The 57671-nt window shown below is 55.3% G+C and carries 46 protein-coding genes and 1 pseudogene (1 of these 47 running past the window's edge); 35 read left to right on the top strand and 12 right to left on the bottom strand.

The genetic code is table 11. The annotated features are described in order from the left end of the window. Both NB063_RS29890 and NB063_RS29885 read left to right on the top strand, forming a co-directional pair. A protein-coding gene (locus NB063_RS29890) for a NirA family protein (RefSeq protein WP_250933074.1) crosses the window boundary here: on the top strand, positions 1-1240 show its 3' portion. The gene continues 581 nt to the left of window position 1, outside the view; the window shows 1240 of its 1821 coding nt (coding positions 582-1821); the start codon falls outside the window, past its left edge; its stop codon occupies positions 1238-1240. A gap of 54 nt (positions 1241-1294) precedes the next feature. Next, positions 1295-2920 carry a sulfite reductase subunit alpha gene (locus tag NB063_RS29885; RefSeq protein ID WP_250933073.1) on the top strand — a complete coding sequence of 542 codons (1626 nt, stop codon included), beginning with the start codon at positions 1295-1297 and terminating at the stop codon, positions 2918-2920. A gap of 178 nt (positions 2921-3098) precedes the next feature. Here NB063_RS29885 and NB063_RS29880 read toward each other — a convergent pair whose 3' ends face one another. The 6 genes from NB063_RS29880 to NB063_RS29855 form a co-directional block, all read right to left on the bottom strand. Beyond that, positions 3099-3596, bottom strand: a complete 498-nt coding sequence (locus NB063_RS29880; protein WP_250933097.1) for a hypothetical protein — start codon at positions 3594-3596, stop codon at positions 3099-3101. A gap of 191 nt (positions 3597-3787) precedes the next feature. Beyond that, complete coding sequence (locus NB063_RS29875; protein ID WP_250933072.1) at positions 3788-4972, bottom strand: glycine C-acetyltransferase; 1185 nt, start codon at positions 4970-4972, stop codon at positions 3788-3790. Then, entirely contained in the window at positions 4973-6001 is a 1029-nt protein-coding gene (tdh, locus tag NB063_RS29870; RefSeq protein WP_250933071.1) for an L-threonine 3-dehydrogenase, read from the bottom strand. A gap of 7 nt (positions 6002-6008) precedes the next feature. Beyond that, positions 6009-7220 (bottom strand): DUF1559 domain-containing protein, encoded by a 1212-nt coding sequence (locus NB063_RS29865; RefSeq protein WP_250933070.1) that lies wholly within the window; start codon positions 7218-7220, stop codon positions 6009-6011. Between the two features lie 117 nt (positions 7221-7337). Then, complete coding sequence (locus tag NB063_RS29860) at positions 7338-7832, bottom strand: hypothetical protein (protein ID WP_250933069.1); 495 nt, start codon at positions 7830-7832, stop codon at positions 7338-7340. A gap of 131 nt (positions 7833-7963) precedes the next feature. Then, entirely contained in the window at positions 7964-8953 is a 990-nt protein-coding gene (locus NB063_RS29855) for a ZIP family metal transporter (protein ID WP_250933068.1), read from the bottom strand. Positions 8954-9337: 384 nt separating this feature from the next. On the opposite strand from NB063_RS29855, the gene flgK reads away from it, so the two are divergent. After that, on the top strand, positions 9338-11026 hold the full coding sequence (flgK, locus tag NB063_RS29850; protein WP_250933067.1) for a flagellar hook-associated protein FlgK: 1689 nt from the start codon (positions 9338-9340) through the stop codon (positions 11024-11026). A gap of 95 nt (positions 11027-11121) precedes the next feature. Here the strand turns inward: flgK and NB063_RS29845 are convergent, their stop codons facing one another. Continuing rightward, a complete protein-coding gene (locus NB063_RS29845; protein ID WP_250933066.1) occupies positions 11122-12519 on the bottom strand; it encodes a hypothetical protein in 1398 nt (465 codons plus the stop codon). A gap of 350 nt (positions 12520-12869) precedes the next feature. On the opposite strand from NB063_RS29845, the gene NB063_RS29840 reads away from it, so the two are divergent. Genes NB063_RS29840 through NB063_RS29825 form a run of 4 tightly spaced genes read left to right on the top strand, consistent with a single transcriptional unit; the run spans position 12870 to position 18477 of the window. Next, positions 12870-14474 carry a glycine--tRNA ligase gene (locus NB063_RS29840; protein WP_250933095.1) on the top strand — a complete coding sequence of 535 codons (1605 nt, stop codon included), beginning with the start codon at positions 12870-12872 and terminating at the stop codon, positions 14472-14474. Positions 14475-14476: 2 nt separating this feature from the next. Next, on the top strand, positions 14477-15082 hold the full coding sequence (locus tag NB063_RS29835; RefSeq protein WP_250933065.1) for a PSP1 domain-containing protein: 606 nt from the start codon (positions 14477-14479) through the stop codon (positions 15080-15082). A 30-nt stretch (positions 15083-15112) separates the two neighbouring features. Continuing rightward, positions 15113-17317, top strand: a complete 2205-nt coding sequence (gene pta / locus NB063_RS29830) for a phosphate acetyltransferase (protein ID WP_250933064.1) — start codon at positions 15113-15115, stop codon at positions 17315-17317. Next, on the top strand, positions 17314-18477 hold the full coding sequence (locus NB063_RS29825; RefSeq protein ID WP_250933063.1) for an acetate/propionate family kinase: 1164 nt from the start codon (positions 17314-17316) through the stop codon (positions 18475-18477). The genes pta and NB063_RS29825 overlap by 4 nt, the downstream gene beginning before the upstream one ends. A gap of 30 nt (positions 18478-18507) precedes the next feature. On the opposite strand, the pseudogene NB063_RS29820 reads toward NB063_RS29825, so the two are convergent. Then, positions 18508-18771: pseudogene (locus NB063_RS29820) on the bottom strand (copper-transporting ATPase); the annotation flags it as partial. 336 nt (positions 18772-19107) lie between these two features. Here NB063_RS29820 and NB063_RS29815 point away from each other — a divergent pair. The 17 genes from NB063_RS29815 (at position 19108) to NB063_RS29730 (ending at position 37562) form a co-directional block, all read left to right on the top strand. Beyond that, positions 19108-19569: a hypothetical protein gene (locus tag NB063_RS29815; protein WP_250933046.1), complete on the top strand. Its 462-nt coding sequence runs from the start codon at positions 19108-19110 to the stop codon at positions 19567-19569. A gap of 58 nt (positions 19570-19627) precedes the next feature. Beyond that, the gene (locus tag NB063_RS29810; RefSeq protein WP_250933022.1) at positions 19628-20773 is read left to right on the top strand and encodes a polysaccharide biosynthesis/export family protein; all 1146 of its coding nucleotides are present in this window, start codon (positions 19628-19630) and stop codon (positions 20771-20773) included. Between the two features lie 2 nt (positions 20774-20775). Beyond that, positions 20776-21510, top strand: coding sequence for a hypothetical protein (locus NB063_RS29805; RefSeq protein ID WP_250933020.1), 735 nt, complete (start codon positions 20776-20778; stop codon positions 21508-21510). 194 nt (positions 21511-21704) lie between these two features. Beyond that, the gene (locus NB063_RS29800) at positions 21705-23090 is read left to right on the top strand and encodes an O-antigen ligase family protein (protein ID WP_250933018.1); all 1386 of its coding nucleotides are present in this window, start codon (positions 21705-21707) and stop codon (positions 23088-23090) included. A gap of 11 nt (positions 23091-23101) precedes the next feature. After that, positions 23102-24001, top strand: coding sequence for an ABC transporter permease (locus tag NB063_RS29795; RefSeq protein ID WP_250933016.1), 900 nt, complete (start codon positions 23102-23104; stop codon positions 23999-24001). 80 nt (positions 24002-24081) lie between these two features. Beyond that, on the top strand, positions 24082-25284 hold the full coding sequence (locus tag NB063_RS29790; RefSeq protein ID WP_250933014.1) for an ABC transporter ATP-binding protein: 1203 nt from the start codon (positions 24082-24084) through the stop codon (positions 25282-25284). After that, positions 25281-26150: a class I SAM-dependent methyltransferase gene (locus NB063_RS29785; protein ID WP_250933012.1), complete on the top strand. Its 870-nt coding sequence runs from the start codon at positions 25281-25283 to the stop codon at positions 26148-26150. Before NB063_RS29790 ends, NB063_RS29785 begins: the two co-directional genes overlap by 4 nt. A gap of 36 nt (positions 26151-26186) precedes the next feature. Next, positions 26187-27368, top strand: a complete 1182-nt coding sequence (locus NB063_RS29780) for a glycosyltransferase family 4 protein (protein WP_250933010.1) — start codon at positions 26187-26189, stop codon at positions 27366-27368. Beyond that, the gene (locus NB063_RS29775) at positions 27365-28324 is read left to right on the top strand and encodes a glycosyltransferase family 2 protein (RefSeq protein ID WP_250933008.1); all 960 of its coding nucleotides are present in this window, start codon (positions 27365-27367) and stop codon (positions 28322-28324) included. Before NB063_RS29780 ends, NB063_RS29775 begins: the two co-directional genes overlap by 4 nt. Positions 28325-28416: 92 nt before the next feature. Next, on the top strand, positions 28417-29001 hold the full coding sequence (locus NB063_RS32505) for an acyltransferase (protein WP_322975331.1): 585 nt from the start codon (positions 28417-28419) through the stop codon (positions 28999-29001). Positions 29002-29028: 27 nt separating this feature from the next. Continuing rightward, positions 29029-30162 carry a GT4 family glycosyltransferase PelF gene (gene pelF / locus NB063_RS29760; protein WP_250933006.1) on the top strand — a complete coding sequence of 378 codons (1134 nt, stop codon included), beginning with the start codon at positions 29029-29031 and terminating at the stop codon, positions 30160-30162. Beyond that, complete coding sequence (locus tag NB063_RS29755; RefSeq protein WP_250933004.1) at positions 30159-31583, top strand: phenylacetate--CoA ligase family protein; 1425 nt, start codon at positions 30159-30161, stop codon at positions 31581-31583. The genes pelF and NB063_RS29755 overlap by 4 nt, the downstream gene beginning before the upstream one ends. Continuing rightward, positions 31580-32596 (top strand): endonuclease/exonuclease/phosphatase family protein, encoded by a 1017-nt coding sequence (locus NB063_RS29750; protein ID WP_250933002.1) that lies wholly within the window; start codon positions 31580-31582, stop codon positions 32594-32596. The genes NB063_RS29755 and NB063_RS29750 overlap by 4 nt, the downstream gene beginning before the upstream one ends. Further along, on the top strand, positions 32581-33825 hold the full coding sequence (locus NB063_RS29745; RefSeq protein ID WP_250933000.1) for a glycosyltransferase: 1245 nt from the start codon (positions 32581-32583) through the stop codon (positions 33823-33825). The genes NB063_RS29750 and NB063_RS29745 overlap by 16 nt, the downstream gene beginning before the upstream one ends. Continuing rightward, complete coding sequence (locus tag NB063_RS29740; protein WP_250932998.1) at positions 33822-35177, top strand: glycosyltransferase; 1356 nt, start codon at positions 33822-33824, stop codon at positions 35175-35177. Before NB063_RS29745 ends, NB063_RS29740 begins: the two co-directional genes overlap by 4 nt. Further along, a complete protein-coding gene (locus tag NB063_RS29735) occupies positions 35177-36481 on the top strand; it encodes a glycosyltransferase (RefSeq protein WP_250932996.1) in 1305 nt (434 codons plus the stop codon). Before NB063_RS29740 ends, NB063_RS29735 begins: the two co-directional genes overlap by 1 nt. Before the next feature lie 265 nt (positions 36482-36746). Beyond that, positions 36747-37562, top strand: coding sequence for a hypothetical protein (locus tag NB063_RS29730; protein WP_250932993.1), 816 nt, complete (start codon positions 36747-36749; stop codon positions 37560-37562). Between the two features lie 242 nt (positions 37563-37804). On the opposite strand, the gene NB063_RS29725 is transcribed toward NB063_RS29730, so the two are convergent. Beyond that, positions 37805-38740 carry a sugar transferase gene (locus tag NB063_RS29725; RefSeq protein WP_250932991.1) on the bottom strand — a complete coding sequence of 312 codons (936 nt, stop codon included), beginning with the start codon at positions 38738-38740 and terminating at the stop codon, positions 37805-37807. Further along, a complete protein-coding gene (locus tag NB063_RS29720) occupies positions 38737-41109 on the bottom strand; it encodes a GumC domain-containing protein (RefSeq protein WP_250932989.1) in 2373 nt (790 codons plus the stop codon). The genes NB063_RS29725 and NB063_RS29720 overlap by 4 nt, the downstream gene beginning before the upstream one ends. Positions 41110-41654: 545 nt before the next feature. On the opposite strand from NB063_RS29720, the gene NB063_RS29715 reads away from it, so the two are divergent. Continuing rightward, entirely contained in the window at positions 41655-42158 is a 504-nt protein-coding gene (locus tag NB063_RS29715; RefSeq protein ID WP_322975330.1) for a hypothetical protein, read from the top strand. Between the two features lie 36 nt (positions 42159-42194). Here the strand turns inward: NB063_RS29715 and NB063_RS29710 are convergent, their stop codons facing one another. Both NB063_RS29710 and NB063_RS29705 read right to left on the bottom strand, forming a co-directional pair. Then, positions 42195-43058, bottom strand: a complete 864-nt coding sequence (locus NB063_RS29710) for a hypothetical protein (RefSeq protein ID WP_250932987.1) — start codon at positions 43056-43058, stop codon at positions 42195-42197. 5 nt (positions 43059-43063) lie between these two features. Then, a complete protein-coding gene (locus tag NB063_RS29705; protein ID WP_250932985.1) occupies positions 43064-43990 on the bottom strand; it encodes a hypothetical protein in 927 nt (308 codons plus the stop codon). Between the two features lie 332 nt (positions 43991-44322). On the opposite strand from NB063_RS29705, the gene NB063_RS29700 reads away from it, so the two are divergent. The 10 genes from NB063_RS29700 to NB063_RS29655 all read left to right on the top strand — a co-directional run bounded on the left by NB063_RS29700 (position 44323) and on the right by NB063_RS29655 (position 57558). Next, positions 44323-44700, top strand: a complete 378-nt coding sequence (locus tag NB063_RS29700) for a GntR family transcriptional regulator (RefSeq protein ID WP_250932984.1) — start codon at positions 44323-44325, stop codon at positions 44698-44700. A gap of 35 nt (positions 44701-44735) precedes the next feature. After that, positions 44736-45656 (top strand): ABC transporter ATP-binding protein, encoded by a 921-nt coding sequence (locus NB063_RS29695; RefSeq protein ID WP_250932982.1) that lies wholly within the window; start codon positions 44736-44738, stop codon positions 45654-45656. Further along, positions 45653-47812 carry a hypothetical protein gene (locus NB063_RS29690; protein WP_250932980.1) on the top strand — a complete coding sequence of 720 codons (2160 nt, stop codon included), beginning with the start codon at positions 45653-45655 and terminating at the stop codon, positions 47810-47812. The genes NB063_RS29695 and NB063_RS29690 overlap by 4 nt, the downstream gene beginning before the upstream one ends. A 180-nt stretch (positions 47813-47992) precedes the next feature. Continuing rightward, the gene (locus NB063_RS29685) at positions 47993-49246 is read left to right on the top strand and encodes a putative DNA modification/repair radical SAM protein (protein WP_250932978.1); all 1254 of its coding nucleotides are present in this window, start codon (positions 47993-47995) and stop codon (positions 49244-49246) included. 30 nt (positions 49247-49276) lie between these two features. After that, on the top strand, positions 49277-50665 hold the full coding sequence (locus NB063_RS29680) for a UdgX family uracil-DNA binding protein (RefSeq protein WP_250932976.1): 1389 nt from the start codon (positions 49277-49279) through the stop codon (positions 50663-50665). Between the two features lie 40 nt (positions 50666-50705). Continuing rightward, the gene (locus tag NB063_RS29675) at positions 50706-51743 is read left to right on the top strand and encodes a ligase-associated DNA damage response exonuclease (RefSeq protein ID WP_250932974.1); all 1038 of its coding nucleotides are present in this window, start codon (positions 50706-50708) and stop codon (positions 51741-51743) included. Further along, positions 51740-53335, top strand: a complete 1596-nt coding sequence (locus NB063_RS29670; protein WP_250932972.1) for an ATP-dependent DNA ligase — start codon at positions 51740-51742, stop codon at positions 53333-53335. The genes NB063_RS29675 and NB063_RS29670 overlap by 4 nt, the downstream gene beginning before the upstream one ends. Before the next feature lie 77 nt (positions 53336-53412). Beyond that, positions 53413-55893 (top strand): ligase-associated DNA damage response DEXH box helicase, encoded by a 2481-nt coding sequence (locus tag NB063_RS29665; RefSeq protein WP_250932970.1) that lies wholly within the window; start codon positions 53413-53415, stop codon positions 55891-55893. Positions 55894-56025: 132 nt separating this feature from the next. Beyond that, on the top strand, positions 56026-56715 hold the full coding sequence (pdeM, locus tag NB063_RS29660; RefSeq protein ID WP_250932968.1) for a ligase-associated DNA damage response endonuclease PdeM: 690 nt from the start codon (positions 56026-56028) through the stop codon (positions 56713-56715). Positions 56716-57138: 423 nt separating this feature from the next. Continuing rightward, the gene (locus NB063_RS29655) at positions 57139-57558 is read left to right on the top strand and encodes a hypothetical protein (RefSeq protein WP_250932966.1); all 420 of its coding nucleotides are present in this window, start codon (positions 57139-57141) and stop codon (positions 57556-57558) included. The last annotated feature ends 113 nt before the right edge of the window (positions 57559-57671 follow it).

Raw genomic sequence — 57671 nt, 5'->3', positions numbered from 1 at the left:
TCTGGGATCGGGAAGCGATAACATTCGTAACTGCACCGCGAGTTGTTTGTCAGGAATCGACCCCGATGAACTGATCGAAACGATTCCCTTAGCGCAGCGGATGCACCATTACATTTTGAACCATCGCGAGATGTACGGTTTGCCGCGAAAGTTCAATATCGCCTTTGATGGTGGTGGCAGGATTGCGTCTCTCGAGGACACGAACGATATCGGATTCAAGGCGGTTCAGGTCGACGCGTCGGCCAGTTCCGATGACCTGCCCGCGGGGGTCTATTTCCAACTCACGCTCGGTGGGATCACCGGGCATCAAGATTTCGCGCGACCGACTGGTGTTTTGCTGACGCCGGATGAGTGTGTTCCCGTGGCGGGGGCGATCGTGCGAGTATTTGTCAAAAACGGTGATCGCACCGATCGCAAAAAAGCACGATTGAAATACGTGCTCGACGATTGGGGATTCGATCGGTTTATTAGCGAAGTTGAAAAGGAACACGGCAAGCCGCTTCGGCGTGTGGATGAAAGTCGTCTGACATTCACCGACAACGAAGATCGGTTGGCTCACGTGGGTGTCCACGAGCAAAAACAAAAGGGCCGCTATTACGTCGGTGTTGTTTTACCCGTCGGTCGGATGACTAGCGATCAGGCACGTTCGCTTGCCGAGATCGCCGATGAATATGGCAATGGTGAGATCCGCTGGACTGTTTGGCAGAACTTGTTGATCCCAGGTATCCGGGAACGTGATCTCGCTGAAGTTCAAGCGGCGATCCTGGCATGTGGCCTGGATTACCGAGCCAGTTCCTTCCGGGCGGGCTTGGTTGCCTGTACCGGGAGTGCGGGCTGCAAGTATGCCGGCGCTGACACGAAGGCCAACGCAATGGCATTGGCGGTCGCCCTCGAGTCGCAGTTCGAAATCGATGTGCCCATCAACATCCACCTTACCGGTTGCCATCACAGTTGTGCTCAGCATTACATCGGCGATATCGGACTGATCGCTTGCCAAGTCGAGCGAGGCGAGGACATGGTCGACGGCTACCACGTCATGGTCGGCGGTGGTTGGGGCGAACGACGTGGAATCGGCCGAGAGCTGCTGAAGTCGATCGCGTTTGATGAACTTCCGCCGCTGATTACGAACCTGATTGACGGCTACCTTGCCGAACGACATGTCGACGAATCTTTCGTCGATTTTGCGAGACGAAAAACGATCGACGAGCTCCGAACGCTCACGCATGCTCCGGTCGCCTAGTGCGACTTGAGTTTTGATACGTGTTACTTTTCCCCTCAAACCCTTTGCAATCCAATGATTCCAGAATCAGCCCCATTTAACGAAGAGCAACGTGCTTGGCTTAACGGATTTTTTGCCGGTCTGACCGGGATGCAATCGGGCAGCTCACCCGAATCGGTTGCGCAGACACTCGGCATTGGTGGTGCGACCGCAGTCGCCGAACCGGAGCCAGAAGAAGAGGATTTCGCGTGGCATGATTCGTCGCTCCCGATTCTGGACCGCATGGAATTGGCCGAGGGGAAACCGAAGGAGCGAAAATTGATGGCCGCGATGGCGCAGTTGGACTGCGGCTCGTGTGGTTATCTATGCCAGACCTATGGCGAAGCGATTGCGCGCGGCGAAGAAACCAATCTCACTCTGTGCAGTCCCGGTGGCAAAGAAACCAAACAGATGATCAAGAAGATTCTCGCTGACAACGCGTCGGACGAGGGTTCCGCTGAAAACGGCAACGGATCCGCAGCGGGCGTGTCACGTAATGGACATGCCAACGGCACCGCGGCCGGTCGTAACGGCAAAGCGGCGCAGTGGTCACGGAACAACCCGTTCACGGCGAAATTGCTTGAATCCCGTGAACTCAACGAAGAAGGATCAGCGAAAGACACTCGCCACGTCGTTATCGATCTTTCCGGATCAGGGCTGACTTACGATGTGGGGGATGCGCTCGGTGTCTTCCCAACCAATTGTCCTGACTTGGCGACCCGATTGGTCGACGCGATGGCCGCGGATCCGAATGTCAGCGTGACGACTCCGTCGGGCGAAACTAAGTCGCTCTTGCAGGCGTTGTGTGAGGACTACTGCCTGAAAGATCCGAGCGACGAATTAATCGAACTATTGATTGACCGAATTTCCGATAAGTCCGCACAAGAAACACTTCGCAAGATGCTCGATGTCGGTGTTCCCGACGGGTTTGACGTGCTCGATGTGTTCGAAGTTGCCAAGGGTGCAACCGTGGCGGGGACGGAAGTGATTGAGACGCTCGATCCGCTGAACCCTCGTTTGTATTCCATCGCTAGCAGCATGAAACGCGTTGGTGATCAAGTTCATTTGACGGTCGGCAAAGTGATCTACGAACGTGAGGGGCGGGTACGCAAAGGAGTTGCCAGCACCATGTTGGCCGATCGAATCGCAGAAGGTGAAACCGTACGTGTGTTTGTGCAACCCAACCACGCAGGGTTTACCGTGCCCGCCGATCCTGAGACGCCCATGATCATGACTGGACCCGGGACGGGGATTGCACCGTTCGTTGCTTTCTTGCAGGAGCGAGCGGAAACGAAAGCACCGGGCAAGAATTGGTTGTTCTTTGGAGACCAGCATGAGGCCTATGATTTCCTCTACCGCGAAGAACTCGAAGAGTATCAATCTGCGGGGATTCTGACCCGACTCGATACGGCGTTCAGTCGAGACAGTGACCGCAAGATTTATGTCCAAGACCGGATGCGTGAGAATGCCGCCGAGTTATGGCAGTGGTTGCAGTCCGGGGCTTCGTTCTATGTCTGCGGTGATGCGTCACGAATGGCAAAAGACGTCGATCGGGCGCTGCATCAGGTTGTTGCAAGCGAAGGCGGCATGAGCGAAGAAGCGGCGGCCGCCTACGTCAAGGAACTTTCCGCCAGCGGTCGGTATCACCGCGACGTTTACTAAACCCGGCCTGTCGTGGCGCAAAAAAATGATCCGCGGACGTTCGGTGCCGCGAGGTTGCCGGGTGGATTAAACCGCCGCAGCGAGCCTCGCGAGTTCGACGTCCTCGGATCAAACGGATCTATCAGGCAAGCAGCCGTTGGGCAAAGAGCGATTCAACTCAGAGAGTTGGTTTCGATCCTTATTCAGCGTCTTTCTTCTTTCCCTTGCCTTTGCCTTTGGCTTTGCCCTTTTCGCCAGCAGCGCCCGCACCGCGGGTAGCGAGTTGCTTGCGTGTTCCTTCAGGCAAGGCAGCCAATTGTTCTTCAGTCAGTACCGCGGCAACGCTCTTCTTCATTTGAGCAAGTGCGGCTTTCATTTCGGCAACAAGAGCTTGTTCTTCTTCGGTCAACGCTTCATTGACCTTGGCGGCCATTTCTTTGCCTTTGAGGCCGGCTTCGCGAGCTGCTTTTGATGCTTCTGCTTGTTTCTTGTTGACGTCAGTCGTCAGGCCTTTTTCTTTGAGCTCTTTGACCTTGGCTTCGAATGCAGCAGCAGCAGATTTGACCTTGGCCGTTTGCTCGTCGCTAAGATCTGCCTCTTTCAAGCTGGTCATCAATCTTGTGACCATCGGATTAGCTTTGCCAGCACGCTCGCCCTTGTTCTTGCGATTGGGCTTTTCGTCAGCGACCACGGTCATGGCGAGGGTGGCGACGAGGGCGAGAGCGAGGAAATTTCTCATGTTTGGGTTCCTTGGGAACAATCAGGTGGGGAGGAAAGGTAATACAAGAGTGCATTATCTTATGCTATCCAATCCCGAAAGGTGAAATATGTTCCGTCAGGGAAGTGGCAAATTTCACAGGAAATGAGAAGTATTTTCTCGGCGGCCCTCTAAATCCCGATTTCTGCCTTGGTTTGGGCGAATTTTTCGATCGCCATGGACAAATCGTCGCGGCTGTGGGCGGCCGAAACCTGCGTCCGGATCCGTGCCTTGCCTCGCGGAACGACGGGGAACGAGAATCCGACGACATAGACCCCCTTTTCCAACATGGCATCCGCCATCTTCGCGGCGACGACGGCGTCGCCGAGCATGATGGGGACGATCGGGTGTTCGCCGGGAACGATTTCGAATCCGACTTTTTGCAGCCCATCTCGGAAAAACGCGGTGTTCGATTCGAGGCGGTCGCGCAATTCGGTCGAATCGCTCAGCAGATCGATCGCGGCAATGGAACCCGCGACGATCGGCGGCGCGACTGAGTTGGAAAACAAATACGGACGCGATCGCTGACGAAGCAATTCGACAATTTCACGGCGACCACTGGTGTACCCGCCGCTGGCGCCACCGAGGGCCTTGCCCAACGTCCCGGTGATGATGTCGATGCGATCCATCACGTCATGATGTTCATGTGTCCCACGCCCGCGTGCGCCCATAAATCCGACCGAGTGGGAATCGTCGACCATGACCAAGGCGTCGTACTTTTCCGCCAGATCGCAAATGCCAGGCAGATTGGCGATCGTGCCGTCCATGGAGAACACGCCATCGGTTGCGATCAAACGATATCGTGCCGATTTGGCTTCGATGAGTTTCGATTCGAGGTCCGCAAGATCATTGTTGCGATAGCGAAAGCGGCGGGCTTTGCACAACCGAATCCCGTCGATGATCGAGGCGTGGTTCAGCTCGTCTGAGATGACGGCATCCTCGTCACTGAGCAGGGTTTCAAACAGGCCGCCGTTGGCATCGAAACACGACGTGTAAAGAATCGTATCTTCGGTGGCCAAGAACTCGCTGAGTTTTCGTTCGAGCTCCTTGTGAATCGTCTGTGTCCCACAGATAAAACGCACCGAAGATAGACCGTAGCCCCATTGTTCGAGCCCTTCGGCCGCTGCCTTTGCCACTGCGGGGTGTTCGGCCAAGCCGAGATAGTTGTTGGCGCAAAGGTTGAGCACGGTTTGGTCGCCACCGACGCGGACGTGCACGTCTTGCGGGGTGCTGATCAACCGTTCCGATTTGTAGAGACCGTCCGATCGGATTTGGTCGAGTTGGCTCTGAATGTGATTGCGAAAGTTACCGTACATCTACACGTTCCAATTCAGAATGACTTTGCCCGATTGTCCTGACATCATGACCTCGAATCCTTTTTCGAATTCGTCGAAATTAAACCGATGCGTGATGATCGGTGAAAGGTCCAAACCGCATTGCAGCATCATGGTCATCTGATACCAGGTGTCGTACATTTCGCGGCCGTAGATCCCCTTGATCGTCAACATATTGAAGACGATGGTGTTCCAATCGATCGACATGTCTTGGCTCGGAATTCCGAGCATCGCGATGTTACCGCCATGGCACATCTGAGAGATCATGTCGCGGAAAGCACTCGGGTTGCCTGACATTTCCATGCCGATGTTGAACCCTTCTTTCATGCCCAGTTCACGTTGGACGTCGAAGAGTTTTTCGTGACGGACGTCGACCGTCCGTGTGGCGCCGAGTTTTGCCCCGAGTTCGAGACGCCACGGGTTCACATCCGTGATCACGACATGTCGGGCGCCGGCGTGGCGAGCGACCGCGGCAGCCATGCAACCGATCGGTCCAGCGCCCGTGATCAGCACGTCTTCCCCGAGAATGGGGAAGGACAGTGCTGTATGTACGGCGTTACCGAAGGGATCAAAAATGGCGGCGATGTCACGATCAATCTTAGGATCGTGGGTCCATACATTGGTTACCGGTAACGCGATGTATTCGGCAAAGGCACCCGGGCGATTCACCCCGATGCCCTTGGTGTCGGCACAGAGGTGACGACGGCCGGCCATACAATTGCGACACCGTCCGCAGACGACATGTCCTTCGCCGCTGACGATGTCACCGGCGCGAAAGTCGACGACGTTGGAGCCGACTTCGACGATTTCTCCGACGAACTCGTGCCCCACAACCATGGGGACTGGAATCGTTTTTTGGGCCCAGGCATCCCAGCTATGAATGTGGACATCGGTGCCGCAGATTCCAGTGCGGTCCACTCGGATAAGCACGTCGTTGATGCCAATGTTGGGGATGGGGACATCCTCCAGCCACAACCCCGGTTCACAGTGACGTTTGACGAGTGCTTTCATACTTAAATCATGGTTCGAAGGATTCGGTTTCTTGGCCCGCGCGGGTACCTAACGCCCCCCACAATCCATAGGGACTGCGTGATCCTGGTGCGCTTTCGCCGGTGCCGCCCAACCAAACATTGCTATGGTGAACATCACCAGCTTCGATGGAATCGGTGACGAATCGTACCGCGCCGTCACCCATTAAAACATGAGCACCCCCTTGGTGTTGACTACTGACAGATGCGATTCCATGACTATCAGCAGTTGCGCCCCCAAAACAGAGTTCACGGTTGGGAGGTAGGACCATATTGATTGCGGTGTACGCCGCGCCAGACGATGCCCACCGGTATCCGCGACCTTGATCTGAGGGTGCGAGCGTTGGTGGCGAACCGGTTGCCCAAAATTGAGGGCGGTTGCTGTCGACGAGTCCTTCGTGCAAACACAGGTCGGGTTCATCGCGAACCATTTCCGATCCGGAGTCATTGCCGACGGCGGCAAGCGTGCGAATGTTGCGGTCCCCCAGGTCGGTCGTGATTTCGCCACAAATGACGGTGTTGGCAAGACCGTCGAGGATGTCCCGGAACGCAGTCGCTTGGTGAGAAACAAACGCACCTCGGCATGCGGCGCGAGTTTCAGCGGCGTGTGTCGATGCGTTGGCGAGCGTTAATGTCGCGTCGGCATCAATGCCGAGCAAACCGAGGTCCATGTAGTGGATTGAGTCACCCAAGCAGGCGGCGTAGTTAGTGCGTCCCATTGCGGGCAAACCCGTTCCCGGATCGCTGGGGCAACGAAGCGTTGGGATCTCGGTGGTCCATGGTTTATAGTTCGACGCGGTGGTTTCAGGTCCCATCGCTGGCCAGAGGCTGGGGGTGCCAGAGCTGTTGACCGATGGGTTGACGATTTGTTCCCACAACGCCTGTTGTTCGAAAAATGGAGTCAGTCCGACCCAGATCGAAAGGTCCATGCGGTTGCTCTGGTTGCTGCCGATCGCGGCGCCATCGACCCACGTGCCCCCGCCGTGCATGGGGAGTTTGTTGTAAGCGGAATGGTAGTTGTGAACCGCAAGACCGAGTTGTTTCAGATTGTTGCCACAGCTCATTCGGCGGGCCGCTTCACGAGCCGCTTGCACCGCCGGCAGAAGGAGGCCGACCAGGACTCCGATGATGGCGATAACAACTAACAATTCCACCAAAGTAAAGGCGGTTCGAGGACGCAAGGATGTAGGTGATGATTTCATGTCAAAGTCCGACTGATTAAAAACGATTGATTGAAAGGAGCGAATAAAGAAGGAACTGTTGAATACGAGCGCGCAGGGGCACGCTTCGATTCAGACAGAGATTTGCTGAAGCTTCAATCAAACAGCGGGCGGACCGCGAGAAGAAATCCCGCCGCAAAGGGGCGGAAGTGGCCATGCCAAGCCGGCATGACGAGAGGTGCCGGTACTTGTCAGCGGAGCAATCGAAATCGCCCGGGCGTCGGAAACTTGGCCGACGACGCTGATCGAACAGCACAGGGCACAAAGCCCTTGGCAATCGCTTGAGGTGGAATGTCCGACGACTAAGTTCGAACTCGAATCAACATCAGCGTTTGCCGATTCCACAACCGAAGATTCGGGGGAATGGTCACAGCAACAATCGTGGCTATGGCCGTGGGAGGCAGGAGCCGGGCTTGTGGGGAACGCTTCAGATTCAGCGTCCGGGTCCCGATTCGAGTCGATGCCCGCCGCCACGACGCAGGCACACGCTCCGCTGGTCTTCGCATGATCGTGCACATGATGGTGAGCGGCGGGCAATAGCCAGCCACCGACCACGTAGGCGATCAGAGCGATTTGGGCGGTAAAACGTTGCATGAGTTGCGAAAGGAAGGAGCGGATAGAACGACGCGATAAGCGTGCTACGGTGCGAGCACAGTTTAGTTCGCTACCAAATTACGCGTAGTTCCCGAGTGGCAGAAGCCGTGTTTTTGCCAAGATTGATGCAATTATGGCGTCTCGTCAGGCATGAGGACTTCCGAAATGCTCGGAAAGGCGTGATCGTGCCCGTCATGAGAGTTGTGTTTGTGCCCCGGCAAATTCTCGATTCCGACCGCGATTGCGACCCCTAATAACAACGCAGCCGTCAGTTTGCCCCGGTCATGATCGTGAAAAGCAACTTCGGGTAAAAGGTCCGCCAACGCGATGCAGATGAAAAATCCTGCCGAGACCGCTAGCCCCCATCCGAGCACCTCGGTGCCCTCGGTCCAGTGGGTGGCACCGAAATACATCAGAAGGGCACCAAGGGGGCAGGCCAGCGAAAAGCAAACGTTTGCGGCACTTTGGGCGTTTTCGGACCAACCCTGTTTGCTCATCACCGACGTGATCGCAAACGCATCGAGCGGTTTGTGAAACGCGACTGCCAGAAACGTGCCCAATCCCGCTAGCCCCAACCAGGCACCGTGATGGGCATCCGCGATCACGCTGCTCGCCAAAGCGACGCCGTCGATTACCGTGTGCAGGGCCAACCCGAAGAACATCCCTGCCCAGCTTAGGCCTTTGTGGGAATGGGAGTGCCCGTGTTGATGGTGTGAGTGATCGTGGGAATGTCCATGATCGTGGCTGTGATCATGCCCGTGTTCGTGATCATGCCCGTGGCTGTGGTCGTGCTCATGATGGTGTTCGTGATGCTCGGGGGCGGGTTCGGGTTCTTTGGCACCGTGGTCATGGGTGTGGAAGAGCCGAATCAGCAGAAACATCGCGATCAGACCTACTAACGCGGCGGCGCCGGTTTTTGATGAGGATCCGAGTACTTCGGTGGCATGGGGCAGTAGGTGCAGCAGCGCGATCCCCAGCATCAGACCACCCACCCCGCTCATCAGCAGCTGCGTTCGCAGGTGCGTCATGCGGAACAATTTTGACAAACGCCCTCCGGTCATCGACGCCATGATGACGAACACGCAGTACACGATTAACAACGGCTCAGGCGACAGGAACATCAAGGAAACCGGCTAGAAGCGGGGACGAGGGCAAGGAGACAGCAAAATAGTCGCTCAAATTTCAACCCAACATCCTACGACATGACGCCCGAATCGACTATCGACCCTCGGGGGACTGATCTCGGTAGAGCCGATTTCGCGCATCACGCCGACTGGCAAGGACGCCTGCTGCCCCCCCGGGGTTCCATCGAAAACAACGCGTACGCGTTGATGATTCCCCCGCGAAGTTCGACGAGCGGTCGTTCTTGCCGGCGCTGTTTTCCCTGTGTAGGGCGTGATCAGCCGGTTTCGGTCAAGAATGCCGGTTGTAACGGTCGATGAACTTTCCCATAGGTGGATTCTTTCGCTTGAGAGTCCTTCGGTTCGCAAATAGGGTTCGCCGTCATGGGGCTTTTCGGAACGATTCAGCAATCCGCTGGGGCGCTTAACACCGCTCAGGTCGGATTGCAGGTGGTCGGCAATAACATTGCCAATGCCAATACCGAAGGTTTCATCCGCCAGCGACTTGAGCAGACGCCCGCCACGGCGGTCCGCCAAGGCGGTCTGATCCTGGGAACCGGGGTGCGCGCCACCGGGGTCAAACAGATCATCGACCAGCAGCTCGCCGAGCGGATGTTCAATGCTCAAACGGCCGTCTCGGGAAGCGAATCGTTGCTGTCGGCCTATAACCAGCTCGAGGATCTGACCTCGGATCTCGACGGTGGTGGACTCAGTGAGCAGTTCTCATTGTTCAATAACGCTCTGCATGATTTGTCGACGCAGCCAAACGATTCTGCAATGCGAGAGTTCGTGATCATCCAGGGCGAAAGTCTCGCTCAGGACTTGCGAACGACGCGTGAAAAGGTGGGCAACTTGGCCGACCAATGGAACGGCGACATGAAGGACATGGCCACCCAGATCAATCGTTTGGCCGAAAGCATTGCCGAACTGAACGTGCAGATCGCGACAATCGAAGGTGGCGGTTTGCTCGGCAGCGATGCGACCGGTCTGCGAGATCAACGCTATCGCAATCTCGAGGAACTCGCCACCTACGTCGACATCAACTTTCAAGAACAAGAGAGCGGTAACGTCAACGTCTTCGTCGGCGGTGATTATCTGGTCAGCAATCGGAACTTCCGCGAAGTATACGCGGCGTTCGACGAGTCCGCCGGCGGCATCGAAGTCCGAATCGTCGACACCGATTCCCCCTTACAAGTCAAGGGCGGCAAACTCGGAGCCGCCGTCGAGGCACGCAGCGGTGTGTTCGGTAGCTATCTCGAGAACCTCGATAATATGGCGGCCGCGTTGATCAAAGGTGTCAACGAAATCCACTCACAGGGTCAGGGTCGCACCGGCTTTGATTCGATCGTCGGCACGTATCCCAGCGAACCGGGAGTACCGATCAGCCAAGCGGGTTTAGTGTTTGAACCGAAGAACGGTAGTTTCGATTTCAATCTCGTCGACAACCAGGGCGAGCTGCTCTCAACGACGCGAATCGAAGTTCGAAACCTGGGGCAATTGGGTGACTCCACGGTCAACTCGATCGTCGCGCAGCTGAATGACATCACGGGGATCACCGCATCGTTGTCGGGCGATGGAAAACTGCGAATCGAAAGTGATTCGCCGACTTCGCAGTTCACTTTCGGGGAAGACACCAGCGGGTTCGTAGCCGCGGCCGGTCTCAACACGTTCTTCACCGGCGTTTCTGCAAAAGACATTGCGGTCAATGACGTGATCAAGAATGACCTCGATCTATTGGCGGTTTCATCCGGAGGGATCAATCGCGACACCGACACGCTATTTCAATTGCTTGATTTGGTCGACGCACCGGTTGACGAACTCGACGGGCGTTCGATCCGAGGATTGCACGAACAGATGCTCTCGAAAGTGGGACGCGAAGTCAGCCTTCAAGCCAGTACGTCCGAGGGGCTGAGTGACTTCTACGCGACTTTGAAAAGCCAACACCTTGCGATCACGGGCGTCAATATCGACGAAGAATCAATCAAGATGATCTCGTATCAGCGTGCGTTCCAAGCTTCTTCGCGGGTGATTTCCACCGCGTCTGAGATGCTTGAGATTCTGATGAACCTATAACGATCGGCACGTTAAATCCGTCACGGTTGCCTTGCCTGAGTTCCGCCGCGTAGCAGTGTTCGGTAGCAGCGGAATATTCGTGGCGACCTAATCGTTTACAACGCCAAACCGGTTGCGAAGGTGACACCGTCCAAGCCGATTGCCGAGTCTGAGTTCACGGGGCCGCCCGCGTCGAGCCACACTTGGGCTTCGTAGCCGACCCGCAGGAAGCATCCGCAACGTGGCGTCAAGGATTGGCCGAACTGCAGACCGACGGAGCATTCCGCGTTGGTGAGAATCTCCCGGTGAACGGCGCGGTCTTCCAGTTCGGTGGTGTACGCACCCTTCATTTCATAGATGCGTTGATCGGTGTCACCGATCAAGAACGCACCTCGCAAGTTGCTATAGAACGACAACCGACTGGACATGATGGGACGCGTCAACCACAACGATGCGGTCGGCCCGGCGCCGCGAAATTCCAAATCGTTAGTAACCGCTTCTTGGGCCGCGCCACCGGCGTCGTGGACGTCAGCGCGAAGCAGTTGGTCCATCTCGGCAATCCGCACACCGAGGCCGAACATCGCTTGGGTTGAAGCAAAGCAAAACTGCTGCGTCGCTTCGATGTCGTAGGTTTGCAATTTAAGTTGATGTTGCGATGTTAGTGTTTCACCGACGTTGGCGTTCGCGTTGCGGGTAAGGTTGCTGCCCGCGCCAAACACGTTAACGAAAACAGGTGTCGCTCCCGCGACCGCGGTCACGGAGACCGGGTCGGCGGAATCATCGAAGCCGAAGTAAGTGAATCGAACGCCGGTGCCGCGACACGACTGCCACCCCAGCCAAGCCCGCGGGCTGAGATCACTTTGATAGTCAAATGGCACGAGCGTATTACCGACCGGCGGATCAATGATGAGGGCAACGTTTTGGCCGAAGTTTGCCCGCAACCATAAAAACTCAAACCCGCCATAACTGCCAGCGGCGAAGTTTCCGAGGACGCCCGCGCCCAACATTCCGGGCTCGCAGGCCTGCATCGAGGAGACGCTCGCGGCTGCGAACGGCTGACCGTATGCCGCGTTGCCTTCCACGATCAGTCCGCCACCGCCGCAGGCATTCACTCCGGTTGGGGCGTAAGTGGTGGAACCACTCGCTGCGCCGAGGGTGTATCCGTCGCTGTACACGCTGCCTGTTCCCATCATCGCACCCGAACCGGAATAGCCCGTGCCTCCGCATCCGCCGCCCGAATACGTCGGCGACTGGTATCCGCCGCCTTGGTAACCTGATTCGTAGAGGAATGCGGTGTCCGCTGCCGAAGGACCGCCGTACGGCAGCGTGCTGAATCCGCCTGACGAGCAGGCACCGCCGATGGCCGGAGCCCCATAAATCGATCCGCCACACGCGGGACCCCCGCAGGAAGCCAATTGGGCGTTTTGCCCGTAGGCATGCTGCGATTGCAAAAACGGTCCGAGCACCGCCGTCAAGGAGACGAGAAATGCTGCCATGCCGTAATGGATGTTCATGATTCTGATGGTTTTTGAAGTGAAAACTTGCCTGTCCATCTGTCCTATCGGGCTGCACATTCACGCCAATCGTGTTTTGAAAAACGATCTGCTCAATCCCACCTGACCGAATTAGTTCAACATGAAATGCACACTTGAAACGTGCGATTTAGCACGTTTTCGTCGTGTTCTGAGCGAATTGAGCTTGCTGTGACTGGGGGGCACGCCGCGTTTGGATTGGCATGTGCGGTCTCGGCGGGCATCACCTCTGCGGATGCTTGCGTAACTCAGCGTTTCATCGACAATGCTCGATCTGTGTATCCCAAACTGATTCCCAACTACGATTTCCCCTCAATTTTCTCATGAAATCCATGGACGCCTTGGTGTCGCTGTGCAAGCGACGCGGTTTTTTGTTTCAATCCAGCGAAATTTACGGCGGGGTTCAGGGCTTTTGGGATTACGGCCCCTTGGGCGTCGAACTCAAACGCAATCTCAAGGATGCTTGGTGGCGCGACATGATCGCCGGCCACAACGAATTGGTCGCGCCCGCCGGTGCGCCGTCGCCATTCGAGATGGTCGGTTTGGATTGCACGATCCTGATGCACCCGCAGGTCTGGAAGTGCAGCGGCCACTACGACCTTTTCCACGACTACATGGTCGATTGCCGCGAATCGAAAAAACGGTATCGTCACGATCAGGTCCGCGGCCGCTATGTCGAATACAACGATCAGAAAATCTTCGTGACGACGCTCGCCGAAGTCGAGCACGAAATGGACGAGATTCGCCGCCGATCATTGAAGTTCTTTAAGTTGCGTCCCAAAAACGCGGACGACATCACAATTGGTGACGAATCGATCACGCTCGACAAACTCGATTCGCATGACGATGTGCTCGGACCCGATGCCAAATCGCTCGGCACGCTCACCGAGCCGCGTGAATTCAATCTCATGTTCAAGACGACGCTCGGAGCCCTCGGCGGTGCCGACGACACGACGTTTCTGCGACCAGAAACCGCACAAGGGATTTTTGTCAATTTCAAGAACGTGCTCGATAGCTCGCGGGTCCGTATTCCGTTCGGAATCGGTCAAGTCGGCAAGAGTTTCCGCAACGAGATCACGCCGCGCAACTTCACGTTCCGGTCGCGTGAATTTGAACAGATGGAAATCGAATTCTTCTGCCACCCCGATCAATCGCAAGAATGGTATCGCTATTGGCGAGATCGACGGATGGCGTGGTACACCGAAATGGGATTGTCGAGTGAATCGCTGATCATGCGTGAACACGACCCGGCTGAGTTGGCTCACTACAGCGTCGGTACCGCGGACATTGAATACGCCTTCCCGTTTCTTCCCGAGGGAGAGTACGGCGAACTCGAGGGCATCGCGCACCGTGGCGATTTTGACCTCCGCAGTCACATGGAAGGCAAACTGGATCCGTCGACCAACCCGATGACCGTGCAGCTCGGTGAAGACGGCAAACCGAAGTACCGCGGCAGTGGCAAAGATCTCACCTACCGCGACGACGTTACCAATGAGAAATTCGTTCCTCATGTGATCGAACCGTCCGCTGGTGCCGACCGCGGCGCCCTCGCGTTCTTGTGCGAAGCATACAAGGAAGACGAGGCTCCCGACGAGAACGGGAAGATGCAAACGCGTACGGTGATGAGCCTGCACCCTCGTTTGGCGCCGATCAAGGCTGCCATTTTCCCGCTGGTTAAAAAAGATGGGATGCCCGAGATCGCCCAGGAAATCTACGCCGGGCTGAAGCAACACTTCAACGTCTTTTACGATGCCAAGGGAGCGGTCGGTCGCCGATATCGTCGTCAAGACGAAGCCGGAACGCCGTACTGCATCACCGTCGATGGTGATTCGTTGACCGACAAAACCGTCACCATTCGAGATCGTGATTCGCTGGAACAAACCCGCATCAAGATCGACGATTGTGTCGAAGAAATTCGCCGCCGGATCTTGTCATAGCAGTGACTCAATACCTCGTCCGAATCGGTTTCACTGGCGATTGTTTCGTCGCGGCCTCACCCGTTGAGGCCGCGTTGTACTCTCGTGGCAGCGAAGTGCTCGTGCAAACGCCGCGCGGCATCGAACTCGGAGAGGTGCTCGGAGAGGTGTCGGATGAAACTTCTCCGTCCGAAGATGGCGATCGGTCAAACGACGACTCTTCACAGACGCCGCAGGTTCCTCGGACGCTGCAAATCATCCGTTCGCTCACCCCCGATGACCGACTCTTGGTCGAGCGTTTGCAGCGATACAAACGCGACGCCGTCCGCCGCTGCCAAGAAGTGCTAGCGGCGAGCGATTCGCAAGCGGTGTTGCTCGACGTCGACCAATTGTTCGACGGCAATACCCTGGTGCTGCACTTTCTCGGGCCGGTCGACGCCCTCGGGCGAGAGATCACCGATCGCATCGTTGCCGAGTACGAAGCTCAAGTGCAAACGATTCGTCTCGCCGAATTAATGACCCACGGCTGCGGACCGAATTGCGGGACTGACGAGGGCGGCGGATGTGGGACCAGTGGCGGATGCGCTTCGTGTGCGGTCGCGGACGCATGTACGAATAAATCGAACTAAAAGAACTCTCTCTAAAACCGAATCGTCATCATGCCCGACAGCCTTTATCTAGCAACAAACGAGAACGCGACGGGCAAACGGATGGTCGCACTCGGTGTCATGGAACTCGCGGCACGGCGATTCCGACGCGTGATTTTCTTCCGCCCCGTCGTACGTGATTCTGCCGACGAGGACCAAAGTATTCGGTTGATGCGTTCTCGTTATCAACTTCCCGCGTCGCCTCAGCAGATGTTTGGTGTGACCCGCAAGGAAGCACGCCAGATGTTGGCCGCAGATCGCTACGACGCCTTAATCCAGCGTATTCAACAGAAGTTCAAATCGCTGCAGGAGTCCGCCGATTTTGCAGTGGTCGAAGGCACGAGCTTTCAAGGACTCGCAACTGAAATCGAGTTCGAACTCAACGCCGACATCGCGGTGAATCTTGGTTGCGCGATCATGTCGGTTTACTCAGCCGCCAACCGCACGCTGGAGGAAAGTGTGCAATCGATTCGGATCGGAAACGATTCGCTCACCGATCATGGCGGGCAATTGGTGGCCACGGTGGTCAATCAAGTCGAGCCTGAGAAGCAGGACGCACTCCGGTCAGCCTACTCGGTTGCCGGTCTCGCGGGCGCCGCTCCGATTTACATGTTGCCCGAGGAACCCTCGTTGCGGCAACCGACGGTGCGGGAGATTCAGGTCGGCCTCGGGGCCTCGGTCCTTGGGGGCGATGAATCGACATTCGATCGGGAGGTCGCTCGTCTGAAGGTCGCCGCCATGTTGTTGCCTGATTTTCTCGAGCGAATGCAAGCGGGCAGCCTCGTGATCACGCCGGGGGATCGCAGTGACATCATTGTCGGATGCGCACTGGCGAGCTTGCATTCAGGGAGCCCGTCACCCGCGGGGTTGGTTTTGACTGGTGGGCTGCTCCCGCCGCTCGCGGTGCGGCGGATGGTGAATCCGACCAGCGGATTACCGATCCTGACAACCAAGGTTGATACCTTTACCGCCGCGACGATGGCGTCGAATGTCCGTGCCGAGATCGGAGAACATTCACCGCGAAAGATCGAATCCGCACTCGGTTTGTTTGAACGCAGTATCGATATCGAAGACCTCGCCAAACGGCTCGAGGCACCGGGGGTCCAACGTGTCACGCCGATGTTGTTCGAGCATTCGTTGATCCAACGCGCCCGCGAGAAACGCGTTCGCATTGTTTTGCCCGAAGGCCACGACCCACGCATTCTTCAAGCCGTCGACGTGTTGCGTCGCCGTGATGTCGCTGACATCGTCCTGCTGGGTGACCCGGAAAAGATTCGCGGCGCCGCCAGCCAAGTGGGTGTGATGCTGCCGGAACTTGATGCGTTTGATGCCAATGGCAACGCACCCAAAAAGAAACGAGGATCCGAAGGAACACCGACTGTTGAAATCATCCATCCACCGTCGAGTCCATTGCTGGCCTCGTTCGTCGAAGAATACTACCAATTGCGGCGGCACAAAGGACTCACTCGTGACGTCGCGCGCGATCGTATGCAAGAGGTCAGTTACTTCGGCACAATGATGGTTCGCCGAGGTCTCGCCAACGGGATGGTTTCGGGGGCCATGCACACGACCGCGGCAACGATCCGACCCGCGTTCGAGTTTATTAAGACACGTCCGGGTATCAATTGTGTCAGTAGCGTGTTTCTGATGTGTCTCAAGAGCGGGGTGCTCGTCTACGGGGATTGTGCGGTGGTCCCCAATCCGACGGCGGAACAACTCGCTGAGATCGCCAGCTGCAGTGCGGACACGGCATCGCAGTTTGGTATCGAACCACGAATCGCGATGCTGTCGTATTCGACCGGCGAGAGCGGCCATGGCGAAGACGTCGAGCGGGTGCGTACTGCGACCGCAATGTTGAAAAAAGCACGTCCTGAACTCTTGGTCGAAGGCCCTCTGCAATACGATGCCGCGATCGACCCCAGTGTCGCGGCGGCGAAGTTACCCGGTAGCAAAGTCGCCGGTCGCGCGACCGTGTTCATCTTTCCAGACCTCAACACGGGTAACAACACCTACAAAGCCGTCCAGCGTTCCGCCAACGCACTCGCGATTGGCCCGGTGTTGCAAGGTCTCCGCCGTCCCGTCAATGACCTCTCTCGTGGTTGTACGGTTGCCGATATTGTGAATACCGTCGCGATCACCGCGGTGCAGGCGCAAGCCTCGCAGTCCATCGCTCTCGATCCGGTCCCGCCCCACAACGACGAAGAATCAGACTCATGAATATCCTTGTATTCAATGTCGGCTCAACCACGCTCAAATACGCGTGTGTCGAGGTATCGACGGGCGAACGTCTCTACGAAGGTCTGGTCGACCGCATTGGCCAAGTCGGCGGAGACGCACCTGACCACCTCTCCGCCGCCCGCTGCGTGCTCGAACAGGCGGGGTTGCTGCCGAGCACGGGAAAGACAGCACCATCAGATGCACCGAAACTGTCCGCGATCGCTCACCGTATTGTCCAAGGTGGCGACAGCTATCCCACGCCGACGATCGTGAATGCCGACGTTCTGGAACATCTGAAGGCACTCGACTCGCTCGCGCCCCTACACAATCCATCCGCCCGATCTGTTGTTGCGGCGATTGATAGTCTCGGCGTGCCGTTGCCACAGGTGCTCGTGTTCGACACTGCGTATTTCAGCACGCTACAGCCGTCCGCCTACCGGTATGCCATTCCCGAATCGATCTACAACGCACATGGAATTCGCAAATACGGGTTCCACGGAACATCGCATCGTTTCGTGACTCGCCTCGCGATCGAGCGGCTCGGTCTAAAATCGCCGGCGAGAGTTATTTCGTTGCATCTCGGTGGCGGTGCAAGCGCGACCGCATCGATCGATGGCGTGGCGGTCGACACGTCCATGGGGATGACGCCGCTCGAAGGTCTCGTCATGGCGACACGTTGCGGCGATATGGATCCTTCGGTGCCGCTGCACCTGATCCGATCAGCCGGGATGTCCGCCGATGACGTTGATCGTTTACTCAACAAGGAGAGCGGTTTAGTGGGCCTGTGTGGCGAGGCCGACATGCGAGCAATCTTATCTCGCCGAGAAGCGGGGGATTCGGCGGCGCATCTCGCCATCGAGATCTATGTTCGGCGGATCCAGAAGACGATTGGCAGCTATCTGGCCATCTTGGGCGGCTTGGATGCGTTGATCTTTACCGCGGGAGTAGGCGAACACGCCGTGAAAATTCGTGAACTGGTCACCACCCCGTTATCGCATCTCGGTATCACCATCGACCCCTCGGTAAATGAATCACCGGAACTGATTGATAGTGTGGCAGACATCAGCCACCGTTCCGCTACCGTTCGCACACTCATCGTCGCAACCAATGAAGAACTCGCAATCGCGCGCGAGTCGGCTCAGTTGATCGCTCAAGAGTAGCCAGGAGGTTGCGCCGGATGTTGGCCGTCATCAGGTCCGCGTGACCGATCGCAGTCGTAGGGCGTTGCCAATTATTGACACGCTGCTCAGGCTCATGGCAGCAGCGGCCACCATCGGGCTGAGCAGCAAGCCCAACCCGGCATAAAACGGCCCCGCGGCCAATGGGATGCCGATCGCGTTAGAGAAGAACGCAGAAAACAGATTCTGGCGAATGTTAAGCGTTGTCTTGTGGCTCAGGTTCACCGCCGCCATGCCACGCAGATCTCCCCGGACCAGCGTCACGCCAGCCGATTCGCCGATCGCATCGATCACAAATGATCCGGTTTGGTTCAGCGTGCCGCCCGTGATCTTATCGCCGTCTGCTTTCGAAACCGCGATCGGTTCAGCGGTCAAGATGGATTCATCGCCCTAGCTACTGCGGCGGAAAAGACGTCCATCGACGGGGTTTTGGGCCACGAGTGGGTCGGGCGTAATCGGAGAGTAATGTGCCCGCCACGTGATGGTGAAACACTAAATCTTCAGTCTCATTTAGGAAAATTTGGGGTTTTTTGAACTGAGGCGAAAGTTGTGCGGGTTAGGAGGACGATAGGAGTAAGGAGGCTAAGCCAAACCGCCATGTGGAGGGTGCAAATGTCCCCAGAACTGCCTAAACCGAGCAACATCGAAGTGATTCGCCAAAGCGTCTTATTCAGCGTATTCGTTTTCGGTGTGTTTACGTGCACCGCACTCACATCCGGCGGTTCAGCGTCCGCTCAGGGTTATTCAATGGGCGGTTTGCAAGGGGGCGGTGTTTCGAAACCCGAATTCGACCCGCTGCCACCGTCGCTATCGCCGTACTTGGATTTGCTTCGCAGTGACAGTGGCGTCGTGAGCCCCTACCACTCATTTGTGCTGCCAAAACGACGAATCGCTGAGCAACAAACGCAGCAGTCGGCACAACTCCGTCATTTGCGATCACAAGTCGATCAGCTCAACACGGTTTCACAAAATCGCAGTCGAGTTTCACGCGACCGTGTCCCGACAGGGCGTGGTGGCTATTTCCAGCAATACTCACATTTTTATCCCGCTTCGAACAACGCCTCTCGTCGTTGAAGTCAGATTCTTCAACCCGCGTGAGTGACCACGCCGGTGAGTTCCAACAAAGAAAATTGTGAACCAATTACGCCAATCCTACCGACAACTCTGCCTGATTGGGCTAGCGATGTGCTGGCTCGGAGGTAGCGGATGCGCGGTGTTGGCACCGATTCCACTAAGCGAAATTCCCGGCCAAGGTGGAATGGCAATAGGATCCTGTGACCAGGTGTTGACCAGTCAAGTCGCCCAATATTGCGATGGCCCGGATACATGGGTACCGCGTGAACTCGACAAAGCCACCGTCCCGATCTATCGCGTTGAGCCACCAGATATCTTGACGATCGACGTCATGTTACAGGTACCACACAGTACCTACGGTTTGAATGTCGGTGATCGCGTTTTGTTGTCGGTCGTTGGGACATTTCCGGATGAGCCGATCGCGGGCGAATACGTTGTCCAGCCTGGCGGGGTGATTGACCTTGGTTTTGGTTATGGTCAAGTCGAGGTGGGGGGGCAAACAGTGCTGCACGCCAAGTCGCTCATCAACGCCCATTTGTTAAATCAGCTCCGTAATCCGCGTGTTTCACTATCGCTTCTAGATGCTTCCGGAACGCAGCCGATCTCGGGTGAGCACTTGGTTGGTCCCGACGGCACGATCACACTGGGGCAATACGGTTCTTTACTCGTCGCCGGAATGACACTCGACGAAATGCGGCATGCTATTGCCGATCATTTGTCGCCTTTCTTTGTTCGACCGATGGTGTCGGTGAACGTGTATGCGTTTAACAGCAAAGCCTTTTACATCATCACCCAAGGCGGCGGTCTGGGGGATAGCCTCGTTCGGTTGCCCTACACCGGAAACGAAACAGTGATGGATGCGTTGAGCCAAATCAATGGGCTTAGTTACGTATCGTCGAGTAGGATTTGGATCGCGAGACCGAATCGGGAATCAAAGACGAGCCAGATTCTGCCGATTGATTGGGAAGGCATTTCCCAGCGTGCGGAGGTGGAAACCAATTATCAGTTGTTGCCCGGAGACCGACTTTATATCGCCCATAATCGATTAGTTGCCTTGGATGGAGCGATTGCAAAGTTGGTTGCTCCGATTGAACGCATCTTCGGGTTCACGCTACTCGGCACGAGCACGGCGTCACGTCTGTCCGGGGACGTGTTGGGGAACAACTCCGGCTCTGGCTTTATTGCTCCCTCGCTGAGGAACTAGCCATGAGCAAGCGTCTCATCATCCAAACCACTGTCGGTTCAGAGCGGAAGATTGCTTCCGATCACGGGAGCCTGCGACGTTCCATTCAATGGATGACGATGAACTGTCTGCTGTGTTTGGTAGGAGCCTTTGGCGGTTGTGCTGTTCACCACCAGCAACTCTGTGAGTCGATTGTGAACCCTCGTGTGTGTCCAAATTGTTTGACGCGAAATCTGAGCGAATGCCACTGCTTTGCGCCAACGACCGTCGCGGGGTATCACGAAACACTTTGGCACCCAATGGGTGACGCATCGTTTGAGTCTCCTGTGGTGCAAAATTATGCAGCGTCAGTCCTACCGATTGAGATCGGCGATGCGATGCCCGAAGTGATCACACCAACCGCAGGTGCAAATCTGAATAACGCACCGAACGATCCATCATCGCGAAGCGATTCGTCGGGAGAGGCATCGTCAGTAGAGGAATTACCTGTCGAAGTCGCTCCACAAACACCTTTAGGGCGACTCAGCCGAGATCGCGAAGTCCATGTCGTGACTGCTTGGCAACAAAAGGATGGCGAATTGCGCATGGAATTCGTCAGTTCCACCAATTCGGGTGAGCAATCACTTCCGAATACCTCCTCGAGGCGCGTTATCCAACAGGTGCACGCTGAGTCACCTCAGATATTCGATACAAAGATTGTCGATCCCAAGAGTCAAGTAGACGTGGCCGACGTCAACCTTGATTACTACCGCCCATAACTTCACTACCGCAATGACACCGTAGGGACATAAACACCGTGTTTCGCCCGCTGAAGTCTTGATCCCATTTTCTAAGCACTGATAAATCAATCAATCGAGTAGTGAACTTCCCCGGAAATCCTACGCAGTGGGGATTTTGGCGAATCTCAATACAGAAATCGCCATGTTTTGATTCATCTATGAGTCCGTTTTTCATGTCTACCGCGACCCTACCCGCATCTCACCACCCGAACGCGATGTTGTCGTCAACTGACGATCGACATGGTTGGGGATTGGTATTGCTGGTCGCTGTGGTGGCAACACTCTTTGTGCGGCCAGCGGACCTACTGCCGGCACTACAGGCGTGGCCAATCTATCAGTTCCTGATTATAGGTTGCCTGGTGGTTGCTTACCGGGCGATGTTGCGACAGTTGTCGTTTAAAACCATCGCAAGCCAACCGGTAACCGCATGCGTGCTGCTGTTGCTCATGTCGGTCACACTTTCTCACTTGGCGCACGGTTTCCTTTGGGCGGCAAGAGCGTCGACCTATGAAGTCAGTAAATTGATTGCGTTGTTCCTGCTGATTGTTGGATTGGTTAATACACCAGGACGTTTGTTCTTATTCGTGAAGTGTTTGAGTGTTGCGATTACATTTGTCGCATTGCTTGCCTTGTTGGATCGCTATGAATTGTATTCGATTGGAGCCTTGGAATCGATCGAGGATCGAATGCGGACAGTGGATCAAGCGAGCGTAAAGGTTGACCGTATTCGTGGTACGGGAATTTTTAATGACCCGAATGATTTCGGGATGATTTTGGTAACCGGATTGATTCTGTGTGCGTCGTCTTTCATGCGACCGGGTGCTGGAATACGGCGATATGTCTGGCTGACGCCGATCGGCATTTTAATGGCAACATTGGCATTGACGCACTCGCGTGGGGCATTGCTATCGCTAGCTGCCGTTGTCCCAGCTGCAGTCGTTTATCGACTTGGTTGGAAGTACGCGGTGTCGTCTTTATTCATTCTGCCTGGCTTGGCGATGTTCTTCAGTGCGCGGATGACGAATGTGCAAGCGATTACTGACGGGACAGGACAAAGTCGAATTCAAATTTGGTCAGATTGTTTGGTCTTGTGGCGACAGTATCCCATCTTTGGAAGCGGGGAAGGAATGCTAGTTGAGGAAATCGGTGTAGTCGCACACAACTCGTTTTTACACTGCTTTGTCGAATTGGGGGCCGTCGGCGGGACAGCTTTTGCGGCCAGTTTCATGGCAACGTTGCTTGGATTGTGGTCTTTACGAGACCGGTTTTGGGATCCTGAAAGTGAACATTCGGCTCCCGAATTGCACCGTTTGGCTCACTTGCGGATGTTCCTGTTCGCGGCGGTGTCCGCCTATGCGATCGGAATTACAACCATCTCTCGCCAGTTCGTTGCTCCGACATTCCTGATTCTTGGTCTAGGCACAACAGCTCAATTGGTTTGCCCGAAGTCACTACCCACGCTGCGATTGAACAATAGGTTCTTTGTGATGTGCATGATGTGCGGCATCGGAGTGTTGTTGATCTGTCAAGTTGCCGTTCGCGTTTTTAATCAATTTTAAGGCTGCACGATATGAAAACGCTGAGTATCGACACAAGAAGTTTAGAAATTGCATCGGCAACGGTAGACGCGACGGAGCGTGGTGCCACGGCGATGCCTGTTTCACACATACAATCTCAATCGGCTTGGCATGCATTTGATTTCGCCGAGATGTATAAGTACCGAGACCTGTTTCGATATTTGGTGCGACGAGAAATCAAGGTGCGATATGCCCAGAGTGCGATTGGTGTCGGTTGGGCCATTTTGCAACCGCTGTTCACGATGCTGGTGTTTACGGTGATTTTTGGTCGGTTGGCAAAGGTCGGGTCTGACGGCGCGCCTTACGCGTTGTTCAGCTTTGCTGGCTTAGTGCCTTGGATGTTCTTTTCCAACGCGGTAACTGATGGCGTTAATGGGCTGATCGGCGGCGCATCGATGATGTCAAAGGTCTACTTTCCCAGGATATTCATGCCGCTGGCTGCCAATGCAGCTCGCTTGATTGATTTTGGCGTCGCCTCCTTGGTGATGGCGGGTTTGATGATCTGGTACGGCATCATTCCAAACTTAGGTGCGCTCGCGTTGCCTTTCGTCTTGGCGATGATGTTTCTGACCGCCTCAGGTACAACACTTTGGTTGTCTTCATTCGCCATTCAATATCGGGATGTCAAACACGCGATGGGATTTATCGTTCAAATTTTGATGTACGCTGCCCCGGTCGTTTATCCCGCATCACTAATCCCGGAGTCTTTTCAACGACTCTATGCGATCAATCCAATGGTTGGCGTGATTGAAGGCCTGCGTAGCGGTTGGTTGGGCACTCGGGAGATGCCCTGGGATTTCTTATTCATCGGTTCGCTCAGCGCGGTGTTGCTGTTCACAACGGGTGTCTCGTACTTTAATGCCAAACAGCGTGTCTTCGCTGACCTCGCTTAAGGATTGTGAAGTTGCAAGTAATCTCAAATCATTCAGACGATCACGCAATTTCCGTACATGGAATCGGCAAGGCATATCGCTTGGCAAAGCGACAAGCGACGCCGGACACACTTGTTGGTGCGATTCAAGGCATCGTCAAAGCTCCGTTTCGGAATTTCCAGTACCTTCGTTCGCTAAGTCGCGCCAATCACATGGCAAAACAAGACGATGAGGACCTTTATTGGGCGTTGCAAGACGTTACGTTTGAAGTTCCCGCTGGCGAAGTTGTGGGCGTGATCGGTCGAAATGGTGCCGGCAAAAGCACTCTGCTGAAGATCCTATCCCGGATAACGCAGCCAACTACTGGTGAAGCGATCATCCGGGGTCGTGTGTCGAGTTTGTTAGAGGTCGGGACAGGGTTCCATCCCGAGTTGACCGGCCGTGAGAACGTGTACATGAACGGCACGATCCTGGGGATGACGAAGCGTGAAATCGATGGCAAGTACGATCAAATCGTCGATTTCGCGGGTGTGGAGCGGTTTCTCGACACGCCGATCAAACGCTATAGCAGCGGGATGCAGGTTCGGCTTGCGTTCTCGGTTGCCGCCCACTTGGATCCGGATATTCTGATCATCGATGAAGTCTTAGCGGTTGGGGATGCCGAGTTTCAGAAACGCTGCATTGGCAAAATGAAGGAAGTCGCTGGCGGGGGACGAACGGTGATGTTTGTCAGTCATAATATGTCCGCCATTGGACAACTTTGTACCTCCGGTGTCTTGCTATCCCAAGGACGAGTTGTGTCACAGGGCGATCTGGATACCGTTGTGCAGGCTTACATGGACGACTTGTTTCGCACCGAATCTTCGATAGGCGATGATACGACGACGGTGTCCGTTCAAACCGCAGTTGATGGCGATCCAAACCAGCGAATGTGGAAGTATGGTTCGATGGTTCGTGTGCGAGTTGACGTGGAAACACAACTGGCGATAGCGAACCCGGCAGTTGATCTGTACTTCAATTCCAGCGCGGGACGAATGATCTTTGCCCAGAGTGATCGATTCGTCAAACATTTCGACAGTGAATCGAATCGATGGGTGTTCGAATTTCTGTTTCGCAACAACGGATTTGTGTCGGACTACATGACCATCGATGTTGGATTTCGGTACTGTTCGAGTACTCGGTATCTCGGCTTATGGCAATCGGTTGCGGCGATCGCCTTGGGAGAGGTCCCTCCAGGGCACTCACATGGCCGAGATTGTCCGGTTGCGGTTCCCTGTAAAGTGCAACTAATGGAGGCGGCATGATCGATCCATCCACCACGCCTACGCTTGCACCTTATTTACCGGCAGTTTCAACAGGTGCCTCGGGTTGGACTGGCCCCGATGTGGCTAGCTTCGAATTTCGGGCGACAGGTTCACCGTTTATCGACAGGATTTTCGAGACAGGAGAACTGTTTGATTTTGATGGTCAGTTGCATCCAATGGAGACATACATCCCGAAGAGACAGGGAGATTTGCTGTATAGCTTGGTGCGTCATTTGGAGCCGCAGCGAACGCTTGAAATTGGGCTTGCCAACGGAATATCGGCTCTGCACATCGCAACCGGTTTGCAGGATAACGGCATTGGTCATCACTTGGCGATTGACCCCTATCAAACGACGGATTGGAAAAGTGTGGGGTTGGCGTCCCTTTGCAGGGCTGGCTTGGAGTCGTGGGTTAGCTTGGACGAACGACCCTCACATTGGGCGGTTCCGGACTTAGAACAAGCGGAATGCCGGGTGCAATTCGCTTTTATTGACGGGAGTCACTTGCTGGATTATGTGATGACCGACTTCATGACCGTCGACCGGATTCTGGACGTGGGTGGTTTGATCGCGTTTGATGATTCGGATTGGCCCGCGGTGTTGCATGTGATTCGTTTTGCACTGACGAATCGGGACTACGAGGTATTTCCAACCGGTCAGGTTATTGAGCCGAGCCCAGGCAAGCCTCGGCATATCACTCGGCTGGTGCGGCGACTGGTGCGGAGGTCAAACCGCTTGCAACGTATTGTTCGACCAAGCTTTACGATTCCCGATTTGGAAAGACACGTCGAAGGCCGTTGCGTGGTGCTACGAAAAACAGCAAATGATTCCCGGCATGCGCTGCAGGGGCAGCCGAACGAATTTTAGCGTTTGGTCGACGTCGACCAACTCAAAGGATTGAGTATGAATTTAGCCGCAAAGGATTTGCGAATCTGCGTTGCCTCAACAGGGCTGGGGCACGTCATGCGCGGAGTGGAGGGATGGGCACACGACTTGGGGCATGCACTCGCCCGTCGTGGGCACAACGTCTTATTGTGCAAAGGCGATGGTGAAGCGACAGCACCGTTCGAACGTGTGGTTTCCTGCTGGACACGTCGATCCGAGGCGACGGAGCGATTGCTTCGCTGGCTGCCAAAATCATTAGGGTGGCGCGTTGGACTCGGCAATGCATACAACGTCGAGCAAACAACATTCGCTTGGAACTTGCTCGGGATACTGCGACGCGAACGCGTCGATGTCTTGCACTTGAAAGATCCGCAAGTCGCGTTGCTGGTGCAGCGCGCGGCGCGAATGGGGCTGTGTCAGACGAGGGTGCTTTTCGGACATGGGACCGAGGAACCAATCGAGTCACTTGTGCAACTCGAGCATGTGCATCATTTGGCGCCTTGGCATCAAGACGAAGCGGAATCCGTACTCGGTGCTCGCGAGGGTTGGTGTACCATTCCCAATTTTGTAGACACCGACCGCTTTCGCCCGACCATCACCTCAACCTTTCGTCGTGAGTGGTCAATTCCTGAGGACGGTTTGGTGGTCACGGTGTGTTCGGCGATCAAACGCCAACACAAGCGATTGGACTGTCTGATCGAAGAATTCTCGATGGTTCAGCAACAGCGGCCAGACTTGCCGGTTTGGTTTGTGATCGCGGGTGGCCGTAGTCAAGAGTCAGACCAGCTGATCGAATTTGGGCGTGCAAAACTAGGGGACCGCGTTCGATTCGTTCCTGAATTGTCGCGTGATCGGATGCCGGAATTTCATGCGACTGGGGACGTTTTCGTCCATGGAAGCTTGTTCGAGATGTTTGGCACCGTGATGGCCGAAGCATTGGCTTGCGGGGTTCCTTGCATCATCCACGAACATCCCGTCATGCAGTGGGTTGTGGGTCCCGGTGGAATCGCGATCGACATGCGTGTTGCGGGTAACGTGGCCATGACGCTTGTGCGGTTGCTTGACCAGGAAACGCTGCGAAAGCAGATGGGCGTCGCAGGCCAGGCGTACTGCCGTGATCGATTCGACCAGGATCGAGTAATCGATCAAACGGTCGAACAGTACGCCAAAATTTCTAGAAGGAAGGCGGTGGCGGCGTGAGTCATCCCGATTTGACGATCAGCGTCGTGATTCCCGTGTACAACGCCGCCGCGACAATCCGCCGAGCGGTGGACAGCGTGCTGGCCCAAACCTTTGTGCCGCTGGAAATCGTTGTTGTTGACGATGGAAGCTGTGACAGCACCGCTTCGATCGTGAGTCAATACGGAGCCGCGGTGCGTTTGATTTGTCAGGAAAATTCTGGCACCGCAAGTGCGCGAAATACCGGCATCGAACATTCCCGAGGAGAGTGGATTGCCTTCTTGGATGCCGATGACTATTGGGACCAACAAAAACTGGCTAAACAAGTTGAGGTGATCAAACACCACGCTGAAGTCGGACTGATTGCGAGTGATTATCACACGCAGTTGCCTGATCGTATCGATCGTGAGTGGCAGCGATGCGCCCCTGAGTCGTGGTGCGATCGAGTTTTAACTTCATCGGATGTGGATCCGTTTTTGTTAGGAACTCGATTCTGGACCGGGACGATTCTTGTCAAACGCACGGCACTGGGTGATGACCGTTTCGTTTCAGGATTGGAACCGGCAGAGGACCGTGATCTATGGGTGCGTCTAACGAACAAGACGTCGGTCTGGCTGATACCGGAACCGCTGGCAACTTGCGTTTTGGAAGCGGGGAGTATCTCGCGAGTCGACATCCACAAAGACTGCAACGCGATGCTGGCAGTCATCGATCGACATCCGAAACTCTTGGGGGTGTTGAATCGGTCGGTGTGGAGGTCATACACGTTCTATCGATGGGCGGCGATGGAGACGCGACCGATATCGGCACTTGGTCTATTGATCAAGTCGTTTTGCGTTTGGCCGGCTTCCCTATCCCAGATGCCGACGATGCAAACGTTGGGGCGATCGCGACGGCTGATTCGTATCGTTTGTGACCTGGTCGTGAATGCGTGTCGCTTTCGAGGCGTCATTGCGCCAAGGAGGGCATCGGAATGATTGAGGCCATGAAGTCAATCGTTCGACGTGGTTTGCAGTGCCACCTTCCGGTGAACTGCGTCACAAAGCCCGGGTTTTCGCTGCTTTATCAGATGCATGTTTTGATGCGCGAGTCGTGGCTGTGGGCGATGCGCGTGATATGGAGTGAGCCACTTTTTCGTAGCCAATGCGAATCGGTCGGGGCACGCTTTCAAATGGAACAACTTCCCTACATCGTGGGCCGGGGTCGTATTTTGATTGGCTGCGGCGTTCGTTTGTCAGGTAAGTCATCGTTCGCGTTTAGTTCAAAACATGGCGGGGCGACGCTGGTGATTGGTGACCGTTGTTTTCTAGGACATAACTGCGCGGTCACCGTTGCCAAAGAGATCATCATCGGGAAGGACTGTTTGATTGCTGGAGGCGTGCGTATCACGGACTTTGATGGCCACCCTCTTGATGCCGATGACCGTCGAACTGGACAGCCTGCGCCAATTGATGCCGTTCGCCCGGTAGTGATCGGAGACGACGTTTGGATTGGCCACGGCGCGGTGATCTTAAAGGGCGTGCGTATCGGGAATCGCTCGGTTATCGGCGCGCGAGCCGTGGTCACCCGTGACGTGCCCGAGGACTGTGTTGTGGCGGGTAATCCTGCCCGTGTCGTGAAATCTCTTTCTTATCCACTCCGGAACGCCAGTTAGAACCCGTTAGCTAGTTTGAAACAAATCGTGTCTACCCAAACGCTTTCCTCTACCAAAAATCGACGACGTGGTAACGCCACGTTGTCCAGCATGCGCCGAGTGGTACATGTGGCGTTGGGGACGGATGTGGGCGGGATGGAAAAGCTGCTAGTCGAGTTCGCTAAATTTTCCAATCGAGATCGATTCGAGCCAACGTTTGTTTCGCTACAGCATCGTGGCAACATTGCCGACGAAATTGAACGCTGGGGTAGTCCCGTTTTCGCCTTTGGCAAACCGGAAGGTTTACAACCGACCTTGGTGCTTCGGTTGGCGAAGCAACTGCGCGAACTTCATGCCGATGTGGTTCATACTCATAACACAGCGGCCATGGTGTACGGTGTTCCAGCGGCGAAACTGGCTGGGGTGAGGACGGTGATTCACACTCGGCACGGCCAGCGTTTAGGTGCCTCAGTGCGTCAGAACGCTCTGTTCCGTTGGCTCGCCAAGGGGTGTGACCGAGTGGTCAGTGTTTGTGACGACGGGACACGATTGACGGTGCGCGAAGGAATCTCGCCACAACGAACGAGCACGATCTGCAATGGTGTTGATTTGTCTCGGTTTGAAAATGTGGGGCCCCGTGCGGATGGCCCGGTAACTCTGGTCGCGAGATTGAGCGAGGAAAAGGACGTAGCTAACTTGATTCGCGCGATGGCCATCGCGATTGATTCATCGAAGGCTCTGAGGCTGCGGATCATTGGTGATGGATCGGAACGGGCGAAGTTGGAGACGCTAACCCAATCACTCGGGCTAGAGCGTGTTGTCGAATTTCTGGGACGGCGATCTGACGTGGCCGACTTGCTTGCACAAGCTTCGGTCTTTGTATTGCCGTCGCGGTCCGAAGGAATCTCGCTGACTTTGCTGGAAGCGATGGCTCGTGGCCTACCGGTCGTGGCGACAAGTGTAGGTGGGACGCCCGAAGTGGTTGTCGATGGCGAGACCGGACTACTGGTTCCCGCTGGCGACGTCGTCGCCCTGGCCGACGCGATCGTTGAGTTGAATCAGCATGCTGAAGCGGCAGCCGAGATGGGACGTCAAGGCAGGAAACGCGTCGAGCAACATTTTACGATTGAGCGAATGGTTCATGAATACGAGCGGCTCTATGAAGCGGAGTCGAATGCATGAGCAAGCCAATTGAATTTAGCTCGACTTGGAGTGAACGTCTTTATCGTGGCATCGTGTTGCCAGGATTTGAAACGGTTTTTAAACGTCGAAAGACGTTTCAGTTTGCTGACGAACTTCAACGATCTCAGTGGTGGTCAGAAGCTGAAATCGAGCACCTACAGAGGACTCGACTTGTATCGTTGATTGATTTCTGTTCCCAACATTCGCTTTACTATCGCGATCTGTGGTCCGATGCGGGCGTGCGGCCAGCGGATATACAGAGTGCCAGTGATCTTCCGAAGTTGCCGCTGACCACTCGCGAAACCATGCGTGACCATTCGGCGCGCATTCGCACCGAGATAACCGGTCAGGCCAGCGTTTCAAAATCGACTGGCGGTTCTAGCGGGACACCACTTCGTTTTACGATCGATACCGAAGCGAATGATAGACGAGTTGCCGCGGCACTTCGTGGATATGCAATGGCTGGCGGAGGGGTGGGGACGAAGCAGGTTCATATTTGGGGCGGAGCATTCGCCGATCAAAGCCGTTTGCGTGCGGCGAAGGAGTATGTCTATTCTCGCTGGTTGTATCGCCGTTGCATGCTCAATAGTTTCCATCTGAGCGATTCCAACGCGGAAGGGTTTATCCATCAAATCAATCGCTTACGTCCACAGGTGATTGTTGCCTACACCAATCCCATCGATATGTTGTCGCGGATTATTTTGGAACGAGGTGTCCAGGTCCATCAGCCACGAGCGATTATTACGGGGGCAGAAAAACTATACGATCACCAACGCGAACGCATCGAAGCGGCGTTCCACTCGCCCGTCTTTGAAACCTACGGGTCGCGTGAGTTCACGTTGATTGGTGCAGAATGCCCAGAACACGCTGGACTGCATCTGACCAGCGAAAACCTGATTGTTGAAGTCGTTAACGAAGATGGGCAACCAACTCCGAGCGGCGAAGAAGGAAACATCGCCGTCACGGACTTGTGGAATCGGTCGACGCCGTTTGTTCGTTACTTGATCGGTGATCGGGCCGTCGCTGGCACGGTGAATTGCCCGTGTGGGCGAGGGTTACCGATGTTGCGGAAGGTGGTCGGTCGCCGATTGGACATGTTGCACACCGCCGATGGTCGACATCTACCGGGTGAGTACTTCCCACATCTGATGAAGGACTTTGCGGCTGTACGTCAATTCCAAGTGGTGCAACCGACCGCTGAAGAAGTTGTGGTGAAGGTGGTGGTCGATGGCAGTTGGTCGGCTGAGCAGGCCAAGCGATTGCGGACGCTGGTTCGAGAAGGCGTCGGAGACACGACAACATTGCGGATCGACGAAGTGCAATCGATCCCATTGACCTCGCATGGGAAACACCGGGTCGTGGTCAGCTATCTCGGCGACGCATCGCCCCAGGACGCTCTGAAAGTGGAGTCGGTCCTGTGAAAATAGCATTGCGCATTATTGTTGGACTGTATCTAGTCGTGTTGTTAGTGATCTGGGGGATCGTGCTTCGCGACACTGGGGACAGCTGGCCGGTCACTCTGTTTTTGTTTTCGCCACGTTGGGTAGTGGCGTTGCCGCTGTTGGTTCTGTGGCCGCTCACGATTTGGAAGTCGCCGAAGTTCAGTCTGTTGTACTTCGTGCATGGCGTCGTAATCGTGATCCCGATTATGGGCGCGACGCTGGGGTTGAGTACGGATCGGCGAGAAGAGTCAATGCCGACGTTCCGAATGCTGACCTGCAATCTTGGCGAGGGCGAACTCAATCGTCCGAAGTTAATCTCTCTCGTGAAGTTCCATCAGGTTGACGTGGTGTTGCTGCAAGAGTGCCGAACCGTGGTGTCTGATCCGCTCTTTGAAGAACTCGGTTGGAACCATCGTCAGGCTGCCAACCTCGCGATCGGAAGCCCGTATGAATTGAGTGAGATTCGTGTGCTGACGCGACAGCCTAAGTCCAAATTCAGTGCGATCGCTGGAGTCGCTTGCGATATTCATTGGAAACCTAGCGTTGGAACCTCGGAAGCTGGAAAGTGGATCCAGATAGTGGGCGTTCACTTTCCAACATTCCGCCCTGCGTTTGAGCGAGCTCGTAAATTCGATGGAGGGGCGGAAGAGGCATTTCTGCAATTGAGTGAACGATACAACGTGATCGTGGACCAGACGGTGCAAACGAGCGAACGGTATGCAGAAGAGTCAGGGATGTCCACTTTGATTGCAGGTGATTTTAACGTGCCGGTTGATAGCGACTTTTATCGCCGGCATTGGAAAACGCATCAAAACGCTTTGTCGCTCGCTGGCAGTGGATTTAACTACACCAAATACACGCGGTTTCATGGCATTCGTATTGATCATGTATTGGCTGATTCGCATTGGCGCGTGGTGTCAGCACAAGTTGGTGCCAACTTAGGTGGCGACCATTGCCCCGTTATCGCGGAGTTGCAATGCAAATCTTGGTAGTAACGTCGACCTATCCATCGCCGATACACCCACGACAAGGTGCGTTCAATCGAATCATGGTTGATGCACTGCGTCGCAACCATCGTGTTGCTGTGATCGCACCAGTTCCTTGGACCCAGTTGTGTTGGCAAGACATCGGAAAGGATCTGTTCGAGCGGAAGAAGGAATTCCAATTGGTGGAAAACGATACCCAGTATCCGGTTTTCTACTACACACCAAAGATTTTTCGAAACCAGTATCACCACTTCTACTGGATGTCGATGCGTCGCTGTTTATCGCGATTGCCTAACGACTTTCGGCCGGACGTGGTACTCGGATACTGGTTGCATCCCGATGGCGATGCTGCCATACGGTCGGCGAGGCATTTCGGAGTTCCCGCGGTGGTGATGTCGGGCGGAACGGACCTCAGAATACTGACGCAAAACAGTAGACGACGGAAAGCGATCATGCGAGTCATGGATGAGGCCGATCGAGTGGTGGTCGTTAGTCGCGAGTTGCGCCGGCAAGCGGAGAGTTTGGGCACGTCGACTGACAAAATCGACGTCGTCAACCGCGGTGTCGATCTCGATTGTTTCACACCGGGCGATCGGATCAAGGCTCGTCATGAATCTGGATTATCGGCTGACAATGTCGTTTTGGCATGGGTCGGACGACTTGAGGCGGTGAAGAATCCCCGCATGCTGTTGCGTGCGGCTGAACGATTGACGCAGCATTGGAGATCCAACCTACGGATTCTGATAATTGGTGATGGCTCGATGCGTGTGTCGCTGGAGCAGGAATGTCGACAGCGTGGCTTGTGCGAGTGCATTCGTTTCGAGGGGAATCTCTCGCAGGCCGATTTGGCGGTTCGATACCGGGCTGCCAATGCAACTCTTTTGACCAGCCATAGCGAGGGCATTCCAAATGTGCTGCTCGAATCCATCGCCTGCGGAACTCCATTTGTGGCGACGAATGTAGGCGGGGTTAGCGAAATCGCGACGATGGGAATCGATTTTTTGGTCGAGAATGACGATGCGGATGAATTAGCACAGGCAACGATCGAGCTCGTTTCTAGGGACGTGTCTCCTCGCCGACGCGACTTCGTTCCGACGGATCCTGCTGAGATGGTCAACGGGCTTGAAGATGTGTTTCTTCGCACTCTCGACAATCGCTGCGTGTTACGACGCGCAAGCGGAAATATCAGCGTCAACGCACAAGCACGGAACCACAGCGCCAGGAGGGCGTCATGATGCGGCGAGTCTTGTTTATTAGCTATGCCTATCCTCCGACCGGTGGCGGTGGTGTCCAGCGGTCGGTGAAGTTCACCAAGTACTTACCGCAGTTTGGCTGGCAACCGACTGTATTAACCGTCGCCAATCCGTCCGTCCCGGTTCACGATGACACGCTGGTGCGAGACATCGACCCTGCGGTAGAAATCATCCGAGCCCGCACTTGGGAACCTAGTTATCGTTGGAAACAACACTTGTCCGGCGGTGCCGTGTCCAGTGATTCAAACTCCGGCGATCGCAAAGAGAAAACATCCAGTTGGAGGCGGTCGCTGAAACGCTGGACACGGCTGCAAGCGATGTCGTGGCTGCAGCCGGACCCTCAAGTGCTATGGAATCGTTCGGCATATCGAATGGCCAGTGGAGCGTTGAGGAAACAACCACACGACGCGATTTTTGTGACCGGACCACCGTTTTCATCGTTCCTATTAGCATGCCGCTTGAAGCGTGCGTTTGGACTGCCACTGGTGGTTGATTTTCGTGATGAGTGGATGCTCGCGTGTCGTTATTTAGATAATCATCAACAGTCCGGTAAAGCTGCTAATGATCAACGCACGATGATGTTGGATGTTTTGGCTTGCGCTGATGCGGTGGTCGCGACGACGCAGGCCAGCGCGGCCGAGTTGAGCCAGCATTGCCTGGAAGTTCAGTCGCGTGCAAGGGTTTCGTGCATTCACAACGGTTTTGACCCTAGTGATTTCCCCGATGTTGGGTCATCAACGGAAGTAGCATCAGAGCGATTTCGGTTGGTCTACACGGGAACCCTTTGGCGATTGACTGACATCAGTCCGCTGGTTGATGCGATTGTTCGATTGCACGTGCAGGATCCTGACTTGGTCAGTCGGTTGGATTTGGTGTTGGCCGGCCGGCGGACGCCTGAGCAAGATGCGGTGCTAAAGCGGCTCGAACGCACGACGGTTTCTGTGGTTCGGCATGACTACCTGCCTCATGACGAGGCATTGAAACTAGCCGCTGGTGCAGATGGGCTGTTGCTACTGTTGTCAGGTGACACCGGTGCGGAGCGGGTGGTACCCGCAAAACTGTTCGAGTATCTCACGCTGCAAAGGCCGATACTCGCGATCTGTCCACAAGGTGAGACGCGAGACTTGCTGTCCAAGTACAGCTCCGTACGAGGCTTGGGTAACAACGACATCCAAGGGATTTCAGATTGGTTGACAAAACGGATTCGTGGAAGCGAATGCGAAGAGCCCATTAGCAATCACAAGGATGTGTTGCGGTTTTCTAGGGTAGCGTTGACCGAACGGCTGTCTGAATTGTTGTCAAATTGTGTAAGCGTCCAACGAAAGGCTGCCTGATGTTTTCAATAGCTGCCTTGTTGGCTTGGGGATCGCTGTCGGCGTTGGCCTACACCTATGTCGGATATCCGCTCCTGGTTTGCTGTTTTGCAAGCTGGTTCGGTGAAACGTCCAGGAAGACCGCGGCGGTGGTGGGGCGGGAGAAGCTTCCCAGCGTTACGGTGCTGATTGCGGCGCATAATTCCGAACGTCATGTAATCCAGCGGATTGAAAATGTGTTAGCCAACGATTACCCGGCTGAACGCATTCGCGTCGTTGTTGCCTCGGACGGCAGTCACGATAGGACGGTCGATTTAGTGCGTTCGATTGATGACCCCCGTGTGACCTGCCTCAGTTTTACGGAGCGTCGCGGAAAAGCGATGACACTGGTTCATGCGGTGGAGCAACTCGGCGATCGTTCCGCAGACGAACTCTTGATATTCACGGATGTCACTACTCGCTTTGCGTCGGACGCAATATTGCGAATCGCGGAGAACTTTCGAGATCCTGCGATTGGTCTGGTGACGGGACATGTCACCATCACGGATTCGCAAGGCCGACCTTCGGAGTCGCTGTACTGGAAGTGCGAGATGCGAGTGCGAAGCTGCGAAGCACGACTCGGCATCATGCTGGGCGCCAGTGGCGCACTGTACGCGATGCGATTTCCGTTGTTTGTGGCGCCTCCGTCGGCAGTCATCAACGATGACTTGGTGTTTCCGACATTGGTGCATTTGCGACACGCGGTGGGAATTAAGTTCGATCCGTCCGCTCGCGCTTTTGCGGTGGGAGGAGAAGGTTTGATAGCCGAGTTTCGTCGACGCCGACGCATCGGTGCGGGTGCCATTCAGTGCTTGCCTGTGCTGAAAGAACTGTTTCAAAGGCGGCACGCCAAGCAGGCCTTTGCATTTGTCTCGCATAAGTGGTTGCGATGGATGAGCCCGTTTTTCTTAATAGTTGCGGCAATTTCCAATGCGTGCTTGATTGAATCAACGTTGTATCGCATCGTGGCCGTGTTGCAGGTGTCGGCGTACGGATTGGCGATCATTGGTGCGATTATGCCCAAATCGAGTCACAATCATTTGGCTCGAATTACCCGTGCCGCAACGTCGTTCGTTGTGATGAACGCGGCATTGGCGTCTGGATTTGCGCAGTGGGTGTGGCGTCCCCAAAATGCAATTTGGACTCCCACACTAAGACCTTCATCAGGCTCCCATACCGACGCGATGTCTCCGGTAGATTCCGTAGCAGTCCCGCCGCCAAAACTGGCGCGCTGGCTACCAGGGGCTTTGAGAACGGGTTCTGATTCGATGCGAGTCGGGACCTAGCGAAATGCCAGCGATTCAGATGCCAAAAATCAAGGGTATGCATGGCGCCACATTTGCGCACGCATTCTGGGCAGGGCTTCGTCCTGTCCCGCGGTTTCGGCATTTGTTCATTTGTGTCGCTGATCATTTCGAACCGGGATGGAAAACGAATTCGGAGTCCTTAAAGCGGGAGCGAGTGGCCCGCTGGGCTAGTGGTTACGCTCGTTCGGTGGAAGGCGTAGTGGATTCGAGAGGTCGACCGCCGCAGCACACGTTTTTCTACCCGATGGAATGCTATCAGCCTCAGTTGGTCGAACCGCTCAATTGTCTAGCCCGAGCAGGCTATGGTGATGTGGAAATTCATCTGCATCATGACAACGACACGAGTGATAACTTGCGTGCTTTCTTACTCAACGCAACCGAGACGCTCAATCGCGACCACGGTTTACTCTCGCGGGACTCAATCGGCGACCTTCGTTATGGATTTATTCACGGAAATTGGGCACTCGATAACTCGCATCCCGATGGCTGTTGGTGCGGCGTCAATGATGAACTGACGGTGCTTCGCGAAACCGGATGTTATGCAGATTTTACGATGCCAGCTGCTCCTCACCCAGCGCAAACGCGAATGATCAATTCGATCTACGATGCCCTGGATGATCCTGATACGGCGAAGTCTCATGACGTCGGGGTTCCAGTGTGCATCAATCGTGATCGACCAACAGATAGTTTGTTGATGATACAGGGTCCGCTCGTGATTTCGCGTCCAAATTGGCGTAGGAAGCCCAAGGTGGAGAACGGCAATCTTTCTGGATCCCAACCTCCGTCAGCGTTCCGTATCAATGATTGGTTGCGAGCGGGGGTGTGCATCGAGGGACGTTCCGATTGGCTCTTCGTCAAATTGCACACCCATGGTGCCCAAGAAGCCAATTCGGCTGTGTTGCTCGGGGACGCGATGAGGAACATGCATCGCGGGCTGAAAGAGAGCAGCGAACGCCACGGATTTGCGTACCACTATGTTACGGCCCGTGAAACGGCTCAGCTCGTCACGCAAGCTCGACTCGGTGTCATCGATCCGGACTTTGGTTCCTTGACGTGGTAGGACGTCTCAGGGGCGTCGCTGATCAATCGCCATCAGTCAGTCGTTTTTAGCTAGCGATGAATTGGAATCGATCGTAATCGCCGCTCGCGAGGACCATAGATCGTCGGAGCGATCCACGACAAACGGACGACCCCGTCAACAGCGACTCGCTTCGGTCAACTAAGACTAGCAACTTCGTGCCGATCGCCGTGTTGGTTCAATCCAATTGCCGTGAACAGCGGTGCTTCAGCCACGCGCCGGGGCTATCCAGCAAGTGAACGGCTAGGTTTTGACGCGTGGACGTCGCGAGAATCGGCGGTCGACTGAGGGGCCAACGTCTTGCAGGATGTCAGCGTACGATGCGAGACGGGCTGAGTCTCTGAATGATCGCGATCCCATTTCTTCAGCAGCATGCTGATGACATGGGGGAACGTTTGCAGAAATAGACGGCAATCGTTGAAAAAAGTAGCGGAGTTGATGTACTTGATGTCCAGTTCGATCTTGCCTTTGACATCGCAGACGCAGCGATCGTATCCGAGTCCAAGTTGTGCCAACCCAGTGATGCCGGGGCGGACACGAAGACGCTCCAAGTAGGTCGGTAGTTCTCTGGACAACTCGTTAACGAATTCGGGTCTTTCCGGTCGCGGCCCGACGAGGCTCATGTCGCCAGCAAGAATGTTTATCAGTTGCGGAAGTTCATCAAGGTGTGAACATCGGAGCCATTTTCCAAGCGTGGTGACGCGGGGATCGTTGCGATCCGACCATACTGCACCCGTTTCCTTCTCAGCGTCGGATCGCATCGAACGGAATTTCCAGATGCGAAACAGCTTGCCGTTTTTGCCGACTCTGGTTTGGCGATAGAAAACGGGGCGTCCTTGAGAGATCAATGTGAGTGCAGCGATCAGGATCATAATCGGTACTGCGACAATCATCAGCCCTGCCGTGACGATAAACTCGATCAAGGATTTGACACGAAAGTAGGGTGAGGGCGTGGCAAATGAAGACCTGGAATCACTTGCTGCGTCGATGCGGAGACTTCGCAGTCCATCCTTGCCCGGGTCGGCAGCGGCTAAACCAAAAATCGATTGTGTGCGGTTTTGAGAACCCGAGCCTTGGGGAGGATGTAAATATGCGTTTTGCAACTGCCCGGGTTTGATTGGCGGGTCAAAAATGATTGGTCCTGAGTAAGTATGACTCATAAAATGGAATCCGATTGGGGCTTCGGAGAAGGGGTGGGTTGGGGAGGTTTCGTATTGGCGACAACCTGCTGTAGCTCGTCTTGCATTGCGGCAATGTTTTGCTGCATTTCAGCTTCGTCCATGGCCGATGGCGTGGCTGAGACAGAGGGGCTGGCAATGTCAGATTCGTTGCTTCTCGCACGTTTAAGGGACGCAGGAGTCCCAATCCGGATCTGCGGGATGCCCACATCTGTGCCTTGCACACCGAATGACGCCGGAAGCAAAATCGTTCCAGCAATGCTGAGGCCGGTCGAGTCGAGTTTTTCGTGGCAGGTCGCCAAGTCGCTCCATCGCGTCAAACCGACTATCGCCGACAGCACGATCAGTTCAGCTTGTGCAGCTACCAAAAGGCTCTCGCCGGAGGAGCACAATGCCGGTCCGGCGATAACAATCGCATCGTAGTAGGGACGAACGACTTGAAGAGTTGCCTGTAAGGTTTGCGGGTCAATCCAAGTGCCCGTCGATTCGTTCATTCCGCTGGGCAAATAATCGAGGTCCGGATGACACGTTTGGATCACATTCCTCATTGTTTGGTCAGGTGCCCCGGCCAGTTGTATAAGGCCAGGCTGTGATTCAGTGCCGAGTCGTTTCCCGAGTCGTTCGTTCGTCACGTCGCTATCGATCAACAATGTTCGCCGCTGGTAACCGGCGAACGCGAGTGCGATCTGCAGTGCCGCGTTCTCGTGAGGTTCGTTGTGGGTCGCACCAGTCACCAGTAATGAGGGGATCTGGCGTTCACTGGGAGCCAGCAACATCAACCGCGCGGCAGTTTCTCGAGAAGCTGCCGAAGTTGCATAACGCTCACCACTCGCAGGCGAATTCATTTCACCGTCCCTGCCAAACACAGGATGATTGGAGATCGCGGTTACGGCGTCGCTGTGACGAACCAGGCAGCTATGGTATTCAGACAGTCCGACAACAAGGATTACCAACAACCACCCCAACCCGAACGCACCAACACTGGCCTTGTAACGTCGCGAATGATTCGCGTGCAGTGGAAAGTCCGCCAGTTGCATCAGCACTGCACGCGGTTGGGACTGGCTTTCAATCTTTAACTCTTCCAACGATGCCCAAAGCTCGTCGGCAAGTTTGGACTGACGGTCAACGCTGTGCCTGGCCACTTCGAGGTCAACACCATTGCGTCTTTGATTGCCCTCGACGCTAGAGTCGATCTCGGCCATGCGTTCTTTTAAAAACTGGCATTCCGATTCGTTCAGCTCGATCCTTTTCTGGATTTGAGCCAATTGGTTGGCGGGTAGACGATCCGCGACGTCGGTAACTGGTCCCTGTAAATTGGCTTGTCCCAAAGACGCGTTTGTGTTTGTGGAAGCCTCCGACGGTTCAGCATTTTCTTGTGCCTTAGTCAGCTCAGACAATTGAGTGACATAGTCTTGGCGTTGTTCCAGCAATGGGGCCAATCGCGGTGTGTCTGGTTGAGCCGCAATCCGCCGAATTTCGCTGATCTTGGTATCCAGAACATTGATGCGATATTGCAGGCTGGCGATCTGAGGCGAGGGGATGGGCTGCACGGGTGCCGGAATCGTTTTTTGCACAAGTGGCGTGATCGGTGGTCGGGATTCCATTTCAGAAACACGCGTTTGCTCGTCCGACAACATCGCTTGGAGTTCGTTTCTTCGGACTTGTGCGGCACGCAGTTGTTGGGCGTAGTCGCGATATGCCTGCATCTTGACCTGGTCACGCATAGCGAGAGCCTGCGTGTCCGATGAGCCCAGTTCGGAAGCGACTTTATTCAATTGTGCCCATTGCTCGCCGAGCTCTCGTTCGGCGGCACGTGCTGCGTTTTCGAGTTCGGCTCTGCGTCGATTACGATCCGCGATTGATCGGGAGGTAACTTCGTTTAGGTAAGCTTTTGTTACGGCAACACTGGCCGCATACGAGACATCCGCGGAATGGTGACTTGCGCTAATGCTCAGTATCTCGGCGCCAGCCTGTGTTTCGGCACTCACCAATCTACGCAGCCATGTCACGCCTTCAGCGACTGAGGGTGCCGTGTAAACGCGTTGCAAATCCTCGTCCTGCAATGCTTTCGCTAGCACCTGTGGCGATAATGCGAGTTGTGATTGAGCGCGAAAGTAGGCTAAGTCTTCCGATCGTGACGTTTGGGCTGAAAGAACGACATCTTCTCTTTGCCGCACACGAACATAGCTCTCACTCTGATATGTTGCCGTGGTCATGAGCCAGGCCGCGATCGTGAACCCGACGCTGCAGATGCAGCCGAATACCAGCGTTCGCCGCGGTCGATGGCGGCAAGCAATCACCAGTTCGCTGAATTCAGGAAGGCCTGAACGCGGGGCTGATCTGTTTCGCATTGTCTCTGGATCTTCTACACCACTTGCCTCGGCGTTCATCGTGCGGCTTGAACCGGTGCGAGGCATGAGGAATCGATCGAACGAGGGCACAACAGGTAAATGAAGGCACAACAGAACGAATCATGTAGGCCGTTGGTTGTAAGTCGTCATTGTGATCCAATCATGCCTAGCGAAAACGGATGAAACCGAACAGACGGAACAAACGTAATGACCGATACCCTTTACCTGGATAGACCTGGGTATACCGCGCTGAAGGTTAACGCTCACTGTCAAGCGATCCGCTTCGGATCAAATGAAGATTCCTCGCGGCAGTAATAACGCCAAGACTCGCGCAGAGGCCGATGCGAGTGGTAGCCACGTGTCTTGGCAAGTAGCAGAGCGTGAAGATCCACCCGATGCGGCTATCGAATTAGCTGATTTCATTCCGGTGCTGGCAAGACGGGCGGTTACAATCATCGTCAACACGATGCATTCACTGGCACTTGATGCTGTGAAGCTGCTGGCGGTGAGCCGTGGCTTCCAGGTTCGGAAACGAAGGACACAATTTGAAACGACGCATCGCTCACTTTTTCGCACTGCTCGTTGCATCATGGATCGTGATGACGCTGACTCACGAAAGCGGACATCTGATCGGTGGAGCGGCCAGTGGAGCGACGCTCACGGATTATGACGTGGTTCCGTGGCGAATGCCGTACAGTCTTCACGCACCCGACCCGCATCCGCTGGTGACGCTTTGGGCGGGTCCGGTCTTAGGCGTGCTTTTCCCTCTCATGTTCGCGGTACTGGTTCGCCGCTCATGGGGATGGTTCATCGCAGACTTTTGTCTCATCGCCAACGGTGGCTATCTTGCACTCTCGTGGATTTCTGGAGACCACTTTCTCGACACCCCGCGACTACTCGCCGCCGGTACGCATCCGCTGTTTATTATCGTCTTCTGTGTCTTGACGATGGGACTCGGGTACCCGTGGTTCCGTTCCGACTGTGTTCGTGTCTTGACGCCGCACACTGACAAGACCGATGAAGGGGTGTCGGAGGCAACCGAGATATAGGGTGAGCGACTCCGAATGGATCTGAGGTGTTCGGAATTAATGGCGGTGAGATGCGAAGACCGTTTGGTACTCACGCAGGTGCTCGTCGACTTCCCGTGAAAGCATCCGGCCGTTGAAGTGTCCGCCCAAGACCGTGGCGTAGTAGATCGGCATCGATGCCGAAGGAGCAAACATTCCAAGGGAACTGCCCACATAGGTTCCGTATGCCGGGTAGAGAACCCGATTGGCTTCGATGATGCCCGCACGATCGCCGCGAGAGTACAGATAATCCATCACGTCTCGCGAAGCGACGGTTTCATGGTACAGCGGTGTCCACAGATAGATCAGGCCATACGTTCCCGGGTATTTCCGCCTCGCAAAATCTTTTGCATGGGCGAGTTCGTGCAGCGCAATCGCCGGGACGTCGCTGTAGAGGTGAATCGTTTGCGTGAACGGGTTGAAGTGATCGCCACCGATTAATCGACCTGGAAAAATCGCTTCGCCTCCAACCGCTAGCAATCCGAGTGTGTAGCGATAGGGCCAAGCAACGGTGCGGTTCATTCTTAACCGACGGAAGTCCTTCAGCGGTGCGTACTGATTCATTCGCACCTTCACGTGCGCGAGTTCCGCCGCTTGCATGTAATCGGCTGTCGTTTCGATCGTCCGTTCCGTGATGTGATGGTTATCGATGCGACGATCCCACAGTAGCAATTTGCTGGGGATCCCCCAGACCCAGCCCGCACCGTCGAGCCACCAGATCGGTCTGCCAACTTCGATCTCGGGTTCGTTGACCTGTAATAATTCGGGCGCGATGTTGCGTGGTCCCATCGCGATCGGCTTGGGTGAGATCACGTGGCAACCGCTGAGCACACAAGGCAAGCTCAAGATTAACAGCGTGTAAACGGATTGTCGAAAATTCATGGCGATTAGAAGTCTCTCCACAATCCGAAGGAGACACCGATGAGTCGAGCGGTCGAGGCTTCGTCTGCCCATCCCCAGGTATCGCGGGCCTGCGCGACGCCTCCGACGACCATCCCGCGAGCGCCGACTTGTAAATACGTCATGTTCGCGATCCGCCATAACGCGTCCGCATGGGCGACGTAGGTCGTTGCGAACTCAGCGTTTCGTTCGGAGAATTTGGCGAACGATCCGTCCATCCGCACTCCACTCTGATCAATCAGGCTGCCCCCAATTCCACCCGACAGGCCCGCGGAGAAAACGAATGCCCGCCAATCCCAGTATCCCGTTGCCGAGACGTCGAAGGTGACAACATGGTTCTCGGCTACCGCCAAATCGTCGAAAGTGTTGGAGTCGAACTCATCGCCAATGTGGGTGTAACGCACACCGAATGTCGTTTCGCTGCGACCACGTAGCAGCAGATTGGTCCATCCATACCCGGCCCTCGTCGTCAGCAGTTCACCGTGGTTGGAATAGATTTTGCCGGGGTGAAACTCGGTGTCTCCGTCACCGGTGACGCGCAGCAACGAAAACTCACCGATATTTCCTGCCTGTGAAACACTGGTGGGCGTTTGGTGGGAAAGATATAGGTGGAAACCTGAATTGAAGTCTGATTCCACCGTCGAAACTCGCTCGGTACCGGAATCATTCCACCGTAGATCGATGTCGTCGTCGCGATCCACCACCACGCCTTGCAACGTCCCCGACCAAGCGGGAGTGGAGACTGTGTACGCTTGGCCCGCGATCACCGGATACTCTTTGACCCAGTCCGACGAATTAATAGTCAGTGGTGGCTCTTCCGCGAACGTGTTTCCATCCGCCAAAGCGACAGCTAAAAACGCTGCGATCCCAACAGGAATCAGGACCCGTCGGTAATGCGTGGCGACGACAAGCAAAGAGAGCTCAACGAAGTGTGTTTGGGGGAGATTCGACCGGTTGTGGAATCGACGGATGCGAGATTGGATTTACCTCAATGGACAGCCCCACGGCAAGCCCGTTGCATGCGGCGCTAAGACGGTGTGAAGACGATGAGTCGATGCGTGAAACTCGCCCGTTGTCGGACGTATTCGTCATTTTGTCGATGTCGCGGTGCCATTTCAGATTCGCTCGACGTATTGCGCGGTCGCGAAGCGAGGACGCATATTTTCGTGAAACTCTTGATTCTTGTTCTGTACTGCTGTACTGTGGTTAGTAGTACAGTGAAACGTTCGGGTGAGAAAGGTGAGTGATGCAGATACGAGTGATCCCTGGCAGTGGTGCCGCGATCTATCGTCAGATCGCTGATCAGGTTCGCCGGGCGGTCGCATCAGGGGAGCTTTCGATCGGTGATGCGATGCCGAGCGTTCGCGAGTTAGCGAAAGAACTCGTGGTAAACCCCAACACGGTCGCGAAGGCGTATGCCGAGTTGGTTCGTGATGGTGTACTCGAAACGCAGGCCGGTCGCGGGGCGTTCGTGGCCAAGCGACGGAACGTTTTTTCAAAAGCGGAGCGTTTGAGGCGACTGGATGAGGCCTTGGAAACGGCCGTCAGTGCGGCTGTTCTGTTGGATTTTTCCAGCGATGAAATCCTTGCTCGTATGCGGGCCAAACTCGACAAATTGAAGTAAACCGAGTGATTCCTGATTGAAAGTGGAGCCCCGAAATGCCTGATTCTGCCGTGGTGCGAACTCAACGTTTAACGCGCTATTTTGGTTGTCACGCCGTCGTGCGGGATCTGGATTTCGTCGTCCCACGCGGCAGTGTTGTGGGCTTGCTTGGGCTCAATGGTGCTGGCAAGACGACAACCATCCGGATGCTACTCGGCTTTCTCGACCCGACCCGCGGGACCTGCGAAGTGCTCGGCACCGATAGTCGGCATCTGACGCCGCAGACGCGTTGCCGGATCGGTCATACCGTGGAGGGCCACTTTCTCTATCCGTGGATGCGGGTGCGGGAATGCGAGCGATTCGGACGCGAGACTCATCGCTCCTGGGACGGTTCGCTGTTTGAGCGATCCGTACGGCGTTTCGGATTGGATGCGGAGGCAAAAGTGTCGTGGCTCAGTCGCGGGCAGCGTGCGGGCGTCTCGTTGGCGTCCACGCTCGCGGCTGATCCCGAACTGCTCATCCTCGACGATCCTGCCTTGGGGCTCGATCCGGTCAGCCGCCGAGCATTGAATGAAACGATCGTCGAGTTCAGCGAGTCAGGTGATCGCACCGTTTTGTTGAGCAGCCACCTGCTCGATGACGTCGAGCGGGTGGCGGATCGAGTTGCTTTGATGGTCGACGGACGCATGCTCGTCGATACCGCTCTCGATGAGTTTCGAGGCCGCGTCGCCGCATGGGTGATCGATGGCGATGAGGATCCGACGAGGGAGCATTCGATGCCTGGTCTTGTTCATTGCCGTAGTCTCGGGAATCGTTGGCACGTGACGGTAGCGGATGCGGACGAGAAGACGCGGCAGGCGATCGAGCAATGGAACGTGAATGCCGAATCAGTGGAAGTGAGTTTCGAGGATGCGGTGCTCGCCTATCTATCACGATCACGCGTGGGGCATTCGTTTTACACAGGAGCCGCGTCATGAGACCGTTGATTTGGAAAGAACTGCGTGAGAACGTCCGCTGGATCCCGATCGGTTTGTTCGTCATCACCGCGATTTGCTGGATGGTGCATCCCACGCGTGTCGGGAATAACGCGTTGCTCGCAACGGAGTTGGTGACGCATTTTGCGATTGTTACGCCGTTCTTAGCCTTTGCACTCGGTGTGGTGCAGTCCTATCGAGATCTCCAGCCCGCCGCTGGAGCGTACTTGAATCATCGCAGCGTCACATCGAGTGATGTGTTCTTCTCGAAAACCATTGCAGGCTTTTCACTATATGCCGTTGCCATTCTCTTGCCCGTGTTGGGGCTGGCGATGTGGGTGGGATATCAAGGATTGTGGTGGACTCCGATGCGAGCCGCCCAAGTTGTCCCGGCAATGGTGTTTGCGTTCATTGCGTTTGCCTTGCATCCTGCCGCGATGTTGATGATGGCACGCGGCGCCTCGTGGTGGGGAACGCGGTTATTTCCAATCGTTCCGGCCGGAGCGGTGCAGGTGGTCTTTTTCGGCTACCTACACAACGGCGGACTCGCGGTGGCGGGATGGTGTCTGCTCGCCGCCTTGCCAACGCTCGCTTGGATGATGTTGGTTGCTAATCAAGGATGGCGGGAACTGTCATCGGATCCGTCGGCAGAGACGTCCAACCCCAGGCTGAGTCGACGTTGGCTCTTGCCGACTTACATGCTCGTGGGAACAACGCTGTGTCATGTCGCAGGTGTGATCGGTGCGATAGGAGTGTTTGAGGACCTAACACGATCGCGAGTCTATGTGCCCGTACCCTTCGCGACGCTTGCGGTGGCAGACGATTCAGGTGAATTGTGGATGACCACAAAAATACAGCAGTACGATGCGACGATTGGCAACTACACCAATCAGGTCCTCGGGGGCGAACGAGTTGAAAATGGGGGCAAGATCGATGCACAGGCTGACGACGCGATCGGTAAAGAGTTTCGAGATTTTTCTAGTCTCTGGCCGCTGGAAGCGACTTACTGGAGCGGTGACGGATTCTTCACTCAACCCAGCAATGCGCTCGGTTCGTCGATACTGTACGCCTACGATTCGCGTGGATATTTGTTGGGATACCAACAGTTTCCGCAATCGCGATGGGTTCAAACGATCGCTGCAGATGGCGTTTACGCCGCAGGTGATTTCTCCGGGAGGCCGTTTCAGCAAGATCCGCTCGGTAACGGATGGCGGTTGTTTTCGACGTTGGTCAATGAGGGATATCTGGGGCCGCTCGTCACGTCGAAAGGCGTCATGGTGATCGAGCAAGATCCGGTCGGTTTGCGCACGCTCCTAGAACAGGACATCGAGATGGGCGCGGTGATTCCCACACCCGCTGGAAAGGCACCGAGGCTGATCCTGGGCATCGGAAACCAGTTGCACGAGTATCGATTAATCGATGAAACCGGGAGTGAAGATTGGTATGTTGAGCCTGATTTGAATAGCAATCTGCAGGCTCGGCAAACTTCGAAATCGCTGAAGCTGAACGTCGAATGGGTGCGAACGTTTGACGTTCCCGAGTCGCTGACTCACCTTGAAATGCATTCCGTCGCCTGGGCTCCCGAAGAACTGTTGATTTGGCAAAACACCCGTCGATGGGATGATGTGGACGTTCTTAAATTGCGGCCGAATGTACCGGCGAAATTACTGAAGTTTTCAGTCCAACCCGAGTCGGTACCGGCCCCGCACGAAGACAAGTTCAGCATGACCATGGTCGCATGCGGGTTCTTGCCGGGTGCGTTCTACCTGCTTTTTCTAGCGATTTCGGCTTGGATGGTCCTCACCGGGCATCCGTCGGCGGGAACCCCGTTCCCGGAAATCGCAGCAAATCCGATTTCGGCTTCGACTGCATTGATTTCTTTTGTGTTCGTGATGGCACTCGCGTTCTGGCTGGTTCGTCGAGTCGCATATCGGCGAGGGCTGAGTTCGCGGCAAACTCGTTTGTGGATGTGGGCCGTGCCGGCGGTCACGCTGGCGGCGCCACTGTCGATGGTTGCGATGTATCGCTTGGTTCACCGAGAACCCTGCCCGTCGTGTGGGCAGCCCCGCCGAGTGGATTTGATCCGATGTGAACACTGCGAAGCCGATTGGGTGCAACCGGAAACCGAAGGCATCGAAATCGTCGATCGGGTCGCCTAAATGCCGCCAGCGGTGTGGGTTACGACAGATCGTCGAACCTGCGGTTTTTGGGAACGGGAAATGCTTGCCTGCTTGGTTCGCCAGTCGCTGTGATTGTGTCGAATGCCCGCGGTTTGGTGGTTGCTCTTGCGTCGTTTCGGCGGTTAGTAGACCTCCCGATCACTCTTGCCAAGCGAATGCATGGAAGTCCGAGAAAAACTAGCCATTTTGGCCGATGCCGCGAAGTACGACGCTTCCTGCGCCAGCAGCGGATCCAAAAAAACGCGTGCTGACAGCTTAATCGGCAGCACCGAAGGCATGGGCATCTGCCACAGTTACACGCCGGATGGCCGATGCGTGTCGCTGCTCAAAATTCTGCTTACCAATTACTGCATCTACGACTGCCAGTACTGTGTCAATCGCGTGTCTAGCGATACGCCCCGAGCGAGGTTCACCGTTGATGAGGTCGTCTCGCTGACGATGGAGTTCTACAAACGCAATTACATCGAAGGGTTGTTTCTCAGTTCCGGGATCATCCAGAACTCCGACTACACGATGGAGCAGATGATCTTGGTCGCCAAGCGGCTTCGCACCGACCAGCGATATGGCGGCTACATTCATTTGAAAACGATCCCGAACGCGTCGCAGGCTTTGATCGAAGAGGCGGGACAGTGGGCGGACCGTTTGAGCGTCAACATCGAGTTGCCGACCGAAGGCGATTTGGTTCGGCTCGCTCCCGAGAAAAAGAAGCCACAGATCGTCTCGGCCATGAGCGGTATCCGCGAGAAAATCGACGAAACCAAACAGGAGGAAAAAGCCGGGTTCAAACCACCTCGGTTCGCTCCGGCTGGCCAGAGTACGCAGATGATCGTCGGTGCGACTGAAACACCTGACATCGACGTTCTCAAGACGGCCTCGGATTTGTATTCCGGACAAAAGCTTCGTCGCGTTTACTATTCGGCATACAGTCCGATTCCTCATGCGGATGCGCGATTGCCCGGTCAGTCTCCGCCACTGATTCGCGAGCATCGTTTGTACCAGGCCGATTGGCTGATGAGATTCTATGGTTTTGATGCCGAAGAAATTGTCACCGAACACGATTGCAATCTCTCATTGGAAATTGATCCGAAATTGGCGTGGGCGCTCGCGAATCGTCATTTCTTTCCCGTCGATGTGAATCGCGCGAGTTACGAAGAACTGTTAAGGATTCCCGGGATTGGTGTCCGGAATGTGAAACGTATTCTAACTCTTCGGAAACATCGCAATCTGCGATCCACCGATTTGCGAAAGTTGCGTGTGGCATGGAATCGTACCAAAGCATTTGTGCTGACCGCGGATCATCATCCGGGCGTGCGTGATTTGGATCGATTGAATCTCAAAACGAAGGTCGCAACGAAAGACAAGCAGTTGCTGCTGTTTGATGCCGCCGGTTCTGCACTCAGTGGCGAGGTATAGCACGGTCGGTTGGACCGCTGCAGCATAGGCATGGAACGATTTGTCTCGATCGAAACGTATGAACAATGGCGGACCGAAGCCCGTCGGCTGCTCGGTGCCGGCATCGCACCTTCGGACGTGCATTTCTCGACACTTGATGAACAACCGACACTGTTCGCGGACACCGAGTCGGTGTCGAAAACGGCTCGGGCAAACGTTACCGTTCCAAAATCATTTCTCGAAATCGCTCAGACCGTCGCCTGCCATCAGAGTCCTGTCCGATGGGAACTGTTGTACCGAACATTATGGCGATTGACGCACAACGAGCCGGCGTTGCTGCAAATGGTGACGGATGACGACGTCCACGAGTTGCACCAAATGAAAAAAGCGGTGACGCGGGACGTTCACAAGATGAAAGCATTCGTCAGGTTCCGCAGGGTTGCCTCCGCACTCGAAGAAACCTACGTCGCTTGGCATCGCCCCGATCATCGTATCGTAAGCCTTGCCGCGCCGTTCTTTGCTCGCCGATTTAAGGCGATGAATTGGTCGATCTTCACGCCGATTGAGTCTGTCGTTTGGGATCAACAAACGTTGCGATACGGTGCAGGCGTCCCGGCAAGCGAAGTGTCGGATGAGGATTCTCTCGAATCGCTTTGGAAGACTTATTATGCGTCGATCTTTAACCCGGCTCGCGTGAAAGTCGCGATGATGAAACGTGAGATGCCGGTTCGGCATTGGCAGACGCTCCCCGAAGCTTCCATCATTCAAGACCTGTTGGATGACGCCCCACAGCGAGTCGCTGACATGATCGAACGGAACGAAGGTTTCGCGGATACGGCTACGAAGTTTCTTCCGCCTCAACCGGATTTGGATTCCTTGGCGTCGGCGGTCAATTGCTGCGAGGCCTGCGACTTGCATCAATTCGCAACGCAGGCGGTTTTTGGGGAAGGGCCTCGCGACGCGAAAATTGTTTTGGTGGGTGAGCAACCGGGTGACCGTGAGGACATCGCGGGCAAACCGTTCGTCGGTCCTGCGGGCGAGTTGCTTGATCGCGCATTCGCCGAATTGGAAATTGGTCGCGACGAGGTGTACATCACTAATGTGGTCAAGCATTTCAAGTTCACCCAGCGAGGGAAGCGACGACTGCACAAGAAGCCCAACTCACGCGAAATCTATGCGTGTCGCCCGTGGTTGGAAGCGGAACTCGCCGCTATTCAACCTCATACACTGGTGTGTTTGGGAGCGACGCCTGCCCAGGCCTTAATCGGACGCGACTTTCGCATCACCGCTAGCCGAGGTGTCGTGCAAGCGACCGAGTGGTGTCAACGCACGATCGCGACGTGGCACCCGGCCGCTATCTTGCGAATGCCCGATGCAGCGAGAAAAGAGCAAATGTTCCAAGAATTCGTCGGGGACTTGGCCAAAGCGAATGCTCAGTAACACCGGACCCCTCGGATACTCAAGCTGACTTACCCAGTACGTGATTTCTTCCATCATCCAAACGACCGATCGCGGACTTTATTGTCCCGCGGGTGACTTCTACATCGATCCTCGATCTCCGGTCGATCGTGCGGTGGTCACCCATGCGCACACCGATCACGCGAGGTGGGGATGCAAGCGTTATCTTGCTGCCCAACGCAGCGAGCATCTGTTGAGGATGCGGATGAACCATGACGCTGAGTTTCAGTTCCTGCCCTATGGCGAGTCGATAAAAATTGACGGCGTTGATGTCAGTTTTCATCCTGCCGGTCATATGCTGGGGTCGGCACAAGTGCGGCTCGAACATCGCGGCCAGGTCGCGGTGGTGACTGGTGACTACAAACTCGGCAACGATCCGACCTGTGAATCTTGGCAACCGCTTTCCTGTCACCTGTTGGTGACCGAGTCCACGTTCGGGTTGCCCGTTTATCGCTGGGAAGATGAACAGACCACCGCCGATGCGATCAACGATTGGTGGCGAGAGAGCCGCGACGAGGGCAAGTGTTGCGTATTGTATGGTTATGCGGCCGGCAAAAGCCAGCGATTGCTCGCGAGTCTCGATCCTTCCATCGGACCGATTTACACGCACGGCGCCGTCGAGAAAGGGAATGAAGCGTATCGCAAGACTGGCGTCGATCTTCCCGAGACGACATTCGTTGGTTCGCTCGAACGCAAGCACGATTTTACCGGCGGTATCGTCGTCGCCGTGCCTAGCGCCAATGGCACTCCGTGGTTGCGGCGGTTCGGGCGAACAAGCACGGCGATGGCGAGTGGTTGGATGGCAGTTCGGGGGGCCCGACGCCGCCGAGCTGTCGATCGCGGATTCGTGGTCAGCGATCACGTTGATTGGCCGTCATTGCTGAAGGCAGTGGAGTTGTGTGACCCCGAAACCGTTTGGGTCACCCATGGTTATTCCGCGACCGTGGCTCGGTATCTCCAAGAGCTCGGCCGTGAGGCTCACGTGATCGACTCACGCACTCGCAGCGAAAACGATGAAGACGGTGCTCAAGCCAGCGGTGTCGAGGGCGAAGGATCATGATTCGCTTTGCCGAACTTTATCACGCACTCGACTCCACCACGAAAACGAACGAAAAGATTGCAGCGATGTCGTCGTACTTTGTCGCCGCTCCGCCGCTCGACGCTGCCTGGGCAACGTACTTTTTGTGCGGCAATAAACTTCGACGCCTTGTGCCGACGAAACTGCTCCGAGCGTGGGCGGCCGAAGAAGCATCCATCCCGTCGTGGTTGTTAGACGAATCCTATCACGCTGTTGGCGATCTGGCCGAAACGCTTTCTCTGGTGGTGCCGCCTGGCGAAATCAGAACGGATGAGTCGCTAAGTTACTGGGTCGAGCATCGGCTGCTCCCATTGCGTGCGCTCGATGAACAGACTCAGCGACAATTCGTGGTCGAAATCTGGAAGGAAACACCAGCGAAGCTGCGTTTTGTTGTGATGAAGCTAATCACGGGAGCGTTTCGTGTGGGCGTTAGTAAGCGACTGGTGACGCGGGCGATTGCTCAACAATCCGGAGTGTCTGCTGATGTGGTATCTCATCGATTGATGGGGAACTGGACTCCAACGCATGATTTTTTTGCGAGCCTCGTTGATCCTGACGTGCAAGACACGCTGGCTAGTCAGCCGTATCCGTTCTGTTTGGCTCACCCCCTTAACATCGAGGAAGGCCCTCAGCCGATCGGCGATGCCGAACAGTTTGTTGCCGAGTGGAAGTGGGATGGAATTCGCGGACAAGTGATCCGGCGATCGGGGCAAACTTTCATTTGGTCACGTGGTGAAGAGCTGATGGAGAATCGTTGGCCAGAGATCGAATCGGCAGCCGAACATCTTCCGGACGGAACCGTTTTGGACGGCGAAATCCTGGCGGTCGCCTCTGACGGGAACGTTCTGCCGTTTGGGCAATTGCAGCGACGGATCGGTCGCAAAACAATCGGCAAGAAACTGCTCAGCGAAGTACCCGTCGTTTTTCACGCTTTCGATCTGCTCGAACATCGTGGAGTTGATATCCGCCAACAAAGATTTGTGAAGCGGCGTGGTCAACTCGAACAACTGTTAGGCGATTGCGACCACCCGCATTTGAAAATCACTGAATTGGTTTCGGGTGAGTCCTGGGATGAATGGGCGGAGGTGCGTGAACGCAGTCGAGACGTCAACGCGGAAGGGTTGATGTTGAAACGAAAAGACGCCGCCTACGATGTTGGACGGGTTCGCGGAACATGGTGGAAGTGGAAAGTGCAACCCTTTACGATCGACGCTGTTCTGATCTATGCACAAAAAGGTCACGGGAAACGAGCCAGTTTGTTTACCGACTACACGTTCGCGTTATGGGACGGTGATCAGTTGGTTCCGTTTGCCAAGGCCTATAGTGGACTCGACGACAAAGAGATCCGGCAAGTTGACCGTTTTGTACGGCAAAACACCAAAGACACTTTCGGTCCAGTTCGAAGCGTCACGCCGACGCTCGTGATGGAGTTGGCCTTCGAGGGGCTGCAGCGGTCAACGCGGCATAAAAGTGGCGTGGCGACCAGGTTCCCTCGGATTCTTCGATGGCGACATGACAAGAAAGCTGAAGACGCCAACCAGCTCGGTGAATTATTGGAAATGTTAGATGATTGAATGGAGATGGGTTGGCTAGTTGTGACTCCGCGACTGACTCCACGTCGACGAGCCGAAAAAAGCGTTACACGAATCACATGCACAAACTTCCTGTCGAAACGCCAACGAAGATCGTTGATCGCTATTTCGAATCGATTGGGTGGAAACCTTTTCGATTTCAGCGATCGGTGTGGCGTGCTTACCAGGACGGCCAGAGTGGATTGATTCACTCGGCAACGGGAACCGGTAAGACACTCGCCGCCTGGATGGGGCCACTGCTGCGATGGCTACAGGAAAACCCCGATCGGACTAAATGGAACCCCAAACGGTCGCCGTCGGTGCGCGTGCTTTGGGTCACCCCGTTGCGGGCGCTCGCCGGTGACACGGAGGCGTCGCTGCGTGAACCGTTGGATGCTTTGCAGTTGCCATGGCAATTGGAGTCTCGAACGGGCGACAGCAAAGCGAGTGCGAAATCTCGCCAAATGAAAAGACTGCCTACGGCCCTGGTCACGACGCCGGAGAGTCTTTCGTTGATGTTGACCCACGAGCGATTGTTGCCGCAACTCGCTGGTGTCGAAGCGGTCATCGTTGACGAGTGGCACGAGTTGCTGGGTACGAAACGTGGCATCCAAACCGAGTTGGCTCTCGCGCGATTGCGGCGACTCAATCCGCAGCTTCGTACTTGGGGATTGTCGGCTACGCTCGGTAATCTCGAACAAGCAAAAGACGCACTCGTGGGTGTGAATCCGACCGGAACGGTGCGGATTATCGAAGGCTACAAGAAGAAACGTATGAAATTGGAGTCGATCATTCCGGCTCGAATCGATCGGTTTCCCTGGTCAGGGCATATCGGCACCAAAATGGTCCCTCAAGTGGCAGATCGCTTGGACCAAGTCAACAGTGCGTTGGTGTTCGCGAACACTCGATCGCAAACCGAACTCTGGTATCAACATCTGCTGCGGCAACGTCCCGATTGGGCGGGAAAGATCGCCTTGCATCACGGTTCACTCGATACCTCGGTTCGACGCTGGGTGGAAAATGGACTGCGCGATGGTTCGTTGCGAGCGGTTGTTTGTACCAGCAGTCTCGACCTCGGCGTTGACTTCACCGCCGTGGACTTGGTTCTGCAAATAGGCAGTCCCAAGGGGGCCGCCCGATTGTTGCAGCGGGCTGGTCGTAGCGGCCATCAACCGGATGCAGAAAGTCGTCTCGCGTTTGTGCCGACGAACGCGCTCGAATTGATCGAACTCGCCGCTGCCCAAGACGCAATTCGCAAGGGGTGTTTGGAAGCACGGCCGATGCTGAACAAGCCGCTCGATGTGCTCGCACAGCATGTGGTCACGGTCGCGATCGGTGGCGGTTTTGTATCCGGAGAACTGCTCGAGGAGGTGCGGTCGAGCCGAGCGTATGAGTCGCTGACCGACACGGAATGGAAATGGATTCTCGATTTCGTCGTCCATGGCGGCAGTTCGTTGACGGCCTACCCAGACTTTCATCGCGTGGAGCAAGACGGTGATCGATACGTGGTCACCCAGCGACGGACGATGACGATGCACCGTATGAATATCGGCACGATCGTTTCCGACGCTTCGATGAAAGTGAAGTATCAAAAAGGTGCGACGCTGGGTAGTGTTGAAGAGAGCTTTTTGTCAAAACTCAACGGTGGTGACAAGTTTCTCTTTGCCGGCAAGCTCGTTGAACTCGTTCGCGTCAAAGACAACGTCGCTTACGTCAAACGTGCCAAGGGGCAGCCCGATTCGGTGCCGCGCTGGATGGGTGGACGAATGCCACTTTCGTCCGAACTGAGCGCCGAGTTGCGGTTAAAAATCGAGCAAGCCGCCGATGGGCAATTGGTCGGTCGTGAGATGCGAGCTTTGGAGGGGGTGTTCGAACTCCAATCACGGTGGAGCACTTTACCACGTGCCAACCAATTACTGATTGAACGTGTCGAAACACGAGGCGGGCATCAGTTGTTCGTGTTCCCTTTTGAGGGGCGTTTGGTTCATGAAGGATTGGCGGCAGTCTTGGCGTATCGGATTTCAAAATTGCAAAAGACGACGTTCACTATGGCGTGCAACGACTATGGGATCGTATTGCAATCACCGCACCGTGTTGAATTGGAGACAGTCGTCGATGTAAACGTGTTTTCGACGGAGAACCTTTTCGGTGACATACTCAGCAGCATGAACTCCACCGAAATGGCCAAACGGCAGTTTCGACAAATCGCACGCGTGGCAGGGCTAATCCATCCCGGATATCCCGGCCAACGCAAGAGTACCAGTCACGTCCAGGCGAGCAGTAACTTGTTCTTCGACGTGTTTCAGGAATATGACCCCGACAATCTGCTGTTAGAACAGGCTCGACGTGAGGTGCTGGAGCTGCAGTTGGAGTCGTCGAGGTTGTTCGCGGCTCTGGAACGAATCGAGAACAGCGAAATTTTGGTCCGGGAACCGCCAAAGGTGACACCGCTCGCCTTTCCTTTGCTCGTCGATAAACTGCGCGAACGCGTCAGTAGCGAGACGCTCGGTGAACGGATCGCCCGGATGCAAACACAACTTGAAAAAGCGGCTGATGAGTAGGCGAGCGATGGCTAGTTGCGTAATGGGTTGGTCGATCCTCTTCGCCGGAACGCAAAAAGTTGCGGCTGGGCAATCAGATTCGCTTTGTCCTCCAACCACATCCGAATTGATCGACTTACGGAAGTAAATGGAATGCCTGGAGTCGTTGACATAAACCTAAACGGAGTTGAGTTGACTCTTTGCTGGCAGGGCGGGCTGTACTGGCCGGACGAGAACGTTCTCTTCGTAGCCGATACGCATTTTGGCAAGGAGGCGACGTTTCGACGACACGGCATTCCGGTGCCAGTGGGCAGTTCCAAAGGGACGCTCGCGGCGATTGATTCCCTGCTCGAGTCTACCCGTGCGAGTCGGCTCGTGATTCTTGGTGACATGTTTCACGCCCGTTCGTCATTGTCTCGTGATGTCATTACTGCTCTCGAATCGTTTTTTGCACGGCATCGTGATTTGGTGACGACACTTGTGCGCGGCAACCACGATGCCCACATCGGTCGACTCCCGGTGGAGTGGCCGATCGAAATCATTGATCCGTACGAGCGGATCGGTGATGTCGTGATGACCCACCATCCGCAGCCGATTCCGGATGATGCGTCGTTGCTGGTGTGTGGGCATTTGCATCCTGCAGTCCGTGTATCAGATTCCATCGGCACATTACCGTGTTTCCACTACCGAAGCGGCGTGCTGGTCTTGCCCGCGATTGGACGTTTCACCGGCACGCACGTCGTCGATCGTGGTCGCGATGACAGAGCCTGGGGGATCGCAAAAAATGAGGTTTTTTCTGTCCCATCGGGTTCTCGTCTGTATCGCGAAACGAGGGGGAATTGAGATGACCTCGTACGAAGTGAACTTGAGGTTGATTTGCGTTTTTGCGGGCTGGGCTATTTCCGGGGCTACCTGCGATCGAGGCTGAACGCGGCGTGGATTTACAGGGGAAATACCGCGTGGCGGGGAACAATCGGACCGGTAACGTAGGCAGACGAGACGAAGGAATTCGTCGTGCGATATCCGTGGTGAGATTGGCTTGCCCGAGTTGGCTGTTGTTGATATATCCCTGCTCGCAAACGCTGGCTTTAGCCGAACCGACTAGACGTATCGCTCGGTTGGGCAACAAGTTGCTCAACGGGGATTCGGGCCTCGTTCGGCAGTCAATTTCCTCATGACGCGACATCGGATTGAATCAAACGCACCATGGCAAAATCCCAGAACAATACCGAAACTCCTCCTGAAGACGAACCCAAACAAGAAGCTGTGGCAACCGAAGAGGCGGTAACCGAAGATGCGGCCAAGTCCGACGACGTAGCGGAAAAGGAAGCACCGGTAAAAGCGGCAAAGGAAACGCCTGTGAAGACGACGCCAGCCGAGAAAGAGAAGCCGGCTAAAGAACCGGTGAAAGAAAAACCAGCCAAGCCGACCAAAGCGTCGTCAACGACAAACTCTGCAAAGAAGGACACTCCAACTCGCTCGAAAAAAGCAGCGAGCGGTGCCAAGAGCGGATCATTGCTGCCTACGGAACATCAGCTCGAGAACTTGAAGGCGGCAGTTTTGGCAGCGGGAAGCGTGGAGAACTTGCTGCTAATTATGGAGCACGTTGAGGAAGCTGGTGGCAAGGCGGAAGTCGAAGAAAGTATCGAGGCCTACCGGGTGTTAAAAACTGTTCTAGATGAGTGACTTTCAGCCGCAAGATCGAGTACGCGAGTGCAACGGTCGTTTTGCCGTGAATTCCGCGAGGTAACGTTATTCGCAGTCGTATCGACAACTAGGCCTGAATCAAGCGAACGCTT

It is taken from the genome of Aporhodopirellula aestuarii, assembly GCF_023701485.1.
GTDB classification, from domain to species: Bacteria; Planctomycetota; Planctomycetia; order Pirellulales; family Pirellulaceae; genus Rhodopirellula; species Rhodopirellula aestuarii.
Note: the sequence above shows the minus strand (reverse complement) of the source record. Positions and strands in the feature narration are given on the sequence as shown.

Excerpts from the sequence above, each read along its gene's own strand:
- NB063_RS29885 (WP_250933073.1), top strand. The coding sequence starts at position 1,295 with ATGATTCCAGAATCAGCCCCATTTAACGAAGAGCAACGTGCTTGGCTT.
- NB063_RS29880 (WP_250933097.1), bottom strand. The coding sequence starts at position 3,596 with ATGACCGTGGTCGCTGACGAAAAGCCCAATCGCAAGAACAAGGGCGAG.
- NB063_RS29875 (WP_250933072.1), bottom strand. The coding sequence starts at position 4,972 with ATGTACGGTAACTTTCGCAATCACATTCAGAGCCAACTCGACCAAATC.
- tdh (WP_250933071.1), bottom strand. The coding sequence starts at position 6,001 with ATGAAAGCACTCGTCAAACGTCACTGTGAACCGGGGTTGTGGCTGGAG.
- NB063_RS29865 (WP_250933070.1), bottom strand. The coding sequence starts at position 7,220 with ATGAAATCATCACCTACATCCTTGCGTCCTCGAACCGCCTTTACTTTG.
- NB063_RS29860 (WP_250933069.1), bottom strand. The coding sequence starts at position 7,832 with ATGCAACGTTTTACCGCCCAAATCGCTCTGATCGCCTACGTGGTCGGT.
- NB063_RS29855 (WP_250933068.1), bottom strand. The coding sequence starts at position 8,953 with ATGTTCCTGTCGCCTGAGCCGTTGTTAATCGTGTACTGCGTGTTCGTC.
- flgK (WP_250933067.1), top strand. The coding sequence starts at position 9,338 with ATGGGGCTTTTCGGAACGATTCAGCAATCCGCTGGGGCGCTTAACACC.
- NB063_RS29845 (WP_250933066.1), bottom strand. The coding sequence starts at position 12,519 with ATGAACATCCATTACGGCATGGCAGCATTTCTCGTCTCCTTGACGGCG.
- NB063_RS29840 (WP_250933095.1), top strand. The coding sequence starts at position 12,870 with ATGGACGCCTTGGTGTCGCTGTGCAAGCGACGCGGTTTTTTGTTTCAA.
- pta (WP_250933064.1), top strand. The coding sequence starts at position 15,113 with ATGCCCGACAGCCTTTATCTAGCAACAAACGAGAACGCGACGGGCAAA.
- NB063_RS29825 (WP_250933063.1), top strand. The coding sequence starts at position 17,314 with ATGAATATCCTTGTATTCAATGTCGGCTCAACCACGCTCAAATACGCG.
- NB063_RS29815 (WP_250933046.1), top strand. The coding sequence starts at position 19,108 with ATGTCCCCAGAACTGCCTAAACCGAGCAACATCGAAGTGATTCGCCAA.
- NB063_RS29805 (WP_250933020.1), top strand. The coding sequence starts at position 20,776 with ATGAGCAAGCGTCTCATCATCCAAACCACTGTCGGTTCAGAGCGGAAG.
- NB063_RS29800 (WP_250933018.1), top strand. The coding sequence starts at position 21,705 with ATGTCTACCGCGACCCTACCCGCATCTCACCACCCGAACGCGATGTTG.
- NB063_RS29795 (WP_250933016.1), top strand. The coding sequence starts at position 23,102 with ATGAAAACGCTGAGTATCGACACAAGAAGTTTAGAAATTGCATCGGCA.
- NB063_RS29785 (WP_250933012.1), top strand. The coding sequence starts at position 25,281 with ATGATCGATCCATCCACCACGCCTACGCTTGCACCTTATTTACCGGCA.
- NB063_RS29780 (WP_250933010.1), top strand. The coding sequence starts at position 26,187 with ATGAATTTAGCCGCAAAGGATTTGCGAATCTGCGTTGCCTCAACAGGG.
- NB063_RS32505 (WP_322975331.1), top strand. The coding sequence starts at position 28,417 with ATGCATGTTTTGATGCGCGAGTCGTGGCTGTGGGCGATGCGCGTGATA.
- NB063_RS29755 (WP_250933004.1), top strand. The coding sequence starts at position 30,159 with ATGAGCAAGCCAATTGAATTTAGCTCGACTTGGAGTGAACGTCTTTAT.
- NB063_RS29745 (WP_250933000.1), top strand. The coding sequence starts at position 32,581 with ATGCAAATCTTGGTAGTAACGTCGACCTATCCATCGCCGATACACCCA.
- NB063_RS29740 (WP_250932998.1), top strand. The coding sequence starts at position 33,822 with ATGATGCGGCGAGTCTTGTTTATTAGCTATGCCTATCCTCCGACCGGT.
- NB063_RS29735 (WP_250932996.1), top strand. The coding sequence starts at position 35,177 with ATGTTTTCAATAGCTGCCTTGTTGGCTTGGGGATCGCTGTCGGCGTTG.
- NB063_RS29730 (WP_250932993.1), top strand. The coding sequence starts at position 36,747 with ATGGAATGCTATCAGCCTCAGTTGGTCGAACCGCTCAATTGTCTAGCC.
- NB063_RS29725 (WP_250932991.1), bottom strand. The coding sequence starts at position 38,740 with ATGAGTCATACTTACTCAGGACCAATCATTTTTGACCCGCCAATCAAA.
- NB063_RS29720 (WP_250932989.1), bottom strand. The coding sequence starts at position 41,109 with ATGCGAAACAGATCAGCCCCGCGTTCAGGCCTTCCTGAATTCAGCGAA.
- NB063_RS29710 (WP_250932987.1), bottom strand. The coding sequence starts at position 43,058 with ATGAATTTTCGACAATCCGTTTACACGCTGTTAATCTTGAGCTTGCCT.
- NB063_RS29700 (WP_250932984.1), top strand. The coding sequence starts at position 44,323 with ATGCAGATACGAGTGATCCCTGGCAGTGGTGCCGCGATCTATCGTCAG.
- NB063_RS29695 (WP_250932982.1), top strand. The coding sequence starts at position 44,736 with ATGCCTGATTCTGCCGTGGTGCGAACTCAACGTTTAACGCGCTATTTT.
- NB063_RS29690 (WP_250932980.1), top strand. The coding sequence starts at position 45,653 with ATGAGACCGTTGATTTGGAAAGAACTGCGTGAGAACGTCCGCTGGATC.
- NB063_RS29685 (WP_250932978.1), top strand. The coding sequence starts at position 47,993 with ATGGAAGTCCGAGAAAAACTAGCCATTTTGGCCGATGCCGCGAAGTAC.
- NB063_RS29680 (WP_250932976.1), top strand. The coding sequence starts at position 49,277 with ATGGAACGATTTGTCTCGATCGAAACGTATGAACAATGGCGGACCGAA.
- NB063_RS29670 (WP_250932972.1), top strand. The coding sequence starts at position 51,740 with ATGATTCGCTTTGCCGAACTTTATCACGCACTCGACTCCACCACGAAA.
- NB063_RS29665 (WP_250932970.1), top strand. The coding sequence starts at position 53,413 with ATGCACAAACTTCCTGTCGAAACGCCAACGAAGATCGTTGATCGCTAT.
- pdeM (WP_250932968.1), top strand. The coding sequence starts at position 56,026 with ATGCCTGGAGTCGTTGACATAAACCTAAACGGAGTTGAGTTGACTCTT.